At 64.3% G+C, this 56,582-nt stretch carries 51 protein-coding genes, 1 tRNA gene and 1 pseudogene (1 of these 53 running past the window's edge); 14 read left to right on the plus strand and 39 right to left on the minus strand.

Annotated features, from left to right (window positions below; all coding sequences use genetic code 11):
- Positions 1-213: 213 nt before the first annotated feature.
- The gene (locus KJP29_RS01725) at positions 214-1,356 is read right to left on the minus strand and encodes a sialidase family protein (protein ID WP_218461826.1); all 1,143 of its coding nucleotides are present in this window, start codon (positions 1,354-1,356) and stop codon (positions 214-216) included.
- A 168-nt stretch (positions 1,357-1,524) separates the two neighbouring features.
- Between KJP29_RS01725 and KJP29_RS01730 the strand changes: the two genes are divergently transcribed.
- A tRNA-Met gene (locus KJP29_RS01730) sits at positions 1,525-1,601 on the plus strand.
- Positions 1,602-1,633: 32 nt separating this feature from the next.
- On the opposite strand, the gene KJP29_RS01735 is transcribed toward KJP29_RS01730, so the two are convergent.
- The 12 genes and pseudogenes from KJP29_RS01735 to KJP29_RS01790 all read right to left on the minus strand — a co-directional run bounded on the left by KJP29_RS01735 (position 1,634) and on the right by KJP29_RS01790 (position 11,993).
- Positions 1,634-2,299: a TetR/AcrR family transcriptional regulator gene (locus KJP29_RS01735; protein WP_218461827.1), complete on the minus strand. Its 666-nt coding sequence runs from the start codon at positions 2,297-2,299 to the stop codon at positions 1,634-1,636.
- Between the two features lie 18 nt (positions 2,300-2,317).
- Positions 2,318-3,769 (minus strand): aldehyde dehydrogenase family protein, encoded by a 1,452-nt coding sequence (locus KJP29_RS01740; RefSeq protein WP_218461828.1) that lies wholly within the window; start codon positions 3,767-3,769, stop codon positions 2,318-2,320.
- 9 nt (positions 3,770-3,778) lie between these two features.
- A complete protein-coding gene (locus KJP29_RS01745; RefSeq protein ID WP_218461829.1) occupies positions 3,779-5,398 on the minus strand; it encodes a long-chain fatty acid--CoA ligase in 1,620 nt (539 codons plus the stop codon).
- Between the two features lie 98 nt (positions 5,399-5,496).
- Positions 5,497-5,754: pseudogene (locus tag KJP29_RS01750) on the minus strand (glucose-methanol-choline oxidoreductase); the annotation flags it as partial.
- A gap of 234 nt (positions 5,755-5,988) precedes the next feature.
- The gene (locus KJP29_RS01755; RefSeq protein WP_218461831.1) at positions 5,989-6,828 is read right to left on the minus strand and encodes an energy transducer TonB; all 840 of its coding nucleotides are present in this window, start codon (positions 6,826-6,828) and stop codon (positions 5,989-5,991) included.
- A 1-nt stretch (position 6,829) separates the two neighbouring features.
- Positions 6,830-7,210 carry a biopolymer transporter ExbD gene (locus tag KJP29_RS01760; RefSeq protein ID WP_218461832.1) on the minus strand — a complete coding sequence of 127 codons (381 nt, stop codon included), beginning with the start codon at positions 7,208-7,210 and terminating at the stop codon, positions 6,830-6,832.
- Entirely contained in the window at positions 7,211-7,597 is a 387-nt protein-coding gene (locus tag KJP29_RS01765; RefSeq protein WP_218461833.1) for a biopolymer transporter ExbD, read from the minus strand.
- Positions 7,594-8,256: a MotA/TolQ/ExbB proton channel family protein gene (locus tag KJP29_RS01770; RefSeq protein WP_255553399.1), complete on the minus strand. Its 663-nt coding sequence runs from the start codon at positions 8,254-8,256 to the stop codon at positions 7,594-7,596. Before KJP29_RS01770 ends, KJP29_RS01765 begins: the two co-directional genes overlap by 4 nt.
- Positions 8,257-8,268: 12 nt before the next feature.
- Positions 8,269-9,042, minus strand: a complete 774-nt coding sequence (locus KJP29_RS01775) for a heme ABC transporter ATP-binding protein (protein ID WP_218461834.1) — start codon at positions 9,040-9,042, stop codon at positions 8,269-8,271.
- Between the two features lies 1 nt (position 9,043).
- On the minus strand, positions 9,044-10,114 hold the full coding sequence (locus tag KJP29_RS01780) for an iron ABC transporter permease (RefSeq protein ID WP_218461835.1): 1,071 nt from the start codon (positions 10,112-10,114) through the stop codon (positions 9,044-9,046).
- A complete protein-coding gene (locus tag KJP29_RS01785) occupies positions 10,114-10,947 on the minus strand; it encodes a hemin ABC transporter substrate-binding protein (RefSeq protein WP_218461836.1) in 834 nt (277 codons plus the stop codon). Before KJP29_RS01785 ends, KJP29_RS01780 begins: the two co-directional genes overlap by 1 nt.
- The gene (locus KJP29_RS01790; protein WP_218461837.1) at positions 10,944-11,993 is read right to left on the minus strand and encodes a hemin-degrading factor; all 1,050 of its coding nucleotides are present in this window, start codon (positions 11,991-11,993) and stop codon (positions 10,944-10,946) included. Before KJP29_RS01790 ends, KJP29_RS01785 begins: the two co-directional genes overlap by 4 nt.
- A 251-nt stretch (positions 11,994-12,244) precedes the next feature.
- Between KJP29_RS01790 and KJP29_RS01795 the strand changes: the two genes are divergently transcribed.
- A complete protein-coding gene (locus KJP29_RS01795) occupies positions 12,245-14,269 on the plus strand; it encodes a TonB-dependent receptor plug domain-containing protein (RefSeq protein ID WP_218461838.1) in 2,025 nt (674 codons plus the stop codon).
- Between the two features lie 46 nt (positions 14,270-14,315).
- Here the strand turns inward: KJP29_RS01795 and glgX are convergent, their stop codons facing one another.
- From glgX to KJP29_RS01840, 9 genes are all read right to left on the minus strand, one after another.
- Complete coding sequence (gene glgX / locus KJP29_RS01800) at positions 14,316-16,223, minus strand: glycogen debranching protein GlgX (protein WP_218461839.1); 1,908 nt, start codon at positions 16,221-16,223, stop codon at positions 14,316-14,318.
- Positions 16,220-17,659: a glycogen synthase GlgA gene (gene glgA / locus KJP29_RS01805; RefSeq protein WP_218461840.1), complete on the minus strand. Its 1,440-nt coding sequence runs from the start codon at positions 17,657-17,659 to the stop codon at positions 16,220-16,222. The genes glgX and glgA overlap by 4 nt, the downstream gene beginning before the upstream one ends.
- A 7-nt stretch (positions 17,660-17,666) precedes the next feature.
- Complete coding sequence (gene glgC / locus KJP29_RS01810; RefSeq protein WP_218461841.1) at positions 17,667-18,947, minus strand: glucose-1-phosphate adenylyltransferase; 1,281 nt, start codon at positions 18,945-18,947, stop codon at positions 17,667-17,669.
- Entirely contained in the window at positions 18,944-21,190 is a 2,247-nt protein-coding gene (gene glgB / locus KJP29_RS01815) for a 1,4-alpha-glucan branching protein GlgB (RefSeq protein ID WP_370630755.1), read from the minus strand. Before glgB ends, glgC begins: the two co-directional genes overlap by 4 nt.
- Positions 21,191-21,250: 60 nt before the next feature.
- Positions 21,251-23,707, minus strand: a complete 2,457-nt coding sequence (locus tag KJP29_RS01820; protein ID WP_218461842.1) for a glycogen/starch/alpha-glucan phosphorylase — start codon at positions 23,705-23,707, stop codon at positions 21,251-21,253.
- Between the two features lie 21 nt (positions 23,708-23,728).
- Positions 23,729-25,318 carry an alpha-amylase family glycosyl hydrolase gene (locus tag KJP29_RS01825; RefSeq protein WP_218462340.1) on the minus strand — a complete coding sequence of 530 codons (1,590 nt, stop codon included), beginning with the start codon at positions 25,316-25,318 and terminating at the stop codon, positions 23,729-23,731.
- 128 nt (positions 25,319-25,446) lie between these two features.
- A complete protein-coding gene (locus KJP29_RS01830) occupies positions 25,447-26,742 on the minus strand; it encodes a flavin-dependent oxidoreductase (protein ID WP_218461843.1) in 1,296 nt (431 codons plus the stop codon).
- Between the two features lie 99 nt (positions 26,743-26,841).
- Positions 26,842-27,126 carry a DUF2218 domain-containing protein gene (locus KJP29_RS01835; protein WP_218461844.1) on the minus strand — a complete coding sequence of 95 codons (285 nt, stop codon included), beginning with the start codon at positions 27,124-27,126 and terminating at the stop codon, positions 26,842-26,844.
- A gap of 61 nt (positions 27,127-27,187) precedes the next feature.
- A complete protein-coding gene (locus KJP29_RS01840) occupies positions 27,188-30,613 on the minus strand; it encodes an indolepyruvate ferredoxin oxidoreductase family protein (protein ID WP_218461845.1) in 3,426 nt (1,141 codons plus the stop codon).
- Between the two features lie 115 nt (positions 30,614-30,728).
- Between KJP29_RS01840 and KJP29_RS01845 the strand changes: the two genes are divergently transcribed.
- Both KJP29_RS01845 and KJP29_RS01850 read left to right on the plus strand, forming a co-directional pair.
- Positions 30,729-31,199 carry an Lrp/AsnC family transcriptional regulator gene (locus KJP29_RS01845; protein WP_218461846.1) on the plus strand — a complete coding sequence of 157 codons (471 nt, stop codon included), beginning with the start codon at positions 30,729-30,731 and terminating at the stop codon, positions 31,197-31,199.
- Between the two features lie 73 nt (positions 31,200-31,272).
- Complete coding sequence (locus KJP29_RS01850; RefSeq protein WP_218461847.1) at positions 31,273-32,079, plus strand: hypothetical protein; 807 nt, start codon at positions 31,273-31,275, stop codon at positions 32,077-32,079.
- On the opposite strand, the gene KJP29_RS01855 is transcribed toward KJP29_RS01850, so the two are convergent.
- The 4 genes from KJP29_RS01855 to KJP29_RS01870 are packed head-to-tail and all read right to left on the minus strand — an operon-like array spanning position 32,066 to position 35,406.
- Positions 32,066-32,887, minus strand: coding sequence for an ABC transporter permease (locus KJP29_RS01855; protein ID WP_218461848.1), 822 nt, complete (start codon positions 32,885-32,887; stop codon positions 32,066-32,068). The two genes, KJP29_RS01850 and KJP29_RS01855, sit on opposite strands and share 14 nt — an antisense overlap.
- Entirely contained in the window at positions 32,874-34,022 is a 1,149-nt protein-coding gene (locus tag KJP29_RS01860; RefSeq protein ID WP_218461849.1) for a hypothetical protein, read from the minus strand. The genes KJP29_RS01855 and KJP29_RS01860 overlap by 14 nt, the downstream gene beginning before the upstream one ends.
- Positions 34,019-34,984 carry a PQQ-dependent catabolism-associated beta-propeller protein gene (locus KJP29_RS01865; RefSeq protein ID WP_218461850.1) on the minus strand — a complete coding sequence of 322 codons (966 nt, stop codon included), beginning with the start codon at positions 34,982-34,984 and terminating at the stop codon, positions 34,019-34,021. The genes KJP29_RS01860 and KJP29_RS01865 overlap by 4 nt, the downstream gene beginning before the upstream one ends.
- Entirely contained in the window at positions 34,984-35,406 is a 423-nt protein-coding gene (locus tag KJP29_RS01870) for a hypothetical protein (protein ID WP_218461851.1), read from the minus strand. Before KJP29_RS01870 ends, KJP29_RS01865 begins: the two co-directional genes overlap by 1 nt.
- Before the next feature lie 154 nt (positions 35,407-35,560).
- Between KJP29_RS01870 and KJP29_RS01875 the strand changes: the two genes are divergently transcribed.
- From KJP29_RS01875 to KJP29_RS01890, 4 genes are read left to right on the plus strand one after another with little or no spacing between them, the layout of a single operon-like run.
- Entirely contained in the window at positions 35,561-36,568 is a 1,008-nt protein-coding gene (locus KJP29_RS01875; RefSeq protein ID WP_218461852.1) for an ABC transporter substrate-binding protein, read from the plus strand.
- A 10-nt stretch (positions 36,569-36,578) separates the two neighbouring features.
- Positions 36,579-37,358 (plus strand): ABC transporter permease, encoded by a 780-nt coding sequence (locus KJP29_RS01880; RefSeq protein ID WP_218461853.1) that lies wholly within the window; start codon positions 36,579-36,581, stop codon positions 37,356-37,358.
- Positions 37,331-38,041 carry an ABC transporter ATP-binding protein gene (locus KJP29_RS01885; protein ID WP_218461854.1) on the plus strand — a complete coding sequence of 237 codons (711 nt, stop codon included), beginning with the start codon at positions 37,331-37,333 and terminating at the stop codon, positions 38,039-38,041. The genes KJP29_RS01880 and KJP29_RS01885 overlap by 28 nt, the downstream gene beginning before the upstream one ends.
- The gene (locus tag KJP29_RS01890; protein ID WP_218461855.1) at positions 38,038-38,766 is read left to right on the plus strand and encodes an ATP-binding cassette domain-containing protein; all 729 of its coding nucleotides are present in this window, start codon (positions 38,038-38,040) and stop codon (positions 38,764-38,766) included. The genes KJP29_RS01885 and KJP29_RS01890 overlap by 4 nt, the downstream gene beginning before the upstream one ends.
- Here KJP29_RS01890 and KJP29_RS01895 read toward each other — a convergent pair.
- From KJP29_RS01895 to KJP29_RS01910, 4 genes are read right to left on the minus strand one after another with little or no spacing between them, the layout of a single operon-like run.
- The gene (locus tag KJP29_RS01895; RefSeq protein ID WP_218461856.1) at positions 38,763-39,341 is read right to left on the minus strand and encodes a hypothetical protein; all 579 of its coding nucleotides are present in this window, start codon (positions 39,339-39,341) and stop codon (positions 38,763-38,765) included. The genes KJP29_RS01890 and KJP29_RS01895 overlap by 4 nt on opposite strands.
- Positions 39,338-39,997, minus strand: coding sequence for a hypothetical protein (locus KJP29_RS01900; protein WP_218461857.1), 660 nt, complete (start codon positions 39,995-39,997; stop codon positions 39,338-39,340). Before KJP29_RS01900 ends, KJP29_RS01895 begins: the two co-directional genes overlap by 4 nt.
- Before the next feature lie 3 nt (positions 39,998-40,000).
- Positions 40,001-40,750 (minus strand): MotA/TolQ/ExbB proton channel family protein, encoded by a 750-nt coding sequence (locus tag KJP29_RS01905; RefSeq protein ID WP_218461858.1) that lies wholly within the window; start codon positions 40,748-40,750, stop codon positions 40,001-40,003.
- Entirely contained in the window at positions 40,747-41,259 is a 513-nt protein-coding gene (locus KJP29_RS01910; protein WP_218461859.1) for a thermonuclease family protein, read from the minus strand. Before KJP29_RS01910 ends, KJP29_RS01905 begins: the two co-directional genes overlap by 4 nt.
- Before the next feature lie 35 nt (positions 41,260-41,294).
- Here KJP29_RS01910 and KJP29_RS01915 point away from each other — a divergent pair, with 35 nt between their 5' ends.
- Positions 41,295-42,056, plus strand: coding sequence for a pentapeptide repeat-containing protein (locus KJP29_RS01915; RefSeq protein ID WP_218461860.1), 762 nt, complete (start codon positions 41,295-41,297; stop codon positions 42,054-42,056).
- Between the two features lie 2 nt (positions 42,057-42,058).
- On the opposite strand, the gene KJP29_RS01920 is transcribed toward KJP29_RS01915, so the two are convergent.
- From KJP29_RS01920 to KJP29_RS01935, 4 genes are all read right to left on the minus strand, one after another.
- A complete protein-coding gene (locus tag KJP29_RS01920) occupies positions 42,059-42,814 on the minus strand; it encodes a hypothetical protein (protein WP_218461861.1) in 756 nt (251 codons plus the stop codon).
- A 3-nt stretch (positions 42,815-42,817) separates the two neighbouring features.
- The gene (locus tag KJP29_RS01925; RefSeq protein ID WP_218461862.1) at positions 42,818-43,339 is read right to left on the minus strand and encodes a cytochrome c; all 522 of its coding nucleotides are present in this window, start codon (positions 43,337-43,339) and stop codon (positions 42,818-42,820) included.
- Between the two features lie 104 nt (positions 43,340-43,443).
- Positions 43,444-45,189 (minus strand): PQQ-binding-like beta-propeller repeat protein, encoded by a 1,746-nt coding sequence (locus KJP29_RS01930; RefSeq protein ID WP_218461863.1) that lies wholly within the window; start codon positions 45,187-45,189, stop codon positions 43,444-43,446.
- Between the two features lie 159 nt (positions 45,190-45,348).
- Positions 45,349-46,353: a LysR family transcriptional regulator gene (locus KJP29_RS01935; protein ID WP_218461864.1), complete on the minus strand. Its 1,005-nt coding sequence runs from the start codon at positions 46,351-46,353 to the stop codon at positions 45,349-45,351.
- Positions 46,354-46,814: 461 nt separating this feature from the next.
- Between KJP29_RS01935 and urtA the strand changes: the two genes are divergently transcribed.
- The 5 genes from urtA to urtE all read left to right on the plus strand — a co-directional run bounded on the left by urtA (position 46,815) and on the right by urtE (position 52,835).
- Positions 46,815-48,098, plus strand: coding sequence for an urea ABC transporter substrate-binding protein (gene urtA, locus KJP29_RS01940; RefSeq protein ID WP_218461865.1), 1,284 nt, complete (start codon positions 46,815-46,817; stop codon positions 48,096-48,098).
- Positions 48,099-48,164: 66 nt separating this feature from the next.
- Entirely contained in the window at positions 48,165-50,168 is a 2,004-nt protein-coding gene (gene urtB / locus KJP29_RS01945) for an urea ABC transporter permease subunit UrtB (RefSeq protein ID WP_218462341.1), read from the plus strand.
- Between the two features lie 3 nt (positions 50,169-50,171).
- A complete protein-coding gene (gene urtC, locus KJP29_RS01950; protein WP_218461866.1) occupies positions 50,172-51,401 on the plus strand; it encodes an urea ABC transporter permease subunit UrtC in 1,230 nt (409 codons plus the stop codon).
- Positions 51,398-52,138 carry an urea ABC transporter ATP-binding protein UrtD gene (gene urtD, locus KJP29_RS01955; RefSeq protein ID WP_218461867.1) on the plus strand — a complete coding sequence of 247 codons (741 nt, stop codon included), beginning with the start codon at positions 51,398-51,400 and terminating at the stop codon, positions 52,136-52,138. The genes urtC and urtD overlap by 4 nt, the downstream gene beginning before the upstream one ends.
- Before the next feature lies 1 nt (position 52,139).
- Complete coding sequence (gene urtE / locus KJP29_RS01960; RefSeq protein ID WP_218461868.1) at positions 52,140-52,835, plus strand: urea ABC transporter ATP-binding subunit UrtE; 696 nt, start codon at positions 52,140-52,142, stop codon at positions 52,833-52,835.
- Positions 52,836-52,837: 2 nt separating this feature from the next.
- On the opposite strand, the gene KJP29_RS01965 is transcribed toward urtE, so the two are convergent.
- The 5 genes from KJP29_RS01965 to dnaA all read right to left on the minus strand — a co-directional run.
- Entirely contained in the window at positions 52,838-53,458 is a 621-nt protein-coding gene (locus KJP29_RS01965; protein WP_218461869.1) for a LysE family translocator, read from the minus strand.
- A complete protein-coding gene (locus KJP29_RS01970) occupies positions 53,455-53,871 on the minus strand; it encodes a VOC family protein (RefSeq protein WP_218461870.1) in 417 nt (138 codons plus the stop codon). Before KJP29_RS01970 ends, KJP29_RS01965 begins: the two co-directional genes overlap by 4 nt.
- On the minus strand, positions 53,868-54,983 hold the full coding sequence (recF, locus tag KJP29_RS01975) for a DNA replication/repair protein RecF (RefSeq protein ID WP_218461871.1): 1,116 nt from the start codon (positions 54,981-54,983) through the stop codon (positions 53,868-53,870). Before recF ends, KJP29_RS01970 begins: the two co-directional genes overlap by 4 nt.
- Positions 54,980-56,098 (minus strand): DNA polymerase III subunit beta, encoded by a 1,119-nt coding sequence (gene dnaN, locus KJP29_RS01980; RefSeq protein WP_218461872.1) that lies wholly within the window; start codon positions 56,096-56,098, stop codon positions 54,980-54,982. The genes recF and dnaN overlap by 4 nt, the downstream gene beginning before the upstream one ends.
- A 128-nt stretch (positions 56,099-56,226) precedes the next feature.
- Positions 56,227-56,582 carry the 3' portion of a chromosomal replication initiator protein DnaA gene (gene dnaA / locus KJP29_RS01985; RefSeq protein WP_218461873.1) on the minus strand. It continues 1,024 nt past the right edge of the window, so only the last 356 of its 1,380 coding nucleotides appear in the window; its start codon lies off the right edge, out of view — the gene reads right to left on this strand; its stop codon occupies positions 56,227-56,229.

Here is a 56,582-nt window from a genome sequence, read left to right on the forward strand (position 1 = left end):
GCGCCAATGGTACTGCGTCTCAAGACGTGGGAGAGTAGGTCACCGCCAAACCTAGAAAGAAACCAATCTCTCAATACAACACAACAAAACCGCCGCGGAGAAATCCTCGGCGGCTTTTTCGTTGTTCTTGCGCCCTTCACATAAGAGACGTGGCGCGAACGCGCTGGCACCCACCCGTTCGCGTTCTCCCCACACAATACTCCGGCCAAGCCTCTAAAGAGTTTCGACGGACAGCACAGTCGGAAGATGTCGTGCGATCTCCGTCCAGCTTCTGCCCCGATCGGTCGACGCGAAGATCGAGCCGGAGTTGGTCCCGAAATAGACGCCAGTTTCCGGACTTCGGTCCGTTGCCATCGCTTGTCGAAGGACGGTGAAGAAGCACCCTTTCTGGGGTAGGCCCTCCCGCATGTCCTGCCAGGTCTCGCCAGCATCCGTCGACCGCCAAACGGCGGCGGCGGCGTCCGGTGGATAGCGTCCCTGCATGTCTCCGTTCAGGGGAATGGTCCATACGATGGACGGATCGTGCGGGTCGGCCGCAATGGGGAAGCCGAAGGTCGAAGGCAGGTTCCCTGTGATGTCGTGCCAGCTCCGCCCACCGTCGCGTGACCGAAACACGCCGCTGTGGTTCTGTTGGTAGATCAGCGCCCCGTCCTCGCCGTTACCGATCATGTTGTGCACGCAGTGGCCGATTTCGTTCTGGTTGTCGTGGTGGTGATGACCCTGGTCCATGTCGTTGTCGAGCCTGTTCATGCGCTCCCAGGTCGTCCCGCCGTCTTCGGTTGCGAAGACGCCAGCGGCGGAAATCGCGATCCGGAGTTGATCCGGTGTCTTTTCATTGGTCAGGATCGTATGAAGTGTCAGTCCCGCACCGCCAGGCTGCCAACTGTCAGACGATGGGTGCTCCCTGAGCCCCGTGACCTCTTGCCAGCTCTCGCCGGAATCCGCGGAGGTCAGGAGCATCGCGGGTTTCGTTCCGGCGTAAAGCCGGCCCCCGACGCGCGCCAACGACCAGACGGACGAGAAGGACTTGTCGAAGGGGAAGGTTGCCGAGGTGTCCACGCCAAGGAAAGTGGCGGCTTCGGGGTCGTTCTTGGCCCACTCGAACATATCGCCGCTGGTCAACGGCGCGAGCGACCATGTCTTGCCCTGATCGCCTGAGTGCCAGACCCCGGCCCCGGACCAATCGCTGCCACCACCGGCCCACATCTCTCCCGTCGTGGGGTCGCCGATCACATGGTTGATCGTCCACAGATCGCAGTGAGGGCCGTCAAGATTCCAGGTCTCGCGGTCGTCGTTCGACGTGAGGACAAATACGCCCTTGGTGGTTCCGACAAGGACGCGCAGTGGTTCAGACATGATCAACCTCCAAGACGACTCGCCGAATGCTACCATGGCGCCCCGATTCTCGAAGCAATTTACGGCGGAGGGTTAAGTCCTTGTTCGATCACATGAAAAAAGACGAAATTTCCGGCGCAGGCCTCTTGTGCCCATGACACAGATGGACTAAATCAACCGAACGATTGGCGCGGGGTGGAGCAGCCCGGTAGCTCGTCAGGCTCATAACCTGAAGGCCGCAGGTTCAAATCCTGCCCCCGCAACCAATCTTTCCACGCGTTGAAGCGCTAGATTTCCCCTACGAAGTCCTAACGACCCCGACGCATTGTCGCGCATCCCGACAGCTACATCTCAAGTCACGTCCCAGAAATTCCGCCACATCCCGTTCGAAACCGGCCGGGGCGTCCTTGTCTCCTTTCAGGAACGACTGAAGGTGGAACCGGAAGCAGGCGTCGAGGACGAGGTAGGTGCTTCGCGCCTGAACCTGCGTGCCACCAACGCGGCCAAGGAAAGTTGCCACAAGGTTGACGAGGCCGTCTTCGATCTCGGCCACGACCTCTTCGAAGACGGGGTCGAACATCGCTTGCGTCCGGATATCATACCAGAGCCGGTGCGTCTCGGCATCGCGTCGGATGGACAGGGAAAGGCCCTTGATGAACCGATCGGCGAGTTGATCCGGCGGCACATCGGAGGCGAGGATCCATCCCATATCCGCCACGAAGCCCACCTTGTACCGGCGCACGCAGTAGGTGATCAGGTCGACCTTGTCTTCGAAGTAGTAGTGCAAAGTGCCGACGGCAACGCCCGACATCTCGGCAATGTCGCGCAGGCTCGTGCGCGCATAGCCGAGCTGTTTGAGTGCGGTAATCGCGTGATCCGCCAGTTCGTCTTTCTTGCGGGCCCGCTTCTCGGACTTGGCTTCGGCCTTTTCCGCTAGGCGGGTGATCTTGTCGAGTTTGGTCACGTCGGCACTGTTCCCAGTTCATCCGCCCAATGCATTGACGAAAATGCGAGGCAGTTTCAACCAGCTTGGCCTGTGCTGGAATCGGGTCAAGAGCCGCCCCACCACATGTTGACGCCGGTTGGTGACGAACCACGGCGGGCGCGGCAGGAGGGTAAATTGCCCAGAGAGAAGACCACGGGGGAAGGGCCGCCAGGGCGCGGTCACGACCACGCGCTCGGGCTTGTTGAACATGAAGGTGTTATGGGCAAAGCCGATACCGCTGCCGACGTCTTCCACCGTGTGACCGGGAAACGCCCCCCACGGACAGGCGGTGGCGAGGAAAGCGAGTCCGGTCCAGGCGTTCACCGCAATGGTGCCGTAATGCAGGTCCGCTATGATCTCTTCGAACCGTTTGCGGCCGATCTGGCGGATCGTGCGCGGGTGGATCAGGATGTTCGCGCCCAACGTGCCGTGAAGCGTTTCGTTGGCATATCGGATAGCTTCGATGAGATAGGCTTCCGCATCGGTTTCTTCGACCTCATGGATCGAGAGGGCGGGGGCAAAGACCTCGGCTTGCGTGAACCAGCTATCGTCTTCGCCGGCAGGTGCGACCACGAGCGCCGGGGCGCTGCCGCGATCAAAGCAGGTTGGCGTTTGGGCGTGGTTCGCGAAGCCTGCCATGCGGTCTGCGGTACCCGGGTAATAGGCCTGAGGCGCATCCATATCGCGCATCACGTCCTGGAGCGCGCGCATCAGATCGTCCTTCTGGGCCCAGACTTTCGGCAGCACCAGCATTTGGCAGGCCACGCAGTTGAACCCGGAGTTGTGCAGTTTCTGTGTCGCCAGATGCTCGGCCTGGAAACGGACATCGGCCTTGGACCAGTTGCCGGGCACTACGATCGTCGGGCAGACCGCGCCAAGTTCCGACGTGATCGGCTTGGTGAGCTTCGGCGTGTTCGCGGCCTTGTTTCGCACCCCTTCCTCGCCGGGTCCCCAGACGATCGCATCATGCGATGCGGCGGCCCCGGTGATGTGGATCTCGTCGACCTGATCGTAGGTGCAAAGATAACTTCCGACTTCGGCCCCGCCCTTGACGATACGGAGCGCGTCGCGGTCGATCAGGGGTTTCAGCGCGGCCTCCAGAAACGGGGTGACGTAATCGTTCACCGGGTTCATCTTGAGGATGACCGCCTTATGCTCGCCAAAGGCCTTCTGGAACACGTCGAGCGGCGCGATGGAGGCGATGTTGCCTGCCCCCAGCACCAAGGCGACGCCGCCCTCGCGCCGGTCAGGCGGGAGCAGCTTGCGCCGAGCCGCGGTCTCGGCCCAGCCTTCGGCGACCTGAAGCAGGTTGTCCTTGATCTGGGCAAGAACGGCGATGCGTTCGGCGTCGCTGGTCCGGGCCCAGTCCGTCGCGCCCTTGGATAGCGCGGCAAGGTCACGATCCAGCCGGGACATATCCGGCGTGATGTCGGTTGCGATCTGGTTCATCTCTTAAGCCTATTCCAGAAGCACATTGCCATGAGATTCGCGCAGCTTGTTTTTCAGGACCTTCCCGGTGGCGCCCAGCGGCAGCGCATCGACGAAAATTACTCGGTCCGGGACCTGCCAACTTGCAACCTTGCCCTCGAAACTGGCGAGCACGTCGGCTTCGTCCGGTGTTTGTCCCTCGGCGGCGACGGCGATGATCACCGGGCGCTCGTCCCATTTCGGATGATGCGCGGCGATGGCGGCGGCGTTGGCAATCTTCGGGTGGGCGATGGCGATGTTCTCGAGTTCGACAGTCGAAATCCATTCGCCGCCCGACTTGATGATGTCCTTCGACCTGTCGCGGATCACCATGTAGCCATCCGCGTCCAGCGTGGCGACGTCGCCCGTGTCGAACCAGCCGTCCTTGGTCAGCGCGCTTCCGTCCTGGCCGAAGTAGCTTTCCACGACCCAATGGCCCCGGATCTGGAGTTCACCCTGGGTTTCGCCGTCGCGAGGCAGTTCGTTCCCGGCTTCGTCCACGATCCGCAGATCCACGCCCCAAGGCGGGCGGCCCTGTCCTTCGCGCAGTCTGGCCTTCACGTCTTCGCTCAGACCTTCATGCTTCTGGAGAAGCTGGTTCAGCGTGCCCAGCGGCGAGGTTTCCGTCATGCCCCAGGCGTGGATCAGCTCCACCCCGTAACCATCCCGGAAATCGCGGATCATCGAGGGGGGCAGGGCGGAGCCGCCCACGACCGTGCGCGTCATCGAGGTCGGCTTGATGCCGGTCGACTTGAGCGCGGAGAGAAGCCCCATCCAGATCGTCGGCACACCGAGCGAGAGCGTCACCTGCTCTGTGTCGATCAACTCGGCAAGGCTGACACCGTCGAGGTTCGGCCCCGGCATCACCAGCTTGGACCCGACAGAGGCGGCGATATAGGGCACACCCCAGGCGTTTACATGGAACATGGGCACGACCGGCATCACCGTGTCGCGCGCCGCGATGTTCAGCCCGTCGGGTTGGTTTCCGCCGATCGAGTGCAGCACCAGCGACCGGTGCGAATATTGCACACCCTTGGGATTTCCCGTGGTCCCGGAGGTATAGCAGAGCGCGGCGGGCGCGTTCTCGTCCAGGTCGGGCCAGTCGGCGGTGGCATCGCCGGTGTCCAGAAGCTCGTCGTAGAACAGCAGCCCCTCGACCTGTGCCGCGGCTTCGTCATCGCGCGGGCCCATTAGGACATGATGCTTCACCGTCTTCAGGTGCGCGCCCAGCTTTGCCGCGATGGGAAGGAAGGTGCGGTCCAGAAACAGCACCTCGTCCTCGGCATCGTTGAGAATGAAAATCATCTGCTCCGGCGTCAGGCGCGGGTTGATCGTATGAGTCACCCGTCCGCCTGCGCCGATGCCGAAATAAAGCTCCAGGTGCCGTCGGTTGTTCCAGGCGATGGTGGCGCATCGCGCACCCTGCGCGACGCCCAGCTTGTCGAGCGCTCCCTTGATCCGCCGGGCGTTCGCGCCGACCTCACCCCATGTCGTGCGGGCCTTGGTGCCGTTCGTCTCGACCGAGACGATCTCGGTCCCGGCGTGGTATTTCTCGGCATGGGCAATCAGGGACCCGGTGGTCAGCGCTTGTGTCATCATCGTGCCGGACATGGCTTGCTCCTTCATTCTGCTGCGATTGCGGCGGGTTTGTTTATCCGGATCATGTCGGCGGCGTGTTCCGCGATCATGATGGTGGGGGCATTCGTATTGCCGCGCGGCAGATATCCCCGACGCCCGTTCAGGCCCGGTTGCGGCAGGGTCTCGTAGGCCCAGTTGGAGATCTTGCCATGGCCCGGCAGGATCGCGACCGTCCCGACAGGCGCGCTGATCAGGATGTGGTCGCCATTTCCGCCCGCTTCCAACAGGCAGACGGAGACCGAGGGGTCTTCGCTCAGCCGCGCGGCAAGCGTTGATCCGGCCGATCCTCCGCCAACGATCAAATCGTCAGAAGCGGTCCTGTTGGACATTTCAAATCCCCCCTTCACAGAGCTTCCTCGTTCTCCCATAATGTGAGCATATGTCTTGGACAACTGTCCAGAATAATGATCAGAAGAGCCAGTGGGGAGAAATTGTCAGCTTTTCCAGATAGTAAAGCGTCGGCCCGAGCGGAGCGTTTCCCTGAAAACCGGTGATGCCGACGCGATCGACGCCCTCCGGACTGGGCACGAAAAGTCAGAATCAAGTGCCGGGACAGTCGGTCGTCACCGGCTCGCGATCGGCACGTTGAACGAGAAAGGCCCGGACCCGAGTCCCTGCGGCGCGGCCGGGAAGCCACCGGCGGATTGCACGGCCTGAAGCGCCAGACGGTCGATCGTGGGGTTGCCGGAACTGCGCGCGATGCTCGCGCCAAGCAGGCCCCCGCCGGCCGACACGCGGATGGCGACAACCGCAGTGCCCTGGCCTGCGCCTCTCGACGCGCGCCGCGCGATGCGGGTCTGGATCTGTCCGCCCCAACGCGACATGAGCGTTGCCTGTTGTCCCGCGCTCAGCCGCGCCGGTTCGGCCTGTCGCGTTGTGCCGCTGGTCTGGCCGCCCCCTTGCCCCGCGCCCGTCTGCGCCGCACGCGGGGCCGAGGGCTTGGCGGCCTCCTGCGTCCGGTTCACCGGTTCCGCGTCCGACCGGGCTGCGGGTCGGGCTGGAGGACGCGGTGACGTGGCGGGCGCATGGCGTGGCGCCGGAGGGGCGGGCGCGGTCCTGTTGGTCGTCGGCGCGGCATCCCTTGGCACGGCGACGGGCGTCGGCAGGGGCAGCGTTGTCGGCGCGTCCGTAGCAGTACGGTCCATGGGTGGCACGGACGCCGGAGCGGCGGCATCTGCCACTGGCGGCGGCAGGGCCACGGCCTCCTCGAGTTCGACCTCGGGCGGGTTTTCCCAGCTTTCCACCATCTCCGAAATCGAGGCGTCGGAGGCGCGAAGGCTCACCGTCTGTGTGCCGCCCGCGCCGGAGCCTCCCAAGGCGGAGGGCTCCGGAAGCGGAACCAGCATCAGGGCAAGAACCGAGACGAAGGCCGATGCACCGAGGATTTCGAACACGTCCCGCATCTCAGTCCTCCACGACCAGCGCAACGCCGGAGCCGGTCACGCGACTGACCCGCTCAAGGACGCGGGCGAGTTCGGACCCGGCCATCGCGCGATCCACCCGCAGGGTCAGGGGGTCGTCGCTGTGGCGATCCGCAAGCGCGGTCCACACGCCATCGCCAACCTGTCCCGCGTAGTAGGGCGTGCCGAATGGCCCGATCAGCATTTCGTCGGAGGCCGTTTCCAGAGGACCGCCTTGCGCCGTAGGGACAGCGACCTCGACGGGTGGCGGCGGCGTGATCCGCGCGGTGATCAGGAAGAACACGAGGAGCAGGAAGACCACGTTGATCATCGGGATCACGTTCTCGGCCGGCTCTTTTCGTGCTGCGACGCCTGCGATCCGCATCTAGTCCACCATGACCAAACCGGTGTAGCCCGCATCGCTCAGGACTTCGATCACGGCCACCAGCCGTTGCACGTCGGCCCCCTCGCGCGCCCGGATGACGATGGTGTCCGAGGGTTCCGCCGTCAGGGTCTCGAGCTGGGCGGCCAGCGTTTCTTCCCGGATGTCACTGCCGTTCAGCAGCACGCCCTGGGGCAGGACGTCGACCAGCCGGGGCGGGCCGGCATAGGTCGTCTCGCCGGCGGTTCCACCAGCAAGCTGGATCGCGTTCTCGCCTCCGAAACGGCTCGCCAGCATGAAGAAGACGAGCAGCAGGAAGACCACGTCGATCATCGGCGTGAGGCTCGGCTTGCGGGACCGGCGTGTGCGGGGCAGGGCGAGGGCGGTCATTCGGCAACGTCCATGAAGCGCCGCGCCGAGGTCGTCGCGGCTCGCGGGGCGACCAGCAGACGGGTCACCATATCCTCGATCCGCGCCTGTGCCCGTTCCGCGATGCTTTCGAACCAGGCAAGCGAAGCCTGTGCCGGAATCGCGATGGCCATCCCGGCGGCGGTGGTCAGTAGCGCTTCCCAGATGCCGCCGGCGAGCGCCGAGGGGTCGGCTCGGCTGCCAGCCTGCTCCAGCGCTTGGAAGGCGGTCACCATGCCAAGAACGGTGCCGAGAAGCCCGACGAGCGGTGCGACCGTGGCGATGAGTTCGAGCCCGCGCAGCCCGCTGCGCAACTTCTGGATCTCGCCACTGGCCACGCGCCCGATCTCTTCCCGGCGCGCCGTGTCGTCGAGCCGGCTGTCGTTCATGACCGTGATCGTCGCCGTAATCGGCCGACCGTAGGTGCCGGTGGTCGGGCCGGTGCCGGCCGTCGCGTCTCCGTCCAGATATGCCTGCACGGCACGTTCGGCCGGCCCGGCACGCCAGACCCGGAGCGCCGCGAGACGAAGCAGCTTCCACAGGATCAGGCCCCCGGTCAGGGCGCCGAGCCCCGCGATCACCCAGATGGCGACCCCGCCCTTGTCCATGAAGTCGAGGAGTTCGCTCCAGCGTGTGTCCATGATGCCTCCGATCTAGAGCGCCGCGGCCTGCGGCAGGATGAATGTGGTGGTCGGCGCGGTATTCACCCGCAGCCTGCAGCCATAGGCGGTGCCAAGGCGGTCATCCGTCAGCACTTCGTCGACCCCGCCCTGCGCGACGACCCTGCCTTGGGACAGGAGCGCGATGGACTGCGCGAACATCGCGGTGAGGTTAAGGTCGTGCATGACCGCGACGACACCGCCACCGGCCTGCGCATAGTCTCGCGCGAGCGTCATGACCTCGAGCTGGTGGGCGATGTCGAGACTGGCGACCGGTTCGTCGAGGATGAGCCAGTTCGCCCCGTCCGGCCCCACCGGTTCCCAGATCTGACAAAGGACGCGCGCAAGCTGCACCCGCTGCTGTTCGCCGCCGGACAGGTCGTGGTATCGGCGCGGTCCGAAGCCGGACAGCCCCACCCGCCCAAGCGCGCGCTCGGTCAGGTTGCGGGACATTCCTGGGGCGCTGTCGCGTTGACCCAGTTGAACGATCTCGGCCACGGTGAAGGGGAACGCGACCGTGGTCGACTGGGCCAGCACCCCACGGCGCTCGGCGAGGGCCCAGGGCTTCACGCGCTGCACATCCAGCCCTTCGATGGTGACTGTTCCGGCAAATCCGACGTCGCCCGAGATGGCGCGCAGGAGTGTTGTCTTGCCGGAGCCGTTCGGGCCGACGATGGCCGTCACCTCGCCGGCCTTGGCCGTGAAGTCGACGTCGCGCAGCGTATGGCTGCGACCGAGGTGAACATTCAGGTTCCGCACGATCAGCATGTCAGACCTCCATCAACCCGCGCCGGCGAATGAGAAGCCAGAGGAAGAAGGGCCCGCCGACAATGGCCATGACGATCCCGATGGGAAGTTCGGCAGGCGCGACGACGGAACGCGCGACCATATCCGCCGCGACGAGCGTGATGGCACCGAGAAGCGCGGCATTGGTCAGCAGGTAGCGATGATCGGGTCCCGTGGACAGGCGCAGGAGATGCGGCACCACGAGACCGACGAAGCCGATACCGCCGGACACAGCGACAGCCGCCCCGACGCCGCCCGCGACGATGAAAATGGCCGCCTGCTTCAACGCCTCCACCCCGACACCCATGTGCCGCGCGGCGGATTCCCCCAGCGTCAGGGCGTTGAGCCCCCGCGCCAGAAGCGGCGCCGCGACAAGGCAGGCGAGCATCAGCGGGGCAGAGGCGGCCAGCTTGATCCATGTCGCACCGGCGAGCGAGCCCAGTCCCCAGAAGGTCAGGGTCCGCAATTGGGCATCGTCGGCCATGAAGATCAGAACACCGGACAGCGCGCCGACAAGGGCGGCAATCGCGATCCCGGCCAGAAGAAGCGTCGCGACCGACGTGTGTCCGCCACGCGTTGCGATGGCATAGAGCGCCATGACCGACAGCCAGCTTCCTGCAAAGGCGGCGAGCGGCACAAGGGCGAAGCCCGAGATCGCAATGAACGCCGGCGGCAGGAGCCCGCCCAGAACGATGGCGCAGATCGCGCCCAGCCCGGCGCCCGCGCTCACACCGACGAGACCGGGATCGGCGAGCGGATTGCGAAAGAGCCCCTGCATGATGACGCCGGACACGGCCAGCGAGGCACCCACCAGAAGGCCCATGACCAGCCGGGGCAGCCGGATATCGAGAATGACCACCTGCGCACGCAAATCGAGGCTTTGGCCGGTGACGAGGTCATGCAGAAGTCCGAGTGGGCTCAATCCGGTCGCCCCGACGAAAAGACTGGCCGTCGCCGCGACGAAGAGGGCGACCACCAGCCCAACGGTCGCGCGGCGCGCACGCCAACCCGGATCGGTCGGCGTGTCCATCGTCATATCGGCCATGGTCGTCATCACCCCGAGGCCTTGGTCAATTTACTTGCGAGTTCCCGGACGGCCTGACCCACGCGGGGTCCGAAGCCCAGGAGGAGCAAGCCGTCCATGCGGACGACGGAGCGTGATTGCGCGGCCGGGGTCGGGGCCAGCGCGGGCAGGGCGAGCAATTCGTCATCTTCCATGGCGTGATCGCCGGTGCGGTCCATCATCAGGATCACGTCCGGCTCTGCGGCCATGATTGCTTCGTCCGAGAGCTGGGTATACCCCTCGACGCCCTGGACGGCATTCACGCCGCCGGCGAGTTCGATGATGGCCGCGGCGGAGGTGTTCTCGCCCGCAGCCGTCAGCCGTCCGGCGGCCGTGGACAGGATGAACAGCACCCGGGGCGGCGCGGTTCTGACCGCGACGGCTTCGGCCGCGTCCAGATCGGCGGCGACGGAGGCGGCGAGCGTTTCGCCTTTTTCCGGCACGTCGAGCGCGGAAGCGACCGCCCGGATCTTGGCAAGCACAGCTTCTTCGGTGAAGCCGTCGGGCACCTCGATAAAGGGAATCGCCGCGGCGCGCAGAAGATCCACCGCTTCCACGGGCCCCGCGCCCGTTTCGCTCACGATCAGGTCGGGAGCGACCGACAGGACGCCCTCCGGCGACAACTGCCGGATATAGCCGACGTCGGGAAGCTCCTGCACGGCGGAGGGCCAGGTCGAGGTGCTGTCACGCCCGACGAGCCGGTCGCCTTCCCCCAGCGCGTAGACGATCTCGGTCACGGAGCCGCCGATGGACAGCACCCTGTCCGCAAGTGCGGGCAGGGGGGCGAGCACCATCGCGCAGGTCAAGAACGCAGGACGGATCATGAGGCCACCTCGGCATCGGGAAGGTCGCGCAGGATGTCGACATAGGCCGGGACATGATCCTCGCCGTCCTTCCGTAATCCGAAAATCTGGAGGATGATCCCGCCGTCCGCATCGAAGGCCTCGACCGAAATCGCCATGCCGCGCTTGGTCGGTTTGCGCACCTCATAGACCTCTGCGATGTGGTCGGATCTGAGGTGCAGGTTGAAGCCCGGGTCCATGACGTTCATCCAGGGTCCCATCACCTTCGTCTGAAGGATGGGCCCTGCGTGGATTTGGATGCAGCCGTGGTTGCCGACGAAGACCATGACCGGGACTTCCCTGTCCGCCAGTTCGGGAAGCAGGCGGTCGACGGCATCGGTCGTCAGTTTCCGCACATAGGGCGCGCCTGCCACGCGGTAGGCCCCGAGCCGGTTCATCTTCAGCTTCTTCGTCAGCAACATGAACTGGTGCGTGTCGGTCATCCGGTCCCACTCGGAGCGCAGGGCATCGGTCTTTTCAGGGCGTTCGATGGGGGCGGTCGGGGCGACACGCGGCGCGACGACGATCTGGTCGGTCTGGTCCCCCGTCGCCAGGTGCGCGATCACGCTGTCCCAATGATCGTGGTTCGAGGCGTCGCGCAGGTGGATCTTGTGAACGGCGTCGCCGGCCGCGTCGAAGACCTGGATCGACCGCTTCGGGCCGTTTTCTCCAACGGTCTCAGTGGCGAATGCGTGGACCCAATGCTGCGGAAAGATGCGCAGGTCGATGGCGTCGTTCAGGACCATGCTCGCATGTTGGCCTGACTGGTAGTTGCCATAGGTCCCGACCTTCTCATGCACCACCGACGGCGTCCGGGTCAGGGCCATGACTTCGCCCAGAGCGGGGGCCGCGCCCATGATGTCGTCCGGATGCGCGGAGACACGGACCGCGCCGTGCCCGACCTGGGCGGCAACGAGCTCGGCCTCCGAGATGCAGAGTTTTTCGGCGAGATCGCGCGCGCGCAACGTGGTGTTTTCGGTCAGCGCGGCGCGTATCTCGCGCGGCGACAGCGAAGCCAGAACCGCCATGCGGTGCTCCTTTTCATCGTTCGTGATTGGCTTACCTTGCTGCGCTGTGGCTCAAATGCCGCGCCTGGCTGGGTACGGACGCGTTCGCGCGCCGATTACTTGACTGAAATACTCGGATATCATAGGCGGCGCAAGTCCTTTGCAATTCCACGCAAAGATTGGCCGGTACGTGGGTGACCGGCCAAGCCAAGCCAGCCCGGGATTCCCTGCGCAAGCTCGCCATTTCCACGAAAAACCTGGAAGGGATGAACATGAACGCGCAGATATCCTTGCGCGCGGGGCTGCTTGCCAGCGTCGCTTTCGCCATGGCCTTGCCTGCTCACGCGCAGGAGGCATTCGACCTCGATACGGTCTATCTGGCCGAATCCAAACGCGAGGTCGCGACCGACACTGCCACCGCCGAAACCACCGTCGATCAGGAAGAGATTGAGGACCGGCAGGCCGACAGTATCGCAGAGCTCGTCGACACCGTGCCCGGCGTGACCATCGTCAACGGCAACACGCCGCAGGGGTCGAGCATCAACATTCGTGGCTTCGGCGCGACCGCGTCGAATGGCACCGACCAGAAGATCGCGATCCAGCTGAACGGCGCCGATGTCGGGTCCGAAGAAATCTACCGCGTCGGCACGCAGCTTTTCACCGACCCGGCGCTTTACAAGGAAGTGACGGTCGTTCGTGGCATCGCGGGCACCTTCGAATACGGCTCGGGCATCATCGGGGGGCTCATCCGCGCCGAAACGAAGGATGCCATCGACATCACCGAAGGCGAGACGGGCTTTCGTCTGCGTCAGACCATCGAGGTCGGGACGAACGGAAATCAGGCGGCGTCATCGACCATCGTGGCATGGCAGCCGACCGAGAATTTCGGCGTGATCGGCAACTATACCTACCGGCACAACGGCGTGTTGGTGGATGGGGCTGGCAATCCGATCAACGTCAAGCCGTCGAACCTGCCGACCTATATGGTCGGGATGCTCTACACCTTCGGCAACGCCGACGAACACTCGCTGCGTGCGACCTATTCCGACACGACGGCGGCCGAAGAGGACGTGCCCTACGACAGCTTCGGCCTGACCTCGGACATGTTCGGTAACGTGGACCGCACGGTGCGGTCGCGGACGGCGACGCTGGAGTACAAGTTCGACAGCGAGGCGAGCGACCTGATCAACGTGACCGCCGCCTTCAGCCGGGCCGATCAGCAGATCGACAGCGCCTATATCGCGGGGTCTTCGTCCTTTGAAGGCACGCCATCCTGGCCCTTCGTCGCTGCCTCCGTCATGGGGCTGGGCGATGCGGATCACCGGTATATCACCAACAAGGTGACGCTGAAGAACCAGGCCTTCTTCTACACCGGCGCGATCGCGCACGACCTGCGGTTCGGCGTCGAAGGCGTGTGGAAGGAACGGGCGGATGCCAGTTCGGCCCCCGGTGGCACGGATCGCCGGTATGCCGTCTTCGCCGTGGACGACATCACCTGGGGCGGGCTCACCGTGACGCCAGCAATTCGCTATGAGAACCAGCGGATCGGCAGCGCCACGACCGCCTATTTCGACAACAACGCCCTGATGGGCGGCCTGTCCGGCCGATATGAATTCGGCAGCTCCGGTTTCGCCGTGTTCGGGAGCGTCGCCTATACCGAAAACCTGCCCATCATCGACGACCTCGACCCGACTTCGGCGAACTATCCGACCTATATGACCCAGAGCGAAAAGGCCCGGTCCTATGAATTGGGCGTGAGCTTCGACCGTGCGTCAGTCTTTGCCTCGGGCGACCAGCTCAGCCTGAAGGTCAACGGGTTCCAGACGAACGTGTGGGATATCACCTCCTACACCACGCCGACGCGGGTTCCGATTACGGACGCCCTGATCCGGGGTGTCGAACTGGAGGGCTCCTATTCGTTGGCCAACGGGTTCTACACCGACGTGAACGCGAACTTCATGCGGGGCTGGGGCACCGACGCGACCGGCGTGCAAGGCGATTGGTCCGGCATTCCGGCGAACCAGATCCGCGCGACAATCGGCAAACGCTTTGGCGAGGAGTACGACGTGTCGTGGGAGGTCGTGCATGACTTCGCCATGAACAACACGGCCACACCGACGCCGGCCTCGACCGTCCATAACCTGCGCGCCACCTATCGCCCGCAAGACGGGTTCTTCGATGGGGCCGAAGTGCGGTTCGGGGTCGAGAACCTCTTCGACCTCGACTACACGCCGCACCTCGCCACCCGCGCGGCACCGGGTCGGACCTTCAAGGTGACCTTGGCGAAGACCTTCTGACAGCCAGCCAACCGGAAAGGCGCTCGAGCAGGCGCCTTTCCGACCATCAATGTCCACCTGACCGAAGGATATGGACGCTTCTGGCCGGCACGCTTTGTCCACCGATGAGCGGTGTCCAGTCACCGCCTTCCGCGTCCGGCAGCACGAAATCGCGGGGAACGGGATCGAAGTTGATCAGAACGGCCAGCGGTCCCAGCGCGTCACCCGGCAGCACCAGCGCGATGGCCCGCGTGTCCGGGTCTTCCCATCGTGACACATCCATCGGCTCGCCTTCGGGGCTCAGCCACTGGACATCGCCCTCTTCCCAAAGCGCCTGATCGCGCAGTGCGGAGCTTTGCGCCCGGAGCCGCCCGAGCCGTCGTGCATGCTCCAGAAGCTCGACGTCGGCCTTGTCCCAGTCGAGCCAGAAGTCCGGCCCGTCCTGGCAATAGGCATTGTTGTTGCCATGCTGGCTGCGTCCCGTTTCATCGCCGGCCGTGATCATCGGTGTTCCCTTGGCCAGCATCACCAGCGACAGAAGCGACTTGCTGTCCCGCCGTCGCGCGGCCATCACGGTCTCGTCTTCCGTGGCGCCCTCGACACCGTTGTTCCACGACAGATTCTCGCCATGGCCATCGCGGTTGTCTTCCCCGTTCGCTTCATTGTGCCGGGTCTCATGGGAGACCAGATCGGTGAGCGTGAACCCGTCATGCGCCGCAATGAAATTCACGCTCCGGCTTTCGCCCGCGAAAATGTCCGACGACCCGGCCAGCGCCGTCGTCAGCCCCCCGATCATCCCCCCATCGCCCCGCCCGAAGCGCCGAAGCGTGTCGCGAAAGCGGTCGTTCCATTCGAGAAAAGGGCGGGGAAAATTCCCGAGCTGATAGCCGCCCGGCCCGATGTCCCAAGGCTCGGCGATCAGCACGCGGTCGCGCAGAACCGGGTCCTCCCGCATCGCGGCCAGAAGCTGCGCGTCAGGCGAGAACCCGTCGTCGAGCCGCCCCAGCACCGGGGCGAGGTCGAAACGGAAGCCGTCCACCCCGCCCGCAAGAACGAAGCGGCGCTGCGCGCTCAGAACCAGTTCGATCACGAAGGGGTTTGCGCAATCGAGCGTGTTTCCGGTCCCGGTGTCGTTGATCAGGTCCCCGTTCGGCGCGTGGCGATAGCTTTCCCGATTGGCGAGACCCCGAAGCGACAGGGTCGGCCCCAGTGCGTCGCTTTCGCCCGTGTGGTTGAAGACGACGTCGAGGATCACGCCGATCCCGGCCTCGCGGAGCGTGTCGGTCAGGTGCCGCAGATCGACGAACCCGCCCGGCGCCAGGCGCGGATCGAGTGCCATCATCGTGACCGGGTTGTAGCCCCACGCGTTGGTCAGGCCCAATGCCCCGAGGTGGCGTTCGTCGATCCAGGCCGTGATCGGCAGGAGCTCGATCGCGGTGACGCCGAGCGAGGTCAGATGCTCCACCACCGCCGGGTGCGCGATGGCGGCGAGGGTGCCGCGTATCTCTTCCGGCACAGCGGGGTGCAGCATGGTCAGCGCCCGGACATTGGCCTCATAGATCAACCCTCCGGGCTGGAACACGCGCGGTGGCGCGGTGCGCGGTGCCACCGCATCGACCAGTGCCTTCGGCATGAGCGGCGCGGTGTCGACCGCCTCCTCCCGTGGCAACGCCAGTCGTGGATCAAATGCGAACCGCCGGTCGATCCGCGTCGCGAAGGGGTCCACCAAGAGCTTCGCCGGATCGAACCACAGCCCGTTCTGGGGGTCGAAGGTGCCATCGGCCCGGTAGCCATAGGCCTGTCCGACCCCGATCCCCGGCACGTCGCGCGACCACTGCCCCCCCTCCTGCCGTTCCATCGGTTCCCGACGCTCGCTCTCGCCGTCGAAGAGGCAGAGCGTCACGGCGCTCGCCTCGGGCGCGAAGACGGTGAACTGGGTGCCGCGCGCGTGGGGCACGGCACCGAAGGCCCTCACGCGGCCTGCTCCAAAAGGCGCCGGTAGAGCGCGACATAGCCCTTTGCGCTCGCGTCCCATGACACGTCGGTCGCCATGCCGTTCTTCATCATCCGGGTCCATTCGGGCGTATCGGCATAGACCTCGCAAGCGAGCGTCACCGCGTCCACGATCCGCTCCGCGGTCAGCCGCCCGATGTGGAACCCCGTGCCGACACCGGCCGCCCGCGCCGCCATGTTCGCGTCGATCACCGTATCGGCCAGGCCGCCGGTCCGCGCCACGATGGGCACGCAGCCATAGCGCAGGCCGTAGAGCTGCGTCAGACCGCAGGGCTCGAACCGCGACGGAATGAGGATCGCGTCGCAGCCGCCCTGCATGAGATGCGCGAGCGGTTCGTCATATCCGATGTGCACCGCGACCCGGCCCGGATGGCGCGCGGCGGCCTCGGCAAAGGCGTGCTCCAGATCGCGATCCCCCGCGCCCAGCACGGCAAGGCTCGCCCCGGCGGCGACGATGCCGTCCATCGCCTCGGCCAGCAGGTCCATGCCCTTCTGCCAGGTCAGACGGCTGACGATGGCGATGACCGGGCCTTTGGTGGGAGCAAGGCCGAAGGTCTTCAGCACAGCTTTCCTATTCCCGCCCCGCGCCTTCAGCGCCCGGGCCGAGAAATTCGCAACCAGCCGCGCGTCCTTCGCCGGGTCCCAGACGTCGACGTCGATCCCGTTCACGATCCCCGACACCACGTCGGACCGCCCATTGATCAGGCCCTCCAGACCCATCCCGAACTCGCCTGTCCTGATTTCGCGTGCATAGGTGGGCGACACCGTCGTGATCGCCTGCGCGGCGCGAAGGCCCGCCTTGAGAAACCCGACGCCGCCGTAATATTCGACCCCGTCGGCCCAAGCGGTTGCAGGCAGGTCAAGCTCACCGAACACATGGGCGGCGAACTGGCCCTGGAAGGCGATGTTGTGCACCGTGATGACGCTCGGCGGCGGTGGTGCGTCGCCATAGGCCAGATAACAGGGGACCATCGCCGCCTGCCAGTCATGGACATGCACGACATCCGGTCGATAGCCCTTGAGCGCCCCCGTCGCGATCAGCGCGGCGGCCTTGGACAGCACGGCAAAGCGTTTCCAGTTGTCGCCGAAGTCGATGCCGTCGAGCCCCGCATAGGGTCCGCCTTCACGCTCGAAGAGCCCCGGCACCTGCACGACAATGAGGTCGAGACCCGCGACCTTGGCCCCGAGCAGCTTGACCGAATGACCCAGAACGTCCGGCAGCTTGGCGAGGACCTTGCCTTTGCCGACCTGCGCCATGATGGCCGGATAGCCCGGCACGACGGTGCGTGTCTCGACCCCCAGTGGTGCGACGGCACCGGGCAGGGCGCCCGTCACATCGGCCAGCCCCCCGGTCTTGACGAGCGGATAGATCTCGGACGCGACGGAGAGGACTTTCATCGGCACCTCATTCGTAGACCAGCCCGGCCTTGTCGAGCATGGACTGGGTGATCAGGCAGACGCCGCCCGCGCTGCGGCGAAACCGCTGCGCGTCAAGCTCGGGGTCTTCGCCCACGACGAGCCCGGCGGGAATCTTCACGCCGCGGTCGAGCACCACTTTCGTGAGCCGCGCATGCCTTCCGACCACCACGTCGGGCAGCAGCACCGATTGATCGACCTGGGAATAGGAGCGGCAGAGGACGCCCGTGAACAGAAGCGAGCGGTGAACCGACGACCCCGAGATGATGCAATCGCCCGACACGAGCGAGGATATCGCCTCGCCCCGCCGCCCGTCCTCGTTGTGGACGAACTTCGCGGGCGGCTTGATCTCGGCATAGGTCCAGATCGGCCAGCTCCGGTCGTAGAGGTCCAGTTCCGGGATCACCTCGGTCAGGTCGATGTTGGCCTGCCAATAGGCATCGACCGTCCCCACATCGCGCCAGTAGGCGGGCTTGTCCGGCGTCTCGCGCACGCAGGAGGTCGTGAACCGATGCGCCACCGCCTTGCCGCCCGCGACCAGCTTCGGGATGATGTCCTTGCCGAAGTCGCGCGAGGAATTCGGGTCGGCGGCATCCTCCTGCAACAGCGCGATCAGTTTTTTCGTGTGAAAGACGTAGATGCCCATCGAGGCGAGCGAGACGTCAGGGTTGCCCGGCATCGCGGGCGGATCGGCCGGTTTCTCGACGAAATCCACGATCCGGTCCTTGCCGTCCACATGCATGACGCCAAATCCCTTGGCATCCTCGCGCGGGACTTCGAGACAGGCGACGGTGACATCGGCCCCTTCGTTCACATGCTGCTGGAGCATGAGCTCGTAGTCCATCTTGTAGATATGATCGCCCGCCAGAATGATGATGTATTCCGGCGCGTGGCCTTCGATGATGTCGATGTTCTGGTAAACGGCGTCGGCGGTGCCCTCATACCACTGCGTCTCGGATACACGCTGCGAGGCCGGGAGGATGTCGAAACTTTCGTTCCGTTCCGGACGCAGAAAGTTCCAGCCGTGTTGCAGGTGCCGGATCAGGGAATGTGCCTTGTATTGCGTCGCCACTGCGATGCGCCGGACGCCCGAGTTGATCGCGTTGGACAGGGCAAAGTCGATGATCCGCGTCTTGCCGCCGAAATAGACCGCCGGTTTCGCCCGCCGGTCGGTCAGCTCCATGAGCCGCGACCCGCGCCCGCCTGCGAGCACATAGGCCATCGCGTCCCGCGCGAGCGGCGCGGTCATTCTTTTTCGCTCCTGCGTCATGAACCCGGGGCCTCCCTCCCCGACCCCGTGTCCGGGGTAATCTGGCCCGACCCCGTGTCCAGGGTCAGATAAAGCGTTGCCAGCGGCGGCAGCGTGATATGAGCGCGGCCATTGGTGGCTCGGACCCGCCCGCCGTTCCCGGCATTGGACCCGCCGTAAAGCCCGGCATCGGTGTTCATCACCTCGGCCCAGTCGCCGTCCTGCGGCAGCGGCAGAGAATAGCCTTCGCGCAGGACCGGGGTGAAGTTCGACACGACGACCACGGGCGGTTCACCGGGCGCGCGGCGCTCCCAGGCATAGACCGAGGTTTCGGTCTCGTCGGCCAGGAGCCAGCCGAAGCCCTCGGGTTCGCAGTCGCGGGCGTGAAGCGCGGGCATGGCGCGGTAGGCGCCGTTCAGATCGCGCACGAGGCGTTGCACGCCCCCATGCGCGGGCGCGTCGGTCAGACCCCAGTCAAGCGCGCGCGCCTCGGACCATTCCCGCCGCTGGGCGAACTCCTGCCCCATGAAGAGGAGCTTCTTGCCGGGATAGCCCCACATGAAGGCGTAGTAGGCGCGCAGGGTCGCGAACTTCTGCCAGTCGTCGCCCGACATCTTGGTCAGCAGCGTGCCTTTTCCATGCACGACCTCGTCATGGGACAGCGGCAGCACGTAGTTTTCGGAAAACAGATAGGACGTGCCGAAGGTCATCTCGTGATGGTGGAACTTGCGATGCACCGCCTCGCGAGCAAGATACGTGAGCGTATCGTTCATGAAGCCCATGTTCCATTTGAACCCAAAGCCAAGCCCGCCTTCATGCACCGGCATGGACACACCGGGCCAGGCGGTGGAATCCTCGGCCATGGTCATGACGCCCGCGTGGGCGCCGTAGATCTCGCGATTCACGTCCTGCAAGAAGGTGATCGCCTCAAGGTTCTCGCGCCCGCCTGTCTCGTTGGGGATCCACTCGCCGTCTTTGCGGGAATAGTCGAGGTAAAGCATCGACGCGACCGCGTCCACGCGCAGGCCGTCGACGTGATAACGTTCGGCCCAGAAAAGCGCGTTGTTGATCAGGAACTCGCGGACCTCGGTGCGCCCGAAGTTGTAGATCGCGGTGTTCCAGTCCGGGTGAAACCCCTTGCGCGGATCGGCATGTTCATAAAGCGCGGTGCCGTCGAACATGGCGAGCCCATGCGCATCCGTCGGGAAATGCCCGGGCACCCAGTCGAGCAGCACGCCGACGCCCGCCCGATGCGCCCCGTCGATGAACCGGGCGAGACCCTCCGGGTCGCCGAAACGGGCGGAGGGGGCGTAAAGCCCGGTGGTCTGATAGCCCCACGACGGGTCATAGGGGTGCTCGGACACCGGCAGAAACTCGATATGGGTAAAGCCCATGTCGGTGACATAGGGGATAAGCTGGTCCGCCATCTCGTCCCACGTCAGGAAATCGCCGTCCGCGCCCTGCCGCCATGAGCCGGGATGTACCTCGTAGATCGACATCGCCTCGCGCCGGGCGTTGGTCTTGGACCAGTGGTCGCGGTGGGCGGCGTCGCCCCAGTCGTGGGCGAAGGGCCGAGCGACAACCGACCCGGTGGCCGGGCGCAGCTCGGACTGAAAGGCAAAAGGATCGGCCTTGAGCGGCAGGGTCTGGCCGCCCTTGTCGAGGATTTCGAACTTGTAGATCGTGCCGGGCGGCAGATCGGGGATGAACATCTCCCAGATGCCGCTGTCGCGGCGAAAGCGCATGACGTTGCGCCGCCCGTCCCAGCCGTTGAAGTCTCCGACCACCGACACGCGGCTGGCGCTGGGCGCCCAGACGGCGAAATTCACCCCTGTCGCGCCCTCGTGGTCGATCACATGCGCACCGAGACGGTCGAACAGCCGCAAGTGCCGCCCCTGACCGATGAAGTAATCGTCCATCGGGCCAAGCACCGGGCCAAAGGAATAGGGGTCGCCCTGTTCCCATGCGTGATGCAGGTTCCTCACCCGTAGCCGGATTGGGCGCGGCTTCCTGATCGTGAGCTTTCCCTCGAAAAGCCCCCGCGCGTCGATCCGCGCGAGCGTGCCGACGACCTTGCCGTCCAGCACCGCCTCGACCGCCTCGGCCCCCGGCAGGAACGCGCGCGCGATCAGCCCCTTGGCCCCCGGATGCACGCCCAGCACGGCATAGGGATCATCGTGCCGCCCCTCGACGATAGCCGCCACCGTGCCGGGGTCGATCGCCCCGGCGGCAGGCTGTGTCGTGGTCTTCGGTCCGCTGGTCACGTTCCCCCCGTCGTCACCCCCACGCTCGCGCGGGGCGCGGGCGGGGTCAAGTGCGCAGCACTACCTCGTCGGCACGTCCCAGATATCCGCCGCATACTGCCGGATCGTCCGGTCGGACGAAAACCAGCCGACGTTGGCGGTGTTGAGGATCGCCATGCGGTTCCACGTCGCCCGGTCGGACCAAAGCGCATCGACCCGGCGCTGGGCGGCGGTGAAACTGTCGAAATCATCCGTGACCATGAACCAGTCGTGGCTTTCGATGCCCGCGATCAGATCGGTGTAGCGCGTCGGATCGTCCGCCGAAAACGCACCGTCCTTGATTGCCCGCAGCGCCTGCGCCAGTTCCGGCGAGGCCGCGATGATCTCGCCCGGATCGCGGCCAGTGGCGCGGCGGTCCGAGACCTCCTGCGCGGTGAGGCCGAAGATCACGATGTTGTCGTCGCCCACCAGGTCCTTGATCTCGACGTTCGCGCCATCGAGCGTGCCGATGGTCACCGCCCCGTTCAGGGCGAACTTCATGTTGCCGGTCCCCGACGCCTCCATCCCCGCGGTGGAGATCTGTTCGGACAGGTCGGCGGCGGGCACCAGCACCTCGGCCAGCGACACGTTGTAGTTGGGCAGGAAAACGACCTTGAGCAAATCGCCAACGATGGGATCGTTGTTCACCACCCGCGCGATGTCATTGGCCAGTTTGATGATGAGCTTGGCGTTGTGATAGCTGGGTGCGGCCTTGCCCGCGAAGATCTTGACCCGCGGCACCCAGTCTTTTTCCGGGTGCGACCGGATCTGGTCATAGACCGTGACGGTTTCGATCAGGTTGAGAAGCTGCCGCTTGTATTCGTGTATCCGCTTGATCTGAATGTCGAAAATCGCGCCGGGATCGACGCGAAGCCCCATGCGTTGCTGGATCACCCGCGCAAGCTGCTCCTTGTTCCGGCGCTTGATCGCCTCGAACTCGGCTTGAAAGCCCGCGTCTCCGGCCATGCTGGTGATGCCGGTCAGCGCCTCGGTATTTGCCATGAGGTCCACGTCCCCCACGACCCCCTGCACCAGCCGAAGGAGCGCGGGGTTGCATTGGGCCAGCCAGCGGCGCGGGGTGATCCCGTTCGTCTTGTTGTTGATCCGGCCCGGGAACACGGAATTGAGGTCGGCAAAGACCGTTTCCTTCATCAGGTCCGAGTGCAGCGCGGAGACGCCGTTCACAGAATGAGACCCCATGAAGGCGAGGTTGCCCATGCGCACCCGCCGCTCGCCGCCCTCGTCGATTAGCGAAATGCGCGAGATGACCTCGTCCGCCAGCCCGTCCCTGCGCGCGGTCTTCAGCACCATCGCGTTGATCTGGTAGATGATCTGCATATGCCGGGGTAGCAGCCGCTCGATCAGCGCGACCGGCCAGCTTTCCAGCGCCTCGGGCAGAAGTGTGTGGTTGGTATAGGCAAAGGTGCCGGTGGTCAGCTCCCACGCGCGGGCAAAGTCGTAGCCCTCGTTGTCGATCAGAAGCCGCATCATCTCGGCCACGGCAATCGCCGGGTGCGTGTCATTCAACTGGATCGCGACCTTCTCGGGCAGGTTGTCAAAGGTGTGGAACAACTGCCCGTGGCGGCGCAGGATGTCCTGAAGCGACGCGGAGGAGAAAAAGAACTCCTGCCGGAGCCGCAATTCCTGCCCGGCGATATGGCTGTCCTGCGGGTAAAGCACCTGCGTCAGCGTCTCGGCCCGGTTGCTTTCCTCCAGCGCGCCCACGTAATCGCCCGCGTTGAACCGGGCGAGGAGGATGGGGTCGATAGGCTGCGCGGACCACAGCCGCAGGCTGTTCACATGCTCGCCTTTCCAGCCGACCACGGGGGTGTCATAGGCTGCCGCCGTCATCCGCTCGGACGGCTTCCAGCGGAACGTGGGCACCCCGGTCTTGTCATGCCCGCGCGGCTCGACCGTGCCGCCAAAGCCGATCTCGTAGGCGCTTTCGCGGCGTTCGAATTCCCACGGATTGCCGTGCGACAGCCACATCTCGGGAAGCTCGACCTGCCAGCCGTCGCGAATTTCCTGCCGGAAAAGCCCGTGCTGGTAACGGATGCCATAGCCATAGGCGGGGATGCCCACGCTCGCCATTGACTCCATGAAACAGGCCGCTAGCCGCCCCAGCCCGCCGTTCCCCAGCGCCGCGTCCGGCTCCAACTCGCGCAGGATGTCGAAATCGACACCGATGTTGGCCAGCGCCTGATTGATCTGCCCGTCAAGGCCAAGATTGGTGATCGCGTCGCGCATCAGCCGCCCGATGAGGAATTCGAGCGACAGGTAATAGACCCGCTTCGCGTCCCGGCTCTCGTCCTTCCAGTTGATCCAGTGATCGACCAGCCGGTCGCGCACGACCAGGATCACCGCCTGAAGCCAGTCGTGCTGTTTCGCGGCCTTGGGGTCTTTGCCGGTGCCGTGCTTCAGCCGTTCGATGATCTCGACCGCCAGCGCCTTGGGGTCGCTTTTCTTGGCGGGGGTCGGCAGGTTGTCGAGAGGCGTCATGCTGAGAACACTCCAGAAGGCTTAGGCAAGCCGGGCGATGATAAAGCCGTTGGGGCCGAAATGCAGCCGTCCGTCCTGCATCTCGCAGGCCTCGGACAGAAGCGGGTCGAGGGTGCGATCAAGAGGCATCTCGACCTCGCCGGGGGATAGGTTGAAGGCACAGAACACCTCGTCGTCGCGGATATGCGCGAGGATCGGCTCGTGGGTCGGCAGGAACGCCATCCGCCCGTTCCGCAGCGCGACCTCGGCCCTGCGAAGCGTGAGCATCCGTTTGTAGAAGTCCAGAACGGACCCCTCGTGCTCTTGGGTGGACACCGCGCGGGCAAGCTGTGCCTCTTTAACGGGCAGCCACGGGCGCTCTGCGCTCGTGAACCCGCCGTTCGGTGCCTCGGCGTCCCAGGCCATTGGCGTACGGCAGCCATCGCGCCCCTTGTCCTCGGGCCAGAAGTTGAGCCCCTGCGGATCGGTCAGCTCGTCATAGGTGAGGTCGGTGTCAGTCTGGCCAAGCTCCTCGCCTTGGTAGAGCACGATAGACCCCTCGAAGGAGAGAAGCAGCGCGCAGGTCAGTTTCGCGAGCGCCTCGGGGTCCTTGGCGTGGTCCATCCAGCGCGTCACATGGCGCGGCACGTCGTGGTTGGAAAAGGCCCAACAAGGCCAGCCGTGCGGCGCGCCTTGGAAGAATTGGGTCAGACGCGAGCGATAGAACTCGGCACTGAAGGGTGGGCCGAGGAGTTCAAAGGAATAGGCCATGTGAAGTCGATGGGCGCTTGTATACTGTCCCATGAGCTCGATGGAGTGGTGACTGTCGCCCACCTCGCCCACCATCGCGCGGGCGTCGTAGCTGTCCAGAAGCGCGCGCATCCTCTCCAGAAACCCGAGGTTTTCCGGCTGGTTCTTGGAAAACAAGTGGTACTGCATGTCATAGGTGCGCTGGGCGTGGCGCGACGCGGGCCGAAAATCGGCGGCGTCGTTTCGCAGGAGCCTGTCGTGGAAGTAGTAATTGACGGTGTCCATGCGGAACCCGTCGACACCGCGCTCGAGCCAGAACTTCATCCCAGAGAGCGCGTAGTCCTGCACCTCCGGATTATGGAAGTTGAAATCCGGCTGCTCGGTCAGGAAGTTGTGGAAATAATACTGCCGCCGCCGGTGTTCCCATGTCCAGGCGAGACCACCAAAGATGCCCTGCCAGTTGTTGGGCGGCATCCCGTCGGGCTTGGGGTCGGCCCAGACATACCAGTCCGCCTTGTCGTTGTCGCGTGACTGGCGGCTTTCCTTAAAGAACGGGTGCTGGTCGGAGGAATGGGACAACACCTGATCCATGATGACCTTGAGGCCAAGCTCATGCGCCCGGTCCACCATCCGGTCGAAGTCGCTCAAGGTGCCGAAGATCGGGTCGATGTCCATGTAATCGGACACGTCATAACCCATGTCCTTCATCGGAGAGGGATAGATCGGCGACAGCCAGATCGCATCGACGCCAAGGTCAGCGATATAGCCCAGCCTTTCGGTGATCCCGGGCAGGTCGCCGATGCCGTCGCCATTCGAATCCTGGAACGAGCGGGGATAGATCTGATAGGTCACGCTGCCGCGCCACCAGTTCGGGTCGGTCATGTCCGTCATCGCGCTGTTTCAAGACAGGCTAGGAGCGTCCCGCGCGTTTGACCAGAGACTTTCTGCACCTGCACAATGACGGGCACTATGACTTGCGGAAACCGAGGCGCGCGGGTCCCGCTCTGATGTCAGACCTGTTCGAGAAGCGCGGCCCTCGCGCCCGCCGGGATCGTCTGCGCCGCGCGGTTGAGCGTGTCCTTGGCAAAACCAGCGGCCGTCTGATAGCGCTTCATGAATTCCTCGCGCTCGGCGGGTGGGATCACGTCGTCGATGTTGTCGAATTCTCCACCGCAGCGGTCGTCCACCAGGTTCAGAAGCCCGAAGGGCCCGGCGCCCCGGTTGCGCAGGATGACCTCGGAAATCGGACCGCACATCTTCGCGTCATAGGCGGCGAGTGCCTTCGGGTTCACCCCGTGCTCCACCATCATCGCGCCAAGGACGCGCGCGTCCACGATGGCCTGCGACGCGCCGTTCGAGCCCGTCGGATACATAGCATGGGCCGCATCGCCCATCAGCGCCACCGCGCCGTCCTGCCACGTCGCCACCGGGTCCCGGTCGATCATGGGGTTTTCATAGGCGACTTCCGAGTGCCGGAGCATCTCCGGCACATCGAGCCAGTCATAAGTGAAACCGTCGAAGTGGTGCGCGAAATCTGCCAGGTCCACCTGCCGGAACCAGCCGGTGTTCGCATGCGCGGAGGGATCGTCATAGGTCACTTCCGCGATCCAGTTGATCTGGGCCAGCCCGTTCTCGTCCGGGTGGCTGATGGGATAGATCACCATCCGGTGCTTATGCGTGCCAAGACCGACAAAGCTCGACCCGGTGCGAATGGGCTTGGCCAACGTGGTGCCCCGCCACATGACCGCGCCGCCCCAATGGATCGGCGGCTGGTCCGGGTGCATCTGCGCGCGCACCTCGGAGTGGATGCCGTCCGCACCGATGAGGAGCGTGCCGGTTTCCTCGCTCGTGGATCCGTCCGAATGGGCGATCTTGGCCGTCACCGTGCCGTTGGGGTTGTTCGTGTAGCCCACGACCTTCTGGCCAAGCCGCAGCGCTTCTGCGCCTGCGCGCTCGACGAACGTATCGGCCAGTAGCATGTGGAATTTGCCCCGATGCACGGCATATTGCGGCCAGTTGTAGCCCGCATGTTCGCCGCGCGGCTCGGAATAGATGTCGTTGCCGTTCAGCCCGACCAGCGCCCATTCCTTGGCCGGCACGCCGACCTGGTCGAGAGCATCCGCGCCGATCCCGAGGTCATAGAGTTCGCGCACCGCGTTGGGTTGCAGGTTGATCCCCACGCCCAGCGGCTTCAGTTCGCGCACCTGTTCGAACACCACGACCGGCACGCCGATCTGGTGCAGCGTCAGCGCCGTGGCCAATCCGCCGATCCCGCCGCCGGAGATCATCACGAGAGGTTTGGGCATGTAGTCCCCCGTCCAGTTAGGTCGGAGGTTCTTCACCCAATCCGTTCGTCTTGGCAACCACCTGCCCACGCCGCAGCGCCGCATGTGGCGATCAGGACCTCACGCCGCCCAGGGCATGTGCTTGAATTCGTCCCGGAAGGCGAAGCGCTCCAGATGACGGTCGACCACGTCCTTGCCGCGCTCCAATCCCTCGGCGTCCTCGGCGTTCACCTCGATCCAAAGCCCGGCGTCGCTCGCCCTCAAGTTCACCGGACCGAAGGGAAAGTCGATCCGCCCCTCTTCGGGCGTGAAGCTCACCTCGATCTTATGCGCGAAATGCTTGCACAGTTGTTGCAGATACTGGCTCGCCTTCGGCGTTTCCCAGAGCGCTTCGACTTTCGCCATGACGGCCTCCTGAAATCCTATCATTTTTGTCAGGGTATGGAGGCCGCCGGCGAATAGCAAGTCAGAGCGCCGCCAAGGCCGCGTCGGCCTTGGGTTTCTCGACCGCGACCGCCTGTTCCCAGACCGGACCGTAACCGCGCATCTCCTGAGGGGCCTTGAGGATTTTCAAGACGTCCGCCACGTTCTCCGGCGTCACTTTCGCGGCGACCTGCGCCATGACGCCCTCATACCAGCCGATCATCCCGCGGTTCATCCGGCGCTCATGGCTATAGCCAAAGATGTCGAGCGGGGTGCCGCGCAGGCCTTTGAACCGGGCAAGACCGCCCATGACCGGGCGCATCCACGCGCCGAGTTGCACCTTGTTCGGACGCCCGCGTTCGTCCCTGCCGAGCGGCAGCATGGGCGGGGCCATATGGTAGTGCACCTTGTAGTCGCCGGTGAACTTTTCCTTCAGCTCATCCTCGAACCCCATCTGGGTGTGGAGCCGCGCGACCTCGTATTCGTCCTTGTAGGCCATGAGCTTGAAGAGCGACTTCGCAGCCTCGGCGATTACGTCCTCTGGCAACCCCGGCGCAAGCCGGGACCGGAATCCCGCAACCGCGTCGCGGTAGCGCTGGGCGTATCTTTCGTTCTGATAGCCGACGAGGAAGGCCGCCCGTTCGTCGATCATCTGATCGAGGGTCTGCACCTCCGGCTCCATGCTCCCCAGAATTGGCGTGAGCGCGTCCGGCGTTTCGGCCATGATCCGTCCGATGGCGAAGGCCCTCTTGTTGCCCTCGATCGCGACGCCGTTCAGCTCGATCGCCCGGTCCAGCGCCCAAAGCTCCACCGGCACCAGACCTTTCTGCCACGCCATGCCGAGCATGATCGTATTGGCGAAGACCTGATCGCCCAGCAGCGTCTCGGAAATCGTGTTGGCGTCCAGAGACAGGAGGTTATCCGCGCCAACGGTCTTGGCAATCGACGCCTCGCGGACCTTGACCATGAGGTCGGCATCCCGCCGCAGCACGATGTCGCCCGTGGGCATTTCGGCAAGGTTCAGCACCATTTTGGTTCCCGCCCGGTAATGCTGGCTCGCCTTCGGCGCGGAGCTGACCACCACGTCGCAGCCGATGACCGCATCCGCATGGCCCTGATCAATACGCACCTGATGGATCGCGTCGGGATCTTGGCCAAGGCGGATGTAGGACAACACCGTCCCGAACTTCTGCGCGAAGCCGGTGAAGTCGAGCACCGAGGACCCCAGCCCCTGCACGTGCGCGCCCATTGTGATGAGCGCACCGACCGTCACGACGCCGGTGCCACCAACGCCGGTGACGAGCAGGTCGAAGGGTTCGGCAAGGCTCGGCAACTCCGGTGCGGGCACCTTCGCGACGAGCGCATCGAGGTCGACGGAGGTTTCCTCGCGCTTTCGCCGTTCGCCGCCTTCGACCGTGACAAAGGAGGGGCAGAACCCGTCGAGACAGGAGAAGTCCTTGTTGCAGGTCGAGAGGTTGATCTTCCGCTTGCGTCCGAACTTCGTCTCGCGTGGTTCCACCGAGAGACAGTTCGATTCCACCGAGCAATCCCCGCAACCCTCGCAGACGAGGGGGTTGATGTAGGCGAAGCGCTTCGGGTCTTCCATCTTGCCACGCTTGCGCCGCCGCCGTTTCTCGGTCGCGCAGGTCTGTTCGTAGATCAGCATCGACACGCCCTTCACCTCGCGCAGCTCGCGTTGAAGGCTGTCCATTGCGTCCCGGTCATGAAGGCTGGTGCCGGCCGGGAAATCGCTCTTGGAGAATTTGCCGATGTTGTCGGAGACCAAAGCGATCCGCTCCACTCCCTCGGCCCGCGCGTTCTGGGCGATGCCCTGTACGCTGACCGGACCGTCGACGGGCTGGCCGCCGGTCATCGCGACGGCGTCGTTGTAGAGCACCTTGTAGGTGATGTTGGCCTTGGCGGCGACCGCCTGCCGGATGGCGAGACTGCCGGAGTGATACCAGGTCCCTTCGCCGAGGTTCTGGAACTGGTGCTTGCCGCCGTTCCACTTCTGGCGGACCGACCAGGGCACGCCCTCGCCGCCCATCTGGGCGAAACCTGCGGTGTCCCGGTCCATCCAGCTTGCCATCACGTGACAGCCGATCCCAGCACCGGCCGTGGACCCTTCCGGCACCACGGTCGACGAGTTATGCGGACAGCCAGAGCAGAAATAGGGCGTGCGCGTCGCGCCGGGGGTGTTGAGTATGGGCACCGGGGTTTCAGTGAGCGCGCGCGCCTTGGCGATCAGGTCCTCACCGGGAAAGAACGGGTCGAGCCGTTCGGCAAGGATCGGGATCAGCGCGCGCGGCGACAACTCGCCCGTCCATGGGACCAGATCGCGCGTCGCCTGCGCGTCATGCTTGCCGACCATCTTTTCGGGTTTCGCGCCGGGCCAGTCGTAGAAGAATTCCTTCAACTGGCTCTCGATGATGCCGCGCTTTTCCTCGATCACCAGCACCTCTTTCTTGCCGGAGACGAAATTCAACGCATCGCGCCGGGCCAGCGGCCAGACCATCCCGACCTTGTAGATGTCGATCCCCAGCGCCCGGCATTTCGCCTCGTCCAGCCCCAGAAGGCGCAGCGCCTCCAGCGTGTCCAGATGCCCCTTGCCTGTGGTGACGATGCCAAAGGGCGCGTCGGGCAGGTTGTAGGTCGCCCGGTCGATGGGATTGGCTTCGACGAACTTCTCCACCGCCCGCAGCTTGTGGGTTATGCGAGTTTCAATCTCGGGCGACGGTCCATCGTTGCCGCGAATGTGGATGCCGCCGGGGGGCAGGTCGATCTCGGGATAGACGAAGGTTCGGTCGGGATGGAGCCGCACCGAACGGCCCGATTCCACCGTCTCGGAAATCGCCTTGAACCCGACCCAGGTCGAGGAATAGCGCGACAGCGCCAGACCGTATTCGCCGTAGGTCAGATATTCCTCGACATCCGCCGGATTGAGCACCGGCACGAACCAGGCGAGGAAGACCGCGTCCGACTGGTGCGGCATGGAGGACGAGACGCAGCCGTGATCGTCGCCCGCAACGACCAGAACGCCGCCCTTGGGATCGGTGCCATAGGCGTTCCCATGCCGGAGCGCATCGCCCGACCGGTCCACCCCCGGGCCCTTGCCATACCACATGGAGAACACACCCTCGACCTCGCAATCCGGGTCGAGCGTGGCCTGCTGGCTGCCCAGAACGGCCGTCGCGCCAAGGTCTTCGTTCACCGCGGGCATGAAGGTGATGTTCTTGTCCTTCAGCCGTTTCGTCACACGCCACATCTCAAGGTCGAGACCGCCGAGCGGCGAGCCACGATAACCCGACACGAAGCCCGCGGTCTTCAACCCTGCCTCCCGGTCGCGCCGCGCCTGATCGAACATGATCCGGACCAGCGCCTGTGTCCCGGTCAGGAACACGCGGCCCTCGGTCAGGTCGTAGCGGTCGGTGAGCCTGTAATCGGGATGGGTGGCTGGTGCATGCAGCATGGCGGGTCCTCCTGTTGTCACGATGATACCCGGAGACAGGCGGATTCCCTTCCCAGATTTCGCAGGGTGCGGTAGAGTGTTGAAATGCCAATCCGCATGTGAACGGAAAAGTGAAATGCCAGACCAGATTGCGCTGGACGACCGCGACCGCGTGCTGATCCGCGCCCTGCAGCGCGACAGCCGTATCTCGAACGCCGATCTGGCCGAGATCGCGGGTATGTCGGTTTCCGCCTGCTGGCGCCGGGTCAAGGCGCTGGAGGAGGCGGGCGTCATCCGCCGCTACGCCGCCGTCATCGACCCGGAGCGCATCGGTTTAGGCTTCCAGGCACTGACCCATGTGGAAATGGTGCGCCACGACCCCGAGAATGTGGCCTCCTTCATCCACGCGGTGGAAGCGCGGCCCGAAGTGCAGGAATGCTGGGCCACGACCGGGCAGGCAGATTACACCATGCGCGTGGTGGTCGCCGACATCGCGGCCTACAACCGGTTTCTGGAAGACTTCCTCTTCCGCCAGCCTGCGGTGCGCGCGGCCCAGACCAACGTGGTTCTGCGCGACGTGAAACGGGCGGCCAACGTCCTTCTTTGATTGCCGCCTCCAATGCGCGCTATTGATCGTTGCGCCCTTGGCCATGCTAGGGTTTTCCGAACAGGAGACCCCGATGACCCGCACGATATTCTTCTCCCTCGTCAGCCTCGCCATCGCGGCGACCTGCCTTGCCGTTCTGACCGTCCTCACCGGGCGTTGGGATGCGCTCCGGGGTGTGCCACTGACCGGGCAGATCGTGCTCAATGACATCGCGGTGCCCGCCGATTACGTCATCGACCCGCTGGTCATCTCCGACGAGCTGGTGGCGCGAATGCAGAAGCGGTCGGAGGCGGATCTCGCGCTCAACATCCTTCTGGGTGAAAACGGGAACGAGCTTCTGCGCGACCGGGCCATTCCGCGTCTGGTCAACGCCGGCGTGGTGCGCCGGATGCTCGACGAGATGGAAGGGCTTGGGACCGTCATCGCCTTTGGCGACTACCACGCCTTCGGGCGGGTGCGGGTCACCAACCGTGGCGAGGACGTGCTGAACACCGTGGCACTTGTCATGCCGGAGATCGCGCGGGCGGAGCGGAGTGGCGAGCCGCTCGAGGTGCGCGCCCACGAGAACGGCCTCATGTCCGTGGCGCTGGATACGCTCGACCCGGGCGAGGCGGCAGAGATTGCCGTCTGGTTCACTTCGACCCCCGACGCATTGCTGGCGCAGGAAGACAGCTTTGGTCTGGGTGCGCTTGGCGCGCTGCGCGGTGAGATGCATGTTTATCGTCCGTCAACCGGCTGGAACGGGGCCGAGCTTCAGGTGCGGCCATGGGCACGTTGGATCGTCGCGGCGGTGCTCTCGGCGGTTTGTGTCGCGGCCCTCGCCACGCTCGCTCTCCTGATCGCCGGGGCGATACGGGGCCGTCGGGTCAGCCGCGCTTGATCTTGCCGATCGCCCCGCGCGTGGGATCATAACCCCAGGCCGCCAGCGTAAAGGCGATTCCCGCCACGCCCAGCACAACCAGCGCCGAAATCCACGCGAATTTCCCGTAAGCCGCATAGCGGATCAACTCGATCGCATGTGTGAAGGGGTTGCAGACGGCGAGCCAGTAGAGCACTTCCGCCCCGCTTTCGCGCAGTTTCCACAGCGGATAGAGCGCGGTGGACATGAAAAACATCGGGAAGATCACGAAGTTCATCATGCCTGCGAAGTTCTCGATCTGCTTGGCGTAGACCGTGATGACGAGGCCGATCGACCCAAGCATCATACCCGACAGAAAGATCGCCGGCAGGATGTAGACCATCCCGGGCAGCGTCATCCAGAACCCGAAGACCGCCGCCAAGGCGAGGAACACATAGATCTGGAACGCCGCGAGAATGGTCGCGCCGAGGATCTTCGCGAACAGGAGGAAGGTCCTCGGCAGCGGCGAGACGAGCATCACGCGCATCACGCCCGCCTCGCGGTCGTAGACCATCGACAGAGCCGACTGCATGCACTGGAAGAGCACGATGATCCCGCAGAGGCCCGGCAGGATGTATTCCTGATAGGGCGTGTAGGTCTCGTAAGGCTCGATGATCGAGATGCCGAGGAGGTTGTGAAGCCCGGTCGCAAAGATGAAAAGCCACAACGACGGGCGCACGATGGCCGAGAGAAGCCGCTCCCGCTGGCGAATGAACTTCAGGATTTCCCGCTCGGTAACGGCGTAAAGCCCCAAGAGGTAGCGTGGTGAAGCGTCCCTAGTCGCAGGCAAATTCGGCCTCGTCCTGTCCCAGCGTGTCCAACGTGTTCAACTGGTGCATGAAGCCCTCGATGGGCGCAATATCGACGATGGCATTGTGCGTGGCGAGAAGGATGGGCATCCTTAGCTGACCGTTCCAGGGCCGGAATGTCATCGGGACGCCTTTCGAACCGTCCAGCCGGAGCCGGTCCGACCGTAGGAAATCGCCCTCGGCCCCCGGCTCGCGGGACTTGGCAAAGGCGGTCAGGACCGCGCGGGCGGCGACCCAGGTGGACCAGTCCTGCCAGCCCATGCGACGCCCGGTCACGGACTCGAACCGCGAATTCACCTGCGGTGCGCCGTAGCGTTCGAGCGCCCAGTGCCACTCGGCAGGCACAAGGCCCGTCGCGCCCACCACGGGCCGGGGCAGGGCGGTCTGGAACGGGACGTAGCGGGAGTATTCGCCGTAATCGTCCGCGATCACGATCACGTCGTAGTCCCGGATGCCGCCCGTGAGCAGCATGATGTTGTTCTCTTCTCGGAGCGCCGGATTGGTGGAGAGGTCGAACTCTCGCGTCTCGACCACGTTGACCCGCATCCGTTCGGCTGCCTCCGCAAAGCTCGCTGCGCGGGCGACATCGCGCTCGGTCTTGCCATGGAGCAGCAGAACCCTTGTCCATTCCTGCCGGACGAGGTGCTGGATCAACGCGTCCGAGATCATCCGGTCCGACGCTGCCGTATGGAGCAGGCCGGGATAACAGGTGCGGCGCAGGCTGTCCTCGGGCGCGGTGGTGTTCAAGATCGTCGCCGCACCGTTCACGGCCTCGGCCAGAGCCGCGACGGAAGGGGCCGGCAGATCGGCGACGATGTATTCGATCCCCGCCGCCACCATACGTTCACCCGCGCCGGCGACGGTTTCGGGCCGCACGCGCATTTCATCCAGCGTCACCGTCAGCCCCCGCGCGTCGGTCAGGATCTTCATGTCCTCGACGGCGAGCTTTACCCCCTCGAAGGTGTCTCCCTGTGGGCGAAGGGCGATCCGGGCATAGGCGAAGGTTTCGTCATAGCGCGGGTCGTTTTCCAGCGCGATGTAACCGATGGTGATGTCCTCGGCCCTCGCGGGCAGGGCCAAGGAGACGAGCGCGAGAAGAGCGAAGAGCCGGATCAATCGTCGATCACTACGGTATGGGGCACACGGCCCGTGGGAATCGAGCGGATCGGGCGCAGCGTCTCCATATCGACCAGCGTGATGTCGTCGGATAGCCCGTTCGACACCACCGCCACCTTTTCATCACCCGTCAGGGCGACGGACCAGGCCCGGCTGCCGACGAGGACATATTCGATGACCTCTTTCGTATGCGCGTCGATCACCGCGATATGATTGGCGCGGCCAAGGCTGATGATGCCGCGCGAGCCGTCTTCGGTAATGGCCATCCCGACCGGGGTCACATCCTCGGGCCGGAAACCAGGCGGCAGGAATTCGAGTACCTCCTTGATCTCATTCGTGTCGCGGTCGATCACATAGATCTCCGACGACAGCTCGGCGCTCACCCAAAGCTCGTTGGTGTCGGGCGTCAGGACGAACCTGCGTGGCCGCGTGCCCACGATGATGTTGTCGGTCACGACGCCTTGTCCCGCGTCCACCACATGCACCATGTCGGCCACTTCCGAGGTCACGTAGACCGTGCTGCCATCTTCGGTCCCGATCACGCCCTCCGGCTCGGCCCCGGTCGGCACATCGTGGATCGCGATCCGGCTTTCCATGTCGATCACCTCGAGCATGGAGTCCTCTTCGTTCGAGACATAGACGACGCTTTCGTCCGGCGAAAAGGCGAAGACCTCGGGCGAGGGGCCGGTTGGGATCTGGTCCACCACCTCCAGCGTTTCGATGTCTATCACGTCGATCACGTCATCGTCGCCGCATGCTACATAGAGCAGCGTCTGCGCCGCGTTCATCTTCATGTCGCGCGGTCGACGCGAGGTCTCAATCTTTTTCACCACGTTGAAGTCCTGGTCATAGACCCAGACATCATGGCTTTTCTCGTTGGACACGAAGATGAGCCCCGTGTCCTTTGCCGTCGCCGAGAGGGGAAGGGCGGCCAGGGCCGCCGCCAAAAGGAACTGTTTCATCAGCGCACCACGAAGGTGCCTTTGAGGCCCCGTTCCTCGTATCCCGGCACGTAGAAGTCGTAGTCGCCCGGCCGGATCGGCACGAACCAGATGTCGATGGTTCCCTCGTCATCGAACTCGACCGAATGCAGGCCCAACGGCGCGACCTCGAGATCCTCGATGATCACCTGGTTGATCCAGGAGTTGCGAAACAGGTCCGGCGCCATGATCAGGAACTCCTCGCCCCCGTCATGCACGATGCGCCAGCGGTAATATTTGCCGGTCTCGAGCTCGAACTGCGTTTCCGAGAATGTGAGCGCCGCGCTGTCGATCATCATGTCGGGAAGTCGGGTGGCGTCCGATGCGATGTTGCCTTCGGCGGCCGCCATCATGGGCGCAAAAGCGATGACTGCGGCAGCGATGCCACGCACGAAAGTCTTCATTCAAATTCCTCCCTGTTTTTGCCAGATTAGGGACCGCGAAGGCGTTCTGCCAAATAGGTTTTCGCAATTTGGGAGATTGCAAATCGCGGTCTGACCGGGTGGTAGCCTGTTGGGGACCAAAGAAAGCGGACATACCGCGAGGGAGGACAAGATCATGAAAAGACGCGAATTTTCGGCGCTTCTCGGGGGCGGCCTCATCGGCACCGCGCTGGGCGCTCCGGCCCGCGCTTTCAGCCCGCCGACCGTCAAGCGTGCACCCGTGAAAGTCGGGGCGCTGGCCACGGGCACGGCGCAATGGGAACTGGCCGTCATCAAGGACATGAAGCTCGACGAAAAGCACGGGGTCGAGTTGGAGACGAAGGATGTCTCGGGCAAGGACGCGAGCCATGTGGCGCTCATGTCTGGTGACGTGGATATCGTGCTGTCGGACTATATCTGGGTCGCGGGCGTGCGCGCCACGGGCGAGGATTTCACCGTCGTTCCGCACAGCTATGCGGTCGGCGGGCTGATCGTTCGCCCCGACGGGCCGATCCAGACCCTGACCGACCTGCCGGGCAAGACCATCGCCATCGCGGGGGGGCCGGTGGACAAGAGCTGGGTCGCCCTCCGGGCTTACTACAAGAAGGAAACGGGCGAGGACCTCGAAGCACAGGTCGACGCGCGCTTTGGGGCGCCGCCGCTGGTCAACGAGCTGCTGCTTGAGGACAAGGCCGATGCCGCCCTCAACTTCTGGCATTTCAACGCGCGCACGAAAGCCGCCGGGATGAAAGAGCTGATCTCGGTCTCCGAGATGATGACCGGGCTCGGCATCGCCGAACAGCCGCCGCTTCTGGGCTGGGTGTTCCGGGAAAGCGTTGCCGCCGAGAAACCCGAGGCCATCAAGGGCTATCTCGATGCGAGCTTCGAGGCGAAACGGCTCCTTCTCCAGCGCGACTCGGTCTGGGACGACATCCGTCCGCTCATGAACGCCGAGGACGACGCGCTTTTCCTGCAACTGCGGGAAGATTACCGGGCCGGCATCCTGACCGACTACACGCCGGGTGTGATAGACGCCGCCGGGGCTGCCTATGCCATCATGGCCGAAGTTGGCGGACCCGATCTTGTGGGAGATGCGATGACCATGCCGGAAGGGACGTTCTGGTCCGGCTACACCACCTCCTGACCGCGCGTCCATGAAGGCCAGACGCGGTCCACCATCGGCGGTGGGACGGCTTGAATGGCTGTCCCTCCCGCTTCTCATCGTGGTCTGGGAGGTGGCGGCGCTTGTCGTCGACCACCGGCTTTTCCCGACGCCGGTCGAGGTGTTCCGCGAGATCATCCATCTGGCGACGGAGCGCCGTCTCTTGCCCGATGTCGCCAAGACGCTAGGCCGGGCGGCGGCGGCCTTCTTCATCGCCATGGCGCTGGGCATCGTGCTGGGCGGGTTGACCGGGCGCTTCAGGGTCTTCGACCGGCTCTTCGGAAGCTGGGTCCTGATCGGGCTCAATGTCCCGGCCATCGTCGTCGCGATCACCTGCTACATCTGGCTGGGCCTGACCGAGACGGCGCTGATCCTCGCCGTCGTGATCAACAAGACCCCCCTCGTTACCGTCACCATGCGTGAAGGGGTCCGAAACCTCGACCACGGATTCACCGAGCTGGCCCGCGTCTACCGCGTGCCCTTCCGGCGACAGGTGCGGCGCATCGTGATCCCGCAACTCATGCCCTATGTCCTCACCGCCGCGCGCACCGGTTTGTCGCTCATCTGGAAAATCGTTCTGGTGTTCGAGGTGCTTGGCTCCGACGGCGGGGTCGGGTTTCGCATCGGTATCTTCTTTCAAAGCTTCGATATCGCGGCAATCCTCGCCTATACGACGAGCTTCATGGCGGTCGTTTTCTTCATCGAATACGCGGTCATGCGACCGCTGGAACAAAGGGTCCTCGGATGGCGTCCGGCGTTTCGGTCTGTCTAGACATCGAGCGCAAGGCGTTCGGCGGGGATCTCCTGATGGATGGCCTGCATCTTTTCGTGCGCGAGGGCGAGGTGGTTGCCATCGTCGGCCCGTCCGGTGTCGGAAAGTCGACCATCCTGCGGATGATCGCGGGTCTCGATACGGATTACGAGGGGATGCTGCGCATCGGTGGCAAGCCGGCCGCCGAGGCTCCCGTCCCCGGCTTCGTGTTCCAGGACCCGCGCCTCTTGCCCTGGGCGACGTCGACGCAGAACCTGACACTCGTCTCCGACAGCCTTACCGAAAAGGAGGCGCACAAGTTGCTGGGCGAAATGGGGCTCGGCGGATACGAGGACGCGCTGCCCGGCGAGCTCTCAGGCGGCATGCAACGCCGCGTGTCGCTGGCCCGTGCGCTCGCCGTGAAGCCTGGTCTTCTGATCCTCGACGAGCCTTTCGTCTCGATTGACCGGAAACTGGCCCGCGATCTTTCCGCTCTTATCGCCCGGGTGATCCGGGCCTATCAGCCCACTGTCATTCTGGTGTCGCATGACCCCGAGGATGCCGCCCGGCTTGCGGATCGGATCGTGGTGCTGGATGGTCGCCCGATGGAAGTGGTGGAGGACCGACGTCTGGACGTGGCCCGCGATCTTCGCGACGAAACATGGGTGCGCGAGGAAGCGGCACGGATGGTGGGGGAAGAATGACCGGCGAACTTGTTCTCGAAATGCAGGACGTCGTGAAACGCTACGGCAGCGTGACCGCACTCGACGGTGTGTCCCTGTCGATTGCGCCGGGGCGGTTCGTCGGGCTGCTCGGTCCGAACGGGGCCGGCAAGTCGACGTTGTTCCAGATCATCGCCGGCCTCTTCGCGCCCGATTCCGGCGCGGTCGAGGTCTTTGGCATGACGCACCGCGATGCCGGGTCGGACATTCGCCGCCGTATGGGTGTGGTCTTTCAGGCGCGCTCCGTCGATCTCGACATGTCGATCCGCGCGAACCTTCGGTTTCATGGGCGGCTCTTCGGGCTGGGTGGACGGGTGCTTGACGACCGGATCGACGCGCTCGCCATGCAGTTCGGACTCGAAGACCTGTTGAAGCGTCCGGTGCGCAACCTGTCAGGTGGCCAGCAGCGCAAGGTGGAAATCGCCCGCGCCCTGATCAACGATCCGGACCTCATCATCATGGACGAACCCTCGGCGGGTCTCGACACGCCCTCGCGGCGCGCTCTGGTCGAGGATATCCGGCGTCTCGCCGCCAACAATTCGGTCGCCGTGCTCTGGGCGACGCATCTGGTGGACGAGGTCGAAGGCGCGGACGACGTCATCATGCTGGTGAAGGGCAAGGTCGTGGCGACCGGATCGCCGGCGACCTTGATCGCCGACAGCGGCGGCGGTGACCTGGTGGATGCCTACTCGCGGCTCACCGCCTAGTTATCCTTGTCCGGGGTGACGGGTGCCGGTGTCTGGTCGAACCGGAGCCCCCCGAAGTCGAAGTTCACGACCCGCGTTCCGATCCGGGCGTTGTTGCCCTGTTCGGTTTCCTCGGTTGCATCGTCCGCAATGTCCTCGGCCGGGTCTTCCTCGCCTTCTTCTTCGGCGACCTCGCCCGAGATGTCCTCGCCCTTGGCCACCTTGCCCTGCGCTTCAAGGACCAATGCGGCCAGTTCATCGGAATAAGGAAGCCGGTGCGCACGCGGCTGGCCGACGGGATAGTAGTCCTCGTCCAGTTCGCCCAGCCAAAGAAAGATTGCCCCGGGGTCGCCGGTCAGCTTGTCGGGCTCCTCGATCTGTGCCCAGTAGAGCCGGAACCGCTCTGGCGGGGCGGTGTCGGACGGCAGCCCCCGCAGCCGCCCGATGCCCTGATAGGTCAGGAACATCAGCGCCGCGATCGCTACGGTCAGCCCGGCCTTGAGGACGAGCGGAAACCTGGAATTCAGTACGACGAGAACGACGATCACCGCCACCAGCGCATAGGCGACCGTCAATGTCAGAATGGTCTGTGTCATTGCCGCACGACCTCGCCCGATCCGGTCATCATGTCGCCGCCCGGCGTGTTCGTCGTGGTCTGCCGGGTCAGGGCCACCAGCGATTTCGGTCGGTTGTTCAGGTCCTCGATTTCGTCATCGGCCAAAGTGAACCGCGCGACGGTGACTTCCTCGCCGGTGCCGGTCAGGTCGGTCTCGCCATAGTAGACGACGCGCACCGAGGGGTTCATCTTCTCGACCTTCACGCTCACCGGCACCGGCTCGGTCGAGGTGGCGATGAAATGCACGACGTTGATCACATATTCGCCGTTCATGAGCCCCCGGACCGAGACGGTTTCCTGGTTGAGAGGATTCTCGACCTCAGCGCCGTTCACGATCAGAACGTCCTTGAACTGGCCTCGGTCGTCGCGGTCCAGATGCATGAGCCCCGCCTCGCGTTCGTGATACCAGACGATATTGCCCACCGGGTCCTCGACATAGACGTCGATGTCGTCCTCATGGGCGTCGGGCCAGCGCACCGTGATCAGGATCTCGACCTCGGTGTCGATCTTGCCTTCCTCCGCGACCGGATTGATCATCGCGAAGGCGATGAAGAACATGAAGGCAAAGCCCACCAGCGCGTTGAACAGCAGGTCGGTGAAGGCGTCATATTCGCCGTCCCGGATGTCCTCGAACATCGATTAGCCCTTCGTCACGGCCGGCAGAACGACCTCGGAGAACCGGACGAGCGTCTGCGTGATCCGAAGCGCAAGGCTGTCCAGGACGTTGAACTGCATGCGAAGAAGCACCCCGGCGGACAGACCCGTGATCGTGGTCAAAAGCGCGACGGCCATGCCGCCGGTCATGCTTTGCAGCGCCGCGCGCATGGTTTCCACGTCGAACTCGCCAAGGTCGCGCATCGAAACCAGCATCAAGATAAAGCCGATCACGGTGCCCAGAAGCCCGAGCTTGTAGAGCGTGTCGGAGATGAAGACCCCCAGCCGCACCGGACCGCGCAGTTCCGAGGCAAAGGCCTGCAACACGGTTTCCGGTGATCCGGCCGAGGTGCGTTGCATGGTCGTCAGGTCGCCCACCACCCGCGCCACCCGGCGGCTTTGGGACAGGCGGGCAATCGCGCTGTCCATGTCGGGCACCCCGCCGTCCTCGAGCCCGCGCATGACCCGGGCGAGGGCGGACATCTCCCCAGAGAGGTCGAACAGGAACCACAGGCAATAAAGACTGCCCACCCCGAAGACCGCGATGATGAGCGTCGAAATCCCCGAGGTGTCGTTGTCGATGAGATAGTTCAGGTAGCCGTAATCCCACAGGATCACCGCGCCCAGACAGATCAGTGCCATCAGGAGCACCCAGCGGAACATGTCGTCGTAGGCGCGGTTGCCCACGATGCGGGCGGCAAGCGGGGAACGGTCGTTCAGGCTCTGGTCGCTCAACGGAAACCTCCGGGTGTGTTTTGCAGGCGGAACTTCCACGGCTCTTCAAATTCGACGCCGACTTCCCAAAGACCGACCTGATCGGTGATCGCGTCCATTTGGGCGTCGACGTAATCGGTGGACTGCTCGACGAAGGCGAGCGCCATGCCCCGGCGCACCATCAGCTCGTTGATCGCGTCGCCGCCGCTTTCGCAGACCCCGAAGCGCCGGCCGAAGGGGTCGGGATCGCCGGTCAGGTAACAGGTGACCTCGCCCCGCCCAGCGAGCAGTTCGAGCGTCCGCTTGGAGGCATCCGCACAGCCCCAGCGCTCGCCCTCCTTGTAGCAGGACTGGTTGCGCTCGGGCGCGTCGACACCCCAGAGGATCACGCGTTGCGGCCCGATCTTGATCACGTCGGCATCGAGGATCTCGGCCTCGCCGGACACGACATCACTGTCGCCCGCGAGCGTCCAGAAACCTGATAAGCCAATGATAAAAATAGATAAAATACTGGATTTGACGGGGATCATGTCCTATCCTTTCCGCATATCGGAGGAGCTCCCCCATGCGTATCGCAGCCATTCTCACCGCCACCCTTGTCGCTGGCCCCCTCTGGGCCGAGGCCGACCCGGATCTCGTTCAGGCCCTGCGCGAGGGCACGCGGACGGAGTGCCGGGACTGCGACCTGTCGCATGCCAACTTCAAGAAGGCCGATCTCTCCGGCGTCGACCTGACGGGGGCCGATCTGACCGGCGCACGCTTTCACCGGGCAATCCTGAACGGCACGATCTTTGCCGGGGCCAAGGCGGAGAATGCCAACTTCAATGTCGCTGAACTGCGGCAGGCCGATTTCACTGGCGCGGATCTCACCGGCGCGCTGTTTTACGAGGCGCAGCTTTCGGCCGCGAACTTCACCGATGCCATGCTCAACGGGGCCCGGATGCAACATGCGCGGATGACTGGCGCGACGCTGGTGGGCGCGCAGATCGACAACGCGCATCTGACATCCGCGCGGATCAACAACGCCGATCTCTCCGGAGCCAGCTTTTACAACACCGGCATCAGCGAGGCGAGCCTTGGCCGCTCGTCCTTTGCGGGTGTCACCATGTCCTATGTCTCGATCGTGAAAAGCGATGCGTTCCGGGCCGATTTCACGGGGGCCACGATCGAATACACCGATTTCTGGGGCACAGATCTGCGCGATGCCGATTTCACCGGCGCGATCGTGACCGAAAGCCGCTTCTCCCGCGCAAACATGCGCGGCGCGGTGATGGAGGGCGCCGAAGTGACGCGCACCTTCAACGCGGACGGGACCTATACCGAATAGGGTCATCGTACGTCCCTCACCGGCGGGGGCGAAGGCTCATAGGGCAGGCGCACCATCTCGAGCCGGGAAAAGCTTTCGAAATAGGTCGAGTTCAACTCTCGGGTTTCGCGGTTGACTGCCTCCTGTCCCGCCTTGCGCAGATAGCGTGCGTCCAGCCGCAGCGTCGCCTCGCCGTCGGGCGACGTGCCCGTGCAGACGCGTTTGGTGAAGACGTTGCCGATCATCATCTCGCTCTCAGCGAGCGGCAGGTCCTCGCACATGAGCGACCAGTCGCCGTAGCGCGCTTCGAGGTTGCGCATGAGCGTGACGGCGCGGCGGCGTTCGCGCGCCGGAATGCGCGGATCGGTCAGGATACGGATGCCTTCGATGATCCCGTCTTCGCTGACGAGGACCGAGACCATGACCTTGTGGGAAAAGACCGTCGTGCCGTCTTGCAGAACGTCATACTCCGACTCCATTGCGCGGGCGACGTAATCGAGTTCGTCATCGTAGGAGAAATGCACTTCCCGCAGGCCCGAGGCTTCAGGCGGGCAGGTCATGAATTCCGCGGGGTCGGCCAAAGGCAGGGAATAGGGGCCACCGTTCGTGCCACAGGCCAACTCGTTCACGTCGATCGGGGGAATGATCGTCACGGGTTCGCCCAGATGCGCGTCCCATATGTCGAAGGGCGCTTCCAATGCCGAGCGGTCCCGCTCCTGGGCGATGGCGCTCCCGGCGGCCAGGGCCGCGAGGAGCGTGAGTGTCAGCCTTGCCCGCATGGCTTACCGGTTGGCCAGGGGGGCGCAGTTGCGGTGTCCTGGCTCGAAGAAGGCCTCGCATTGTTCGAGCGTGGTGTCCCCCGCGCCGATCACGTCGGTGAGCATATAGGCGACGAGGTTGTCGATGTCGGCGTCCCGGATCGACTTGCCGCGGGTCGGCGCCTCGCCTTCGTCGAAATCCTCAAGCGTCATGTCGTAGCAGCGACCGTCGGAATAGGCGTTCCGGTCATGATAGGGCATTTCCGTAAAAGGCCGCCCGCAGGCGATGACTTCGTGCAGAAGCTCGGCATCGTCGGGAAACTCGCGCAGCTTCGGAGCGATCCCGACCGAACGCGGATTCCGGCCCATGCCATTTCCGTCCCAGCCATGGCATTGCACGCAGACGCCGATCCGTTCGTAAACTTCCTTGCCGCGGGCGATGTCGTAATCTTCGGGATTGAAGTCGGCGTCCTGCGCCATCAGCGGCGCTGTGAGAAGGGCCATGCCAAGGGCGGCGGCGGTTGCGAGAGTGGTTCGTGCCTTCATGGGGGGTGACTTTCCGTTCTTCGTATCGTTTGCGCGTTTCGTAACCTTCAAGACAGTTTCCGGCCGCAAGGGGTGCGGCCGGAAACCTTTTCGGTGCTCTTTGATCAGAGCGCGAAGACGTAGAGCATGTTTGCACCCTGCGTCTGTTCGATGTCCGTGTGACCGAATGTGCCAAGGCCGATGGGACCCGAGACGATCGCGACATATTGCTTGCCGTCGACCGCATAGGTCATCGCCGGTGCCTTGAACACGCCGCCAAGGTTCGTGGACCAGACCTGTTCCAGCGTTTCGGCATTGTAGGCGCCGAACGTCCCGTCCATTTCGCCGACCCACACCAGATCGCCCGAGAGCAGGACGCCGGCGTAGCCCGGATATTCCCGCATCTCTTTTTTCACGACCTGACCGGTGGCCACGTCGAGCTGGATGATCGAGCCGTCGATCTCACCCGAGTCGGCGTTCGAGCCGCCGGTGAAGATCGAACCTTGCATCACGTCTTCCGGGGCCACGGGGACCACGGAGAGTTCCGAGCAGCCTTCGATCGAATGGCCATAGGCCATGCCCGTCGCCGGATTGTAGGCGGTGGGCCAGAAGTTGATGCCACCCTGAAGGTGCGGGCAGTTTTCGATCGGGCCGCCGTCACGCCGCAGGACGACGTCCTGAGCGTAGCTTTGAAGTGACGCGTTCGGATCATAGTTCACGGGCTTGCCGGTCTTGGGGTCGACGCCTTCGGTCCAGTTGAGCTGTTCGACATACTGGCCCGAGTTGATGAACGACCCGTTGGTGCGGTCGAGGTTGTAGAAGAACCCGTTCCGACCGAAGTGGCCCACGACCTTGCGCATTTCGCCGTCGATTTCCTTGTCGATCAGCAGGTGAATGCCGACCTCGTCATAGTCGAGATAGTCGCCGGGCGTATACTGGAAGTGCCATTTCAGCTCGCCCGTATCGGCGTCAAGCGCCACGGCGGAGTTGGAATAAAGGTTGTCGCCGGGGCGGTATTCCGGGTCGAACATCGGCACCGGGTTGCCCGTGCCATAGATCAGCGTGTTCGTTTCCGGGTCATAGGAGCCAGTCACCCAGGCCGCCGCTCCGCCGGTCTTCCAGCAATCGGGGTTGCCGGATTCCTCGCAGAGCCACGTCTCGGATCCCGGCTGGCCTGGTTCCGGCACGGTGTAGAAGCGCCAGACTTCCTCGCCGGTGGCGGCGTCGAGCGCTGCGATCCAGCCGCGGGTCGCCCAGTCACCGTAGGATTGGCCGACGATGACCTTGTCCCCGACCGCGAGCGGTGCGCCCGAGAAACCTTCGCCGGGCTGGTCCGCGGTCTGCTGTTCCCAGACGATGTCGCCCGAGGCATCATCGCAGGCCACGACACGGCCATCGGGAATATTCGTGATGACGAGATCGCCCGACAGCGCGACGCCACGGTTGGCAAGCAGGATGCCCAGCGAGGGGTCCTTGTCGATGCCCGTGTCACAGATCCACTCGATCTGGCCCCGGGTGCCCGACGACACGTCGATCTTGTAGGCGGTGCCCCAGGGGTCGGTGAGATACATCTTGCCGTCCTTGACGAGCGGCGTTGTCTCCATCGCGCCAGCACCGAAAGCCGAGGGTTCCGTTCCGCCCAGCGGCACGGCAAAGGCCAGTTTCAGGCCCGAGGCGTTTTCCGGTGTGATCTCGTCCAGCGGCGAATAGCGGTGGCTGTCATAGGTGCGATGCACGGTGAGCCAGTTCGCGGCCTCCGCCTCGGATCCCGCATTGACGAGTCGTTCGGGGGTGGCGGGCTCCGCGAAGGCGGCGGTTGAAAGCAAACCCGTCGCGGCAAGCGCCGCCACGGAGGTTGTCAAAGTGCGCATGATATTCCTCCCTGCGTCCGACGTCCCCTTTTGCGGGGTACGACCAAGGTATTGGAACGCGGGCGGGCATCCGATGGGTCTATATGACAGATAGGCAAACACGATGCAGAGCCGAAAAGGCGATCCCTTACACGGGTTTGCCAGCCCCGAGGGCGCGGCCTATTCGGCGGCGGCCACCACGAAGTCTTGCAGCTGTGGCAACGGCCGGATTCGCTCGCGCACCTGCGTGTCGTTGTAGGTCTGGCGCACGTATTCGCTGATCTTCGAGGCGAAGGTCGCGAAGGGTTTCAGGCTCATCAGGTGCTTGGGCATCACGAAGACCACCTCGCGGACATGCTCGCCAATGTCGTAGACCTTGATCCGGTTCAGCACCTGCTCGGGCAAGTTCGGCAGGAGAGAAATCGGCGTGTGACAGGTGGCGAGCCCGGCCGCGACGACATCGACCGCCGCCTGATGCGTCACGCAGCCGAAATAGGGCGACGCGAAGGGCAGCGACGCGCGATACCAGTTGTCCGAGCGTTCGCGCCACGGAATTGGCGGGGTCACGTCGACATAGCGGTTGAGAGCCTCGGCGCCCGGCGCCACGTCGAGCCGGTCAAGAGCCAGCGCCAGAACCTCTTCCGGAATGCTCGCAGGCACGGCCAGGACGATACGATCCTTGAACAGGGGTTCGATATGGAAGGAGGCGCGTTGGTCTTCGATGCTGGCGGCGCTGACGACGCCGCAGTTGAACTTGTGCGCGTTTATGTTTTCGACCACCTCGGCCGATGTCAGGCCCCAGTCGAAATCGAAGCGCGCGAACTGATCGAGCTCCAGCGCGGTCTGTGCCGCAACCTCGGTAAATCGTCCTCGCAACGAAGGCGTCGTGCCGAAATGCAGGGTGAGCCGCTTTTCGTCGAAGAGTATCCGGTGCTGTTGTTCGGCATTCTCGAACTCGGTGAGGATCCGGTGGCTCGCCTTGTACCAATACTCGCCCGCCGCAGTCAGCCGCAGGCTTTCGCCGCGTCCGCGATGGATCAGTTGCACGCCGAGCAGCTCTTCCATCTTCGCGAGTTGCTGCGAGATGGTCGGCTGGGACAGGCCGAGCACGCGCTTTGCATGGCTGATGGAGCCAGCGACCACGATGGCGTGGAAGACCTCCATTTGCTTGACCGTCAGGCGCATCTTCGATCCATTCAAATTATTGAATAGTTTAAGCTATCCGCTTTCTGCATACGAGCAGTCTATCGGTTGCATTTTCAAAAGCAATAACTCGTGCACAACAAATGCAACGCTCGTTTGCGGGCGCCCCGAGTCGAAATGAGACGCCTTTGACCCAGAATAGGTCGCTTCACGACTTCGGCGAGCGCAAATAATAGGCGGTCTCGACGGATTGCGCGCAAAAATCGTGCAAACTCGGCTCTGGACCAAACGGAACACGCTCGTCAATTGCCGCCGGGAGGGTGCCGCCACACCTTACCCCTGCCCTTAGGGACGTGGCGTGAGCCGCAGGGGTGTGCGACGACCAGACCAGATGCAGAACGGACGGTCGCCGCACGGATGCAACAACAACTGTTGCGGGGACGGATATGGTTGCCATTGCCGCGTTCGGCAAGGCGGCATCATGCCCCGCGTGGGAGAGATACATGAAATTCGTGAAAACGCTTCTCGCAGGGACCGTCGCCGCTGCCGCGCTGACAACCGCCGCCTCGGCGCAGGACTGTCCGATCAAGGTCGGCGTGCTCCATTCGCTGTCCGGCACCATGGCCATTTCCGAAACCACCCTGAAAGACACCATGGAAATGCTGGTTGCCCAGCAGAACGAGAAAGGCGGCCTGCTCGGCTGCGATCTGGAAGCGGTCGTCGTGGACCCCGCGTCGGACTGGCCACTCTTTGCGGAGAAGGCGCGCGAGCTTCTGACCGTGCATGAAGTCGACGTGATCTTCGGCAACTGGACGAGCGTCTCGCGCAAGTCGGTGCTTCCGGTCATCGAAGAGCTGAACGGACTTCTCTTCTACCCGGTGCAATACGAGGGCGAAGAGTCCTCCAAGAACGTCTTCTACACCGGCGCCGCCCCGAACCAGCAGGCGATCCCGGCCACCGATTACTTCCTTGAGGAACTCGGCGTCGAGAAATTCGCGCTGCTCGGCACCGACTACGTCTATCCGCGCACCACGAACAACATCCTCGAGAGCTATCTCAAGGACAAAGGCATCGCCGCCGAAGACATCTTCGTGAACTACACGCCCTTCGGCCACTCGGACTGGTCCAAGATCGTGGCGGACGTCGTGGCGCTGGGCGCGGACGGCAAGAAGGTCGGCGTGATCTCGACCATCAACGGGGACGCGAACGTGGGCTTTTACAAGGAACTCGCGGCTGCCGGTATCTCGGCTGACGACATCCCCGTCGTGGCCTTCTCGGTTGGTGAAGAAGAGCTTGCCGGTCTCGATACCTCGAACCTCGTCGGCCACCTCGCGGCCTGGAACTATTTCATGTCGGCGGACACCGAAGCCAACGCCGAGTTCATCTCGGCCTGGCACGAGTTCATCGGTTCCGAAGAGCGCGTGACCAACGACCCGATGGAAGCCCATTACATTGGCTTCAACATGTGGGTGAACGCGGCGACCGCCGCCGGCACCACCGATGTGGACGCGGTGCGCGAAGCGATGTGGGGTCAGGAATTCCCGAACCTCACCGGCGGCACCGCGGTGATGGGTGTGAACCACCACCTCTCCAAGCCCGTTCTCATTGGCGAGATCCAGGCCGACGGCCAGTTCGACATCATCTCGGAAACCGACCCGGTTCCCGGCGACGCCTGGACCGACTTCCTCCCGGAATCGGCCGTGCTCGAGTCGGATTGGAAAGACCTCCAGTGCGGCATGTACAACACCGAGACCAAGACCTGCGTCCAGCTGACGTCCAACTACTAAGAAACGCGAATCTTGGGCGGCGGGGTTTTCCTGCCGCCCTTCTTTGACGACATCGGGGTGGGGTCGATGGTGAAACGCCTATTACTGGTCGTGCTGGCGGTGCTGTGCCTTGCGACCCAAGTGGTCGCGCAGGATGCAGCCGCGCCGACCGACGCGGAAACGACCGCACCCGGCCCTGCGGAAGAGGTCGTGCTTGGACCGATGCAGGACGTCCTGCAATCCGTCGCCGACCTCATCGCGGAAAGCTCCCGCCGGACGATCCAGCCTGCTATTGATGCCGTGGCTGGTTCCGGGCTCGATACCGTGCCCTTCGTACTGGAAACCTGGCAAGCGCGCGACATGTGGCAGCGCACCTCCGACGGCCTGTTCTTCAAGGCAGTCAAGTCGGGTGACACTTACGAGCTGACCGATTTCGACACGGGCGAGGTCGTGGCGACCGTCACCAAGGACGAGATCGACCAGATCAAGCCGAACTCTGGCATACAAGGGTTGATCGGGTCCGCGCTCGTCGCGTTCCAGCTCAATGACCCCGATCCCGCCAAACGGCGCGCGGCACTCGCCTCGCTCGAACGCAATGCCAGTGCCGATCTCCTCGCCGTGCTGCGCGCGTCGATCGAGACCGAGGAAGACCCGGACATCAAGGCCCGCAAGGAGCGGCTCGAAAAGCTTATCACGATCACCTACGGCACCGACCCGGCGAACCGCATCGCGGCGATCGAGGCCGTCTCGGGCGATCTTGACGTGTCTGTTCGCGGCGCGCTGAACCCCCTGGTGGCGACCCGCATCATGGCCTTCGATGGCGATGTGCCCGAGGATGTGAACGTGGCCCGCGAGTTGCGGCCGGGGACCGAAGCGCTGTCGCGCGAAGACGCCTATGCGCTGACCGATGGCGAACCGTTCCTGACCGACGCCGACCTGCGCAACCTGTTGCAGGCGAACATCGTGGACGGCGCCGTGGGGGGCGTGCCGGTATCCGAGCTTTCGGACCCGGAACGCCGGGTGGCGGCTTTCGACGCGCTCGAGGCCGCTGGCACCGTTCCCCCTGCCGCGACCGAGGAAGACGTCGACGCCGCGCTCGACGGCATGACCTTTGCTTCCGTCTATGCAGAACCGAACGCCGAGGTGACGGAAGCCGCCCGGGCGGCGCTCACCGCCATCGAAACCAAGGTGGGGCTCAACCAGACCCTCGACCTCGGGCTTGACGCGCTGTCGCTCGCTTCGATCTATTTCCTCGCGGCCATCGGCCTTGCCATCACCTTTGGCGTCATGGGGGTCATCAACATGGCCCATGGCGAGTTCATCATGATGGGCGCCTACACCGGTTACGTGGTGCAACAGATCGTCCCGAACCACACCGCATCCATCCTACTGGCGATCCCGCTCGCCTTCGCCGTGACCTTTGCGGCAGGTGTCGCGATGGAGCGGCTGGTGATCCGTTTCCTCTACAACCGCCCGCTCGAAACGCTGCTCGCCACCTTCGGGATCTCCATTGCGCTTCAGCAGCTCGCAAAGAACATCTTTGGCACGCAGGCGCGGCCGCTCACCTCGCCCGACTGGCTCGGCGGGGCATGGACGCTGAATGACGTGGTGTCGATCTCCACGGTGCGCATCGCGATCTTCGTGCTCGCGCTTATCTTCCTCGCCGTGTTCCTCTTCATCATGAAGCGGACGCGGCTGGGGCTTGAGACGCGGGCGGTGACGCAGAACCGGGGCATGGCGAGCGCCATGGGGATCAACCCCGAACGCGTGAACATGCTGACCTTCGGCCTTGGCTCCGGCATCGCGGGCATCGCGGGCGTCGCGATCGGGCTTTATGCGCAGGTCACGTCCGAGATCGGTCAGGCCTACATCGTCCAGTCCTTCATGACGGTCGTGGTCGGCGGTGTCGGCAACATCTGGGGCACGCTTCTGGGTGCCGGGCTGATTGGTATCCTCCAAAAGGGGATCGAGTGGTTCAACCCGTCAAACACGCTCGCCGCGCAGACCTACATGATCATCTTCATCATCATCTTCATCCAGTTCCGGCCAAGGGGCATCATCGCTCTCAAGGGTCGCGCGGCGGGGGATTGAGCCATGCAGCGCAGCTTTCTCATGAAGAACCCCTCGGTTCTGATCTTTCTCGCGGTGCTGGCGATCTTCACGATCCTCGTCACCTTCACCTCCGACGCCTTCGGGCCAGGGATCATCTCGACGAGCTTCGTCAAGACACTGGGAAAGACGCTCTGTCTCGCGCTTATCGCGGTCGCGATGGACCTGATCTGGGGCTATGCGGGGATCCTGTCTCTGGGGCATTTCGCCTTCTTCGGGCTCGGCGGATACATGATCGGCATGTGGCTCATGTATGAGCGGACGAAGGAGATCGTGGCCGGGTCCATGGCCCAGAATCCGATCCCGCCGACCGAGCAGGAGATCGTGGATGGCATCGGCACCCAGATCTTCGGTGTCGTGGGATCGTCCGACTTCCCGATCATCTGGGCCTTTGCCGACAGCCTGTTCCTGCAACTCCTGCTCGTCGTCGCTGTGCCGGGGCTGCTCGCGCTCGTCTTCGGCTGGCTCGCCTTCCGGTCGCGGGTCACCGGGGTCTATCTCTCGATCCTGACACAGGCCATGACGCTTGCCCTGTCGCTCTACCTTTTCCAGAACGACTCTGGGCTGCGCGGCAACAACGGGCTCTCGGGGCTTCAGAACCTTCCCGGCGTCACCGCCTCGCAGGACTTCGTGTCGATCTGGTTCTTCTGGGCCTCGGCTCTGGCCCTCGGACTTGGCTATGTCTTCGCCGCCTGGGTCGTGTCGGGCAAGTTCGGCTCGGTCATTCGCGGCATCCGCGACAATGAGGCGCGGGTGCGGTTCCTTGGTTATTCGGTCGAGGGCTACAAGCTCTTCCTCTTTACCGTCACCGCTATGATCGCGGGGATCGCGGGGGCGCTCTACTACCCGCAGGCGGGTATCATCAACCCGGCGGAAATTGCGCCCATCGCGTCGATCTACCTCGCGGTCTGGGTCGCGATTGGCGGGCGCGGGCGGCTCTACGGGGCAGTCATCGGCGCGGTCTTCGTGTCGCTCGTTTCAACCTATTTCACCGGGGGGCAGGCACCCGACATCGACCTCGGGTTCTACCGCCTTCAGTGGGTCGACTGGTGGACCATCCTTCTGGGCCTGTCTTTCGTCCTCGTCACGCTTTTCGCGCCCAAAGGGATCGGCGGTCTCTTTGATCTCGTGTCGCATCGGCGCACGCCGGACCGGCACGGCGCCGACCTTGGCCCGGATCAGGGGTCCTTGCGCGAACGGGAGGCCGAGGAATGAGCACGCTACTGGAAGTGAACGGCATCTCCGTCACCTTCGACGGGTTCCGCGCGATCAACAACCTTTCCTTCAACATCGGCCCGGCCGAAATGCGGGCGATCATCGGACCCAACGGCGCGGGCAAGACCACCTTCATGGACATCGTGACGGGCAAGACCCGGCCGGATGAGGGCAAGGTGCTCTGGGGCGAGTTGTCGCGAAATCTCGTCGGCATGAACGAGGCGCGCATCGCGCAGGAAGGCATCGGGCGCAAGTTCCAGAAACCGACCGTCTTCGAGGATCAGACCGTTGAGGAGAACCTCCTCATGGCGGTCAAGAACAAGCGCGGCGCGTTTTCCGTATTGTTCTGGAAACCTTCGGACGCCGACATGAACCGAGTCGCAGAGCTCGCCGCCGAGATCGGGCTGGCGAATGAGCTGAAGCGCAAGTCGGGCGAGCTGTCGCACGGCCAGAAGCAGTGGCTCGAAATCGGGATGTTGCTCGCGCAGGAGCCGCGCCTGCTCTTGGTCGACGAACCCGCCGCGGGGATGACGCCCGAGGAGCGGGAAAAGACCACCGACATCCTGGTGGAGGCGGCCAAGACCCGCGCCGTGGTCGTGGTCGAGCACGACATGGAGTTCGTGCGGCGGCTCAACTGCAAGGTGACCGTGCTGCACGAAGGGTCGGTTCTGGCCGAGGGGTCATTGGATCACGTCACGTCGAACCAGCAGGTCATCGACGTCTATCTGGGGCGCTGAGATGCTGAGAATCGACGATTTCACCCTGCATTACGGACACTCCCAGATCCTGAACGGGATCAGCATGGAGGCCGAGACCGGCAAGATCACCTGTGTCATGGGCACCAACGGCGTCGGCAAGACCAGCCTCATTCGCGCCATTTGCGGGCGGCATCCGCGCTCCGGTGGCACGATGGTGCTGGACGGCGAGGCGCTGCCCGTCCTGTCGCCCCACGCGCTTGCCAAGAAGGGCGTCGCTCTGGTGCCGCAGGGACGCGAAATCTTTCCCCTGCTCACCGTGCGCGAGAACATGGAGACCGCCTTCGCCTGCCTGCCCAAGGGCGAACACGAGGTGCCCGAAGCGATGTTCGAGCTTTTCCCCGTGCTCAAGGAAATGCAGAACCGGCGCGGCGGCGACCTGTCGGGTGGACAACAGCAGCAGTTGGCGATTGCGCGGGCGCTCATCACCAAGCCCAAGCTCCTCCTCCTCGACGAGCCGACCGAAGGCATCCAGCCCAACATCATCCAGCAGATCGGGCGGGTCATCCAGATGCTGCGCGACGAGGGGAAGATGGCCATCGTTCTGGTCGAACAGTTCTTCGACTTCGCCCATGACCTTGGCGACCGTTTCGTCGTGCTGCGTCGCGGGGCCGTGACGCTCTCTGGTCCGAAAGGCGAGGTGACGCGCGACCAACTGCTCAAGGGCGTGTCGGTCTAGGCTCAGGTAAAGGGAATGATCGCCGCCACGGCGATCAGGAGTGCGCCCGCAGAAATGTTGAGCCGTTTCAGGGCCTTCGGTGAGGACAGGAGCCCCCGCAGCTTTCCGATGAAGCCCGCCAGAAGCACGTTGCCAAAGAGCGGCACCGCCATCGACAGGCCGACGATGGCCCCAACGTCCCAGGGTGTGAGCGCCGTCAGATCGAAGAACCCGGGCAGCATCCCCATGTAGAAGAGGATCGCCTTCGGGTTCGCGAGGATCACGACAACGCCCGCCACGAAGCCCGCCCACATGCCGGGGCGGGTCAGGCGGCTGTCTGCGGCGATCTGTTTGTCGGCGTTTCGGATGATCGCTACTCCGAGCCAGAGAAAAAATCCCGAGGCCACGAACTTGAGGACCGTGGTCAGGCTCTCGAACTCGGTCGCGACCCAGGACATGCCGAGGATCGCCAGAAGCGGCCAGAGCGCATCCCCGATGGTCACCCCCAGAGCCAATGGCCAGGCCGCGTGGAAGCCGCCCGACAGGGCGCGCGCCAGAAGCGCCATCCAGACCGGTCCCGGGGTCAGGAACAGGACGAGCAGCGCAAAGGCGTAGAGCCCCAGATCGCCGGGCGACAGGGTCATGTCAGGGCGCCGTCCTCGTCCATCTCCCAGAACGGATTGTGGGCAAACTCCCACAAGTGGCCGTCGGGATCGGAGACATAGGAGCTATAGCCGCCCCAATGCGTCTTGAAGGGCTCGCTCACAGCCGTGGCCCCGGCCGCGACGGCCCGCGCGAACATCGCGTCCACCTCCGCCTCGGAGCCGAAGTTCTGCGCCAGCGTCATCGCCCCGGTGCGCAGGTCTTCGACGGGCCGCCCGGTTTCTTTCGCCAGCCCCTCGAGCGTGAAGAACCCGAATTTCATCCCGTTCATGGCATAGAAGGCCGCTTCGCCCTGATCGCTTTCAAGCTCCCATCCGAGCGCCTCGTAATAGGCGCGCGCGGGGGCAATGCTCTCCACCCCCAAGGTGATCAGCGTCACGCGATTGGTCTTCATGGTTCCACCTCTTCGACATGGCTCCGGCCGGCCTCGTCGCGCACCTCGATGTGTTGCGCCCGCGCGCCAAGCTCGGCAAACAGTTCCGGTCCCGTCCCGGTCAGGAACGCCTGCGCGCCCAGACTGACGATTTCGTCATAAAGCGCCGCGCGCCGGCCCGCGTCCAGATGTGCAGACACTTCATCGAGCAGCAGCATCGGCGGCGCCCCGAAATCACGCGCCAGCGCCCGCCCGTTGGCGAGGATCAAGGATACCAGAAGCGCCTTCTGTTCGCCCGTCGAACACTCCTTTGCGGGCATCCCCTTCTCGGCGTAAACGGCGGCCAGATCGGCCCGGTGCGGTCCGACCAGCGTGCGCCCGGCCAGCATGTCGCGCGGGCGGCTATCTGCGAAGGCGTCAGCCAGTTCGTTGCGGCTGCGCGGCCCGTCGTCGGCCCCCTCCGCATGCAAAAGCGTAAGGTCTGCAGCCGGGAACGCTGTCTCGGCCTCGCGCTGGCTGTCGATCAGCAAATCAAGCGTTCGCTCCCGGTTCGTCTGGATCGCCGCGCCCGCCTCGGCCATCTGCGCCTCCAGTGCGCGATACCAGAAGGCGTCGCGCTGTCCGTCCTTGAGGAGCCTGTTCCGTTCCCGCATCGCCTTTTCATAGGTGAGGACCGCTTCGCCATGTCCCGGCTCGAAACTGAGTGCCAGGCGGTCGAGGAACTTTCGCCGCCCGTCCGCCCCTTCGACCCAGAGACGGTCCATGACCGGGACCAGCCACGTCAGCCGCGCGATGCGCCCCAGCGCCACTTGCGGCGCGGGTTTGTCGTCGATGGTCACCTGCCGTGCGCTGCCCGGTTCCGCCCACGTTTCGACTTCGTGCACCTGATGCAGAGACCGGAGCACGCCGGAGACCTTCCAGCCTACCGCCTCCGGTCGTCGCGCCATATCGTCGGCGGCGGCGCCGCGCAGCCCGCGACCGGGGGACATGAGGCTCACCGCTTCGAGAATATTGGTCTTGCCTGCGCCATTGGCGCCAAAGATCGCCACCGGCCGCCCGTCGAGCGCCAGAGACGCCCGCATGTGCGACCGGAAATGCGAGAGCGTGAGAGAGGTGAGGTAAAGCCCCGTCACACCCGCATCGGCATGACGACATAGACAGCGCTCGTGTCGTTGCCTTCACGCATGAGCACGGGCTGTCCGGCGCTGTCGAAGAGGAAGGTCGCGTTCTCGCGGTCCACCTGCGAGGCGATTTCGAGCAGGTATTTCGCGTTGAATCCGATCTCGAGCCGCTCGTCGCCATAGGCCACGATCAGCTCTTCCTCGGCGGCCCCGGCATCGGGCGCATTGACCGACAGCACCAGCTTGTCCTCGTCGAGCGCCAGCTTCACCGCGCGCGAGCGTTCCGACGACACGGTGGCCACGCGGTCCACGGCCTTCGCGAATTCCTGGGCATCCACTTCCATCTTCTTCGTGTTCCCCATCGGGATCACGCGGGTGTAGTCGGGGAAGGTCCCGTCGATCACCTTCGAGGTGAGCGTGATGTCCGGCGTCGCGAAGCGCACCTTGGTTTCCGATACCGACACTGCGATCTGCATCTCGTCGTCGTCCAGAAGCTTGCGCAGCTCGTTCACGGTCTTGCGCGGCACGATCACACCGGGAAGCGCGTCGGCACCGGCGGGCAAGTCCGCGTCGATCCGTGCGAGCCGGTGGCCGTCGGTCGCGACACAGCGCAGCACGCGCCCGCCGTCGGCATCGGCCACATGCATGTAGACGCCGTTGAGGTAATAGCGCGTCTCTTCCGTCGAGATCGCGAACTTCGACTTGTCGAAAAGCCGCCGCAGGACGGGGGCAGGGCAGGAGAAATTCGCCGTGTATTCCGACGAGGCCATGACCGGAAAATCTTCCTTGGGCAGGGTCGCCAGGTTGAAGTGCGACCGCCCGGCTTCGATCGACAGGCGGCCCGAAGCCCCGTCGTCCGACAGCGTCACCATGGCTCCATCGGGCAGCTTGCGCACGATCTCGTTCAGCGTCACGGCGCTCACCGTGGTCGCGCCCGCGCGTTCGACCATGGCGGGGGCCTTGTCCACCACTTCGATGTCCAGATCGGTGGCCCGGAAGGACACGGTGTTGCCTTCGGCCTCCATCAGCACGTTGGCGAGGATCGGAATGGTGTTGCGGCGTTCAACGACCGACTGCGCCTGACCGACCGCCTTGAGCAGCGCGGCCCGCTCGATGGAAATTTTCATGTCCCACTCCTGACGACTATCGGGACGGCGACCTTACATCCGTCGCCGCCCTTCTCAAGGATTTTTCGCACTGTCTTTATGTTTTACAGGGGCGTCAAGGCCAAGGCGCACGGAACCGGAACCCCGGTTCAATGCTCCAGCGCGCGCTTGAGAAGGTCGAAGTCCTCGGCAAGCTGGTGATCGCTGCCGATGAGCTCTTCGATCTTCTTCACCCCGTGCATCACGGTCGAATGGTCGCGCCCGCCGAACCGCTTGCCAATGTCGGGATAGGAGCGGGTGGTCAGGTCCTTTGACAGCTTCATCGCCACCTGCCGGGGCCGGGCGATGGAGCGCAGGCGCTTGGGTCCGATCATGTCCGACAGGCGGATGCCGTAGTGTTCGGCCACCTTGCGCTGGATCTCTTCGACCGTCACCTTGCGGTCCGACTGCTTGAGCACGTCGGCGAGGCAGTCCTGCGCGGACTCCAGCGTGATTTCCTTGCCCA

Origin of the sequence: Maritimibacter sp. DP1N21-5, from assembly GCF_019218295.1 — a bacterium.
GTDB lineage: Bacteria > Pseudomonadota > Alphaproteobacteria > Rhodobacterales > Rhodobacteraceae > Maritimibacter.

Coding starts and splice junctions, on each gene's coding strand:
- KJP29_RS01725 (WP_218461826.1), bottom strand. CDS start 1,356: ATGTCTGAACCACTGCGCGTCCTTGTCGGAACCACCAAGGGCGTATTT.
- KJP29_RS01740 (WP_218461828.1), bottom strand. CDS start 3,769: ATGAACCAGATCGCAACCGACATCACGCCGGATATGTCCCGGCTGGAT.
- KJP29_RS01745 (WP_218461829.1), bottom strand. CDS start 5,398: ATGTCCGGCACGATGATGACACAAGCGCTGACCACCGGGTCCCTGATT.
- KJP29_RS01755 (WP_218461831.1), bottom strand. CDS start 6,828: ATGCGGGACGTGTTCGAAATCCTCGGTGCATCGGCCTTCGTCTCGGTT.
- KJP29_RS01760 (WP_218461832.1), bottom strand. CDS start 7,210: ATGCGGATCGCAGGCGTCGCAGCACGAAAAGAGCCGGCCGAGAACGTG.
- KJP29_RS01765 (WP_218461833.1), bottom strand. CDS start 7,597: ATGACCGCCCTCGCCCTGCCCCGCACACGCCGGTCCCGCAAGCCGAGC.
- KJP29_RS01770 (WP_255553399.1), bottom strand. CDS start 8,256: ATGGACACACGCTGGAGCGAACTCCTCGACTTCATGGACAAGGGCGGG.
- KJP29_RS01775 (WP_218461834.1), bottom strand. CDS start 9,042: ATGCTGATCGTGCGGAACCTGAATGTTCACCTCGGTCGCAGCCATACG.
- KJP29_RS01780 (WP_218461835.1), bottom strand. CDS start 10,114: ATGACGACCATGGCCGATATGACGATGGACACGCCGACCGATCCGGGT.
- KJP29_RS01785 (WP_218461836.1), bottom strand. CDS start 10,947: ATGATCCGTCCTGCGTTCTTGACCTGCGCGATGGTGCTCGCCCCCCTG.
- KJP29_RS01790 (WP_218461837.1), bottom strand. CDS start 11,993: ATGGCGGTTCTGGCTTCGCTGTCGCCGCGCGAGATACGCGCCGCGCTG.
- KJP29_RS01795 (WP_218461838.1), top strand. CDS start 12,245: ATGAACGCGCAGATATCCTTGCGCGCGGGGCTGCTTGCCAGCGTCGCT.
- glgA (WP_218461840.1), bottom strand. CDS start 17,659: ATGAAAGTCCTCTCCGTCGCGTCCGAGATCTATCCGCTCGTCAAGACC.
- glgC (WP_218461841.1), bottom strand. CDS start 18,947: ATGACGCAGGAGCGAAAAAGAATGACCGCGCCGCTCGCGCGGGACGCG.
- KJP29_RS01820 (WP_218461842.1), bottom strand. CDS start 23,707: ATGACGCCTCTCGACAACCTGCCGACCCCCGCCAAGAAAAGCGACCCC.
- KJP29_RS01825 (WP_218462340.1), bottom strand. CDS start 25,318: ATGACCGACCCGAACTGGTGGCGCGGCAGCGTGACCTATCAGATCTAT.
- KJP29_RS01830 (WP_218461843.1), bottom strand. CDS start 26,742: ATGCCCAAACCTCTCGTGATGATCTCCGGCGGCGGGATCGGCGGATTG.
- KJP29_RS01835 (WP_218461844.1), bottom strand. CDS start 27,126: ATGGCGAAAGTCGAAGCGCTCTGGGAAACGCCGAAGGCGAGCCAGTAT.
- KJP29_RS01840 (WP_218461845.1), bottom strand. CDS start 30,613: ATGCTGCATGCACCAGCCACCCATCCCGATTACAGGCTCACCGACCGC.
- KJP29_RS01845 (WP_218461846.1), top strand. CDS start 30,729: ATGCCAGACCAGATTGCGCTGGACGACCGCGACCGCGTGCTGATCCGC.
- KJP29_RS01850 (WP_218461847.1), top strand. CDS start 31,273: ATGACCCGCACGATATTCTTCTCCCTCGTCAGCCTCGCCATCGCGGCG.
- KJP29_RS01865 (WP_218461850.1), bottom strand. CDS start 34,984: ATGAAACAGTTCCTTTTGGCGGCGGCCCTGGCCGCCCTTCCCCTCTCG.
- KJP29_RS01870 (WP_218461851.1), bottom strand. CDS start 35,406: ATGAAGACTTTCGTGCGTGGCATCGCTGCCGCAGTCATCGCTTTTGCG.
- KJP29_RS01875 (WP_218461852.1), top strand. CDS start 35,561: ATGAAAAGACGCGAATTTTCGGCGCTTCTCGGGGGCGGCCTCATCGGC.
- KJP29_RS01880 (WP_218461853.1), top strand. CDS start 36,579: ATGAAGGCCAGACGCGGTCCACCATCGGCGGTGGGACGGCTTGAATGG.
- KJP29_RS01885 (WP_218461854.1), top strand. CDS start 37,331: ATGGCGTCCGGCGTTTCGGTCTGTCTAGACATCGAGCGCAAGGCGTTC.
- KJP29_RS01890 (WP_218461855.1), top strand. CDS start 38,038: ATGACCGGCGAACTTGTTCTCGAAATGCAGGACGTCGTGAAACGCTAC.
- KJP29_RS01895 (WP_218461856.1), bottom strand. CDS start 39,341: ATGACACAGACCATTCTGACATTGACGGTCGCCTATGCGCTGGTGGCG.
- KJP29_RS01900 (WP_218461857.1), bottom strand. CDS start 39,997: ATGTTCGAGGACATCCGGGACGGCGAATATGACGCCTTCACCGACCTG.
- KJP29_RS01910 (WP_218461859.1), bottom strand. CDS start 41,259: ATGATCCCCGTCAAATCCAGTATTTTATCTATTTTTATCATTGGCTTA.
- KJP29_RS01915 (WP_218461860.1), top strand. CDS start 41,295: ATGCGTATCGCAGCCATTCTCACCGCCACCCTTGTCGCTGGCCCCCTC.
- KJP29_RS01920 (WP_218461861.1), bottom strand. CDS start 42,814: ATGCGGGCAAGGCTGACACTCACGCTCCTCGCGGCCCTGGCCGCCGGG.
- KJP29_RS01925 (WP_218461862.1), bottom strand. CDS start 43,339: ATGAAGGCACGAACCACTCTCGCAACCGCCGCCGCCCTTGGCATGGCC.
- KJP29_RS01930 (WP_218461863.1), bottom strand. CDS start 45,189: ATGCGCACTTTGACAACCTCCGTGGCGGCGCTTGCCGCGACGGGTTTG.
- KJP29_RS01935 (WP_218461864.1), bottom strand. CDS start 46,353: ATGCGCCTGACGGTCAAGCAAATGGAGGTCTTCCACGCCATCGTGGTC.
- urtA (WP_218461865.1), top strand. CDS start 46,815: ATGAAATTCGTGAAAACGCTTCTCGCAGGGACCGTCGCCGCTGCCGCG.
- urtB (WP_218462341.1), top strand. CDS start 48,165: ATGGTGAAACGCCTATTACTGGTCGTGCTGGCGGTGCTGTGCCTTGCG.
- urtC (WP_218461866.1), top strand. CDS start 50,172: ATGCAGCGCAGCTTTCTCATGAAGAACCCCTCGGTTCTGATCTTTCTC.
- urtD (WP_218461867.1), top strand. CDS start 51,398: ATGAGCACGCTACTGGAAGTGAACGGCATCTCCGTCACCTTCGACGGG.
- urtE (WP_218461868.1), top strand. CDS start 52,140: ATGCTGAGAATCGACGATTTCACCCTGCATTACGGACACTCCCAGATC.
- KJP29_RS01965 (WP_218461869.1), bottom strand. CDS start 53,458: ATGACCCTGTCGCCCGGCGATCTGGGGCTCTACGCCTTTGCGCTGCTC.
- KJP29_RS01970 (WP_218461870.1), bottom strand. CDS start 53,871: ATGAAGACCAATCGCGTGACGCTGATCACCTTGGGGGTGGAGAGCATT.
- dnaN (WP_218461872.1), bottom strand. CDS start 56,098: ATGAAAATTTCCATCGAGCGGGCCGCGCTGCTCAAGGCGGTCGGTCAG.